At 60.9% G+C, this 57,201-nt stretch carries 53 protein-coding genes and 1 tRNA gene; 28 read left to right on the top strand and 26 right to left on the bottom strand.

Annotated features, from left to right (window positions below; all coding sequences use genetic code 11):
* Positions 1–26: 26 nt before the first annotated feature.
* Positions 27–521 (top strand): MmcB family DNA repair protein, encoded by a 495-nt coding sequence (locus RSO67_RS16190; protein WP_315839707.1) that lies wholly within the window; start codon positions 27–29, stop codon positions 519–521.
* Positions 522–535: 14 nt separating this feature from the next.
* On the opposite strand, the gene RSO67_RS16185 is transcribed toward RSO67_RS16190, so the two are convergent.
* Entirely contained in the window at positions 536–1,090 is a 555-nt protein-coding gene (locus RSO67_RS16185; protein WP_089263491.1) for an ActR/PrrA/RegA family redox response regulator transcription factor, read from the bottom strand.
* 213 nt (positions 1,091–1,303) lie between these two features.
* Between RSO67_RS16185 and RSO67_RS16180 the strand changes: the two genes are divergently transcribed.
* Positions 1,304–2,557, top strand: a complete 1,254-nt coding sequence (locus RSO67_RS16180) for an MFS transporter (protein ID WP_315839706.1) — start codon at positions 1,304–1,306, stop codon at positions 2,555–2,557.
* 117 nt (positions 2,558–2,674) lie between these two features.
* Here the strand turns inward: RSO67_RS16180 and RSO67_RS16175 are convergent, their stop codons facing one another.
* On the bottom strand, positions 2,675–3,172 hold the full coding sequence (locus tag RSO67_RS16175) for a VOC family protein (protein WP_315839705.1): 498 nt from the start codon (positions 3,170–3,172) through the stop codon (positions 2,675–2,677).
* 144 nt (positions 3,173–3,316) lie between these two features.
* Positions 3,317–3,862 (bottom strand): carboxymuconolactone decarboxylase family protein, encoded by a 546-nt coding sequence (locus RSO67_RS16170; protein WP_315839704.1) that lies wholly within the window; start codon positions 3,860–3,862, stop codon positions 3,317–3,319.
* Positions 3,863–4,034: 172 nt separating this feature from the next.
* Here RSO67_RS16170 and RSO67_RS16165 point away from each other — a divergent pair, with 172 nt between their 5' ends.
* Together RSO67_RS16165 and RSO67_RS16160 are read left to right on the top strand one after the other, a co-directional pair.
* Complete coding sequence (locus RSO67_RS16165; protein WP_315839703.1) at positions 4,035–5,219, top strand: acyl-CoA dehydrogenase family protein; 1,185 nt, start codon at positions 4,035–4,037, stop codon at positions 5,217–5,219.
* Positions 5,220–5,365: 146 nt separating this feature from the next.
* Positions 5,366–6,502: an acyl-CoA dehydrogenase family protein gene (locus RSO67_RS16160; protein ID WP_315839702.1), complete on the top strand. Its 1,137-nt coding sequence runs from the start codon at positions 5,366–5,368 to the stop codon at positions 6,500–6,502.
* A 55-nt stretch (positions 6,503–6,557) separates the two neighbouring features.
* On the opposite strand, the gene RSO67_RS16155 is transcribed toward RSO67_RS16160, so the two are convergent.
* From RSO67_RS16155 to RSO67_RS16115, 9 genes are all read right to left on the bottom strand, one after another.
* On the bottom strand, positions 6,558–7,598 hold the full coding sequence (locus RSO67_RS16155) for an amino acid ABC transporter substrate-binding protein (protein WP_315839701.1): 1,041 nt from the start codon (positions 7,596–7,598) through the stop codon (positions 6,558–6,560).
* Between the two features lie 82 nt (positions 7,599–7,680).
* Positions 7,681–8,283 (bottom strand): L,D-transpeptidase, encoded by a 603-nt coding sequence (locus tag RSO67_RS16150; RefSeq protein WP_068730420.1) that lies wholly within the window; start codon positions 8,281–8,283, stop codon positions 7,681–7,683.
* A gap of 160 nt (positions 8,284–8,443) precedes the next feature.
* A complete protein-coding gene (locus tag RSO67_RS16145; RefSeq protein WP_315839700.1) occupies positions 8,444–8,593 on the bottom strand; it encodes a DUF2474 domain-containing protein in 150 nt (49 codons plus the stop codon).
* Complete coding sequence (gene cydB, locus RSO67_RS16140; protein ID WP_315839699.1) at positions 8,593–9,594, bottom strand: cytochrome d ubiquinol oxidase subunit II; 1,002 nt, start codon at positions 9,592–9,594, stop codon at positions 8,593–8,595. The genes RSO67_RS16145 and cydB overlap by 1 nt, the downstream gene beginning before the upstream one ends.
* Positions 9,591–11,000, bottom strand: coding sequence for a cytochrome ubiquinol oxidase subunit I (locus RSO67_RS16135; RefSeq protein WP_315839698.1), 1,410 nt, complete (start codon positions 10,998–11,000; stop codon positions 9,591–9,593). Before RSO67_RS16135 ends, cydB begins: the two co-directional genes overlap by 4 nt.
* A gap of 344 nt (positions 11,001–11,344) precedes the next feature.
* Positions 11,345–11,956: a sigma-70 family RNA polymerase sigma factor gene (locus RSO67_RS16130; RefSeq protein WP_093757615.1), complete on the bottom strand. Its 612-nt coding sequence runs from the start codon at positions 11,954–11,956 to the stop codon at positions 11,345–11,347.
* A gap of 194 nt (positions 11,957–12,150) precedes the next feature.
* Entirely contained in the window at positions 12,151–12,888 is a 738-nt protein-coding gene (locus RSO67_RS16125; protein WP_315839697.1) for a response regulator, read from the bottom strand.
* Positions 12,885–14,639: a DUF3369 domain-containing protein gene (locus tag RSO67_RS16120; protein WP_315839696.1), complete on the bottom strand. Its 1,755-nt coding sequence runs from the start codon at positions 14,637–14,639 to the stop codon at positions 12,885–12,887. The genes RSO67_RS16125 and RSO67_RS16120 overlap by 4 nt, the downstream gene beginning before the upstream one ends.
* The gene (locus RSO67_RS16115) at positions 14,609–16,636 is read right to left on the bottom strand and encodes an ATP-binding protein (protein ID WP_315844269.1); all 2,028 of its coding nucleotides are present in this window, start codon (positions 16,634–16,636) and stop codon (positions 14,609–14,611) included. Before RSO67_RS16115 ends, RSO67_RS16120 begins: the two co-directional genes overlap by 31 nt.
* Before the next feature lie 417 nt (positions 16,637–17,053).
* Between RSO67_RS16115 and ugpB the strand changes: the two genes are divergently transcribed.
* Positions 17,054–18,376, top strand: a complete 1,323-nt coding sequence (ugpB, locus tag RSO67_RS16110) for a sn-glycerol-3-phosphate ABC transporter substrate-binding protein UgpB (RefSeq protein ID WP_315839695.1) — start codon at positions 17,054–17,056, stop codon at positions 18,374–18,376.
* Positions 18,377–18,416: 40 nt separating this feature from the next.
* Here ugpB and RSO67_RS16105 read toward each other — a convergent pair whose 3' ends face one another.
* From RSO67_RS16105 to RSO67_RS16090, 4 genes are all read right to left on the bottom strand, one after another.
* Entirely contained in the window at positions 18,417–19,268 is an 852-nt protein-coding gene (locus RSO67_RS16105) for a TonB family protein (RefSeq protein ID WP_315839694.1), read from the bottom strand.
* Positions 19,265–19,702: a TonB system transport protein ExbD gene (gene exbD / locus RSO67_RS16100; protein WP_315839693.1), complete on the bottom strand. Its 438-nt coding sequence runs from the start codon at positions 19,700–19,702 to the stop codon at positions 19,265–19,267. Before exbD ends, RSO67_RS16105 begins: the two co-directional genes overlap by 4 nt.
* 3 nt (positions 19,703–19,705) lie before the next feature.
* Positions 19,706–20,491 carry a tonB-system energizer ExbB gene (gene exbB / locus RSO67_RS16095; RefSeq protein WP_315839692.1) on the bottom strand — a complete coding sequence of 262 codons (786 nt, stop codon included), beginning with the start codon at positions 20,489–20,491 and terminating at the stop codon, positions 19,706–19,708.
* 130 nt (positions 20,492–20,621) lie between these two features.
* Positions 20,622–22,691 carry a TonB-dependent receptor gene (locus tag RSO67_RS16090; protein ID WP_315839691.1) on the bottom strand — a complete coding sequence of 690 codons (2,070 nt, stop codon included), beginning with the start codon at positions 22,689–22,691 and terminating at the stop codon, positions 20,622–20,624.
* Between the two features lie 319 nt (positions 22,692–23,010).
* Between RSO67_RS16090 and RSO67_RS16085 the strand changes: the two genes are divergently transcribed.
* The 13 genes from RSO67_RS16085 to RSO67_RS16025 all read left to right on the top strand — a co-directional run bounded on the left by RSO67_RS16085 (position 23,011) and on the right by RSO67_RS16025 (position 36,951).
* The gene (locus RSO67_RS16085) at positions 23,011–24,630 is read left to right on the top strand and encodes an ABC transporter substrate-binding protein (protein ID WP_315839690.1); all 1,620 of its coding nucleotides are present in this window, start codon (positions 23,011–23,013) and stop codon (positions 24,628–24,630) included.
* 236 nt (positions 24,631–24,866) lie between these two features.
* Positions 24,867–25,880: an ABC transporter permease gene (locus tag RSO67_RS16080; protein ID WP_120287488.1), complete on the top strand. Its 1,014-nt coding sequence runs from the start codon at positions 24,867–24,869 to the stop codon at positions 25,878–25,880.
* A 10-nt stretch (positions 25,881–25,890) separates the two neighbouring features.
* Positions 25,891–26,811, top strand: a complete 921-nt coding sequence (locus RSO67_RS16075; protein WP_315839689.1) for an ABC transporter permease — start codon at positions 25,891–25,893, stop codon at positions 26,809–26,811.
* Between the two features lie 10 nt (positions 26,812–26,821).
* Positions 26,822–28,543 carry an ABC transporter ATP-binding protein gene (locus tag RSO67_RS16070; RefSeq protein ID WP_315839688.1) on the top strand — a complete coding sequence of 574 codons (1,722 nt, stop codon included), beginning with the start codon at positions 26,822–26,824 and terminating at the stop codon, positions 28,541–28,543.
* Positions 28,544–28,566: 23 nt separating this feature from the next.
* Positions 28,567–28,746: a DUF4089 domain-containing protein gene (locus RSO67_RS16065; protein ID WP_315839687.1), complete on the top strand. Its 180-nt coding sequence runs from the start codon at positions 28,567–28,569 to the stop codon at positions 28,744–28,746.
* Positions 28,736–30,166: an AtzE family amidohydrolase gene (locus tag RSO67_RS16060; protein WP_315839686.1), complete on the top strand. Its 1,431-nt coding sequence runs from the start codon at positions 28,736–28,738 to the stop codon at positions 30,164–30,166. The genes RSO67_RS16065 and RSO67_RS16060 overlap by 11 nt, the downstream gene beginning before the upstream one ends.
* Before the next feature lies 1 nt (position 30,167).
* Positions 30,168–30,566, top strand: coding sequence for an oxalurate catabolism protein HpxZ (hpxZ, locus tag RSO67_RS16055; protein WP_315839685.1), 399 nt, complete (start codon positions 30,168–30,170; stop codon positions 30,564–30,566).
* Positions 30,567–30,577: 11 nt separating this feature from the next.
* Positions 30,578–31,303, top strand: a complete 726-nt coding sequence (locus tag RSO67_RS16050) for a GntR family transcriptional regulator (RefSeq protein ID WP_410001894.1) — start codon at positions 30,578–30,580, stop codon at positions 31,301–31,303.
* A gap of 176 nt (positions 31,304–31,479) precedes the next feature.
* On the top strand, positions 31,480–32,973 hold the full coding sequence (locus RSO67_RS16045; RefSeq protein ID WP_315839683.1) for an MFS transporter: 1,494 nt from the start codon (positions 31,480–31,482) through the stop codon (positions 32,971–32,973).
* 10 nt (positions 32,974–32,983) lie between these two features.
* Positions 32,984–33,799, top strand: coding sequence for a trehalose-phosphatase (otsB, locus tag RSO67_RS16040; RefSeq protein WP_315844268.1), 816 nt, complete (start codon positions 32,984–32,986; stop codon positions 33,797–33,799).
* A 155-nt stretch (positions 33,800–33,954) separates the two neighbouring features.
* Positions 33,955–35,427: a trehalose-6-phosphate synthase gene (locus RSO67_RS16035; protein WP_315839682.1), complete on the top strand. Its 1,473-nt coding sequence runs from the start codon at positions 33,955–33,957 to the stop codon at positions 35,425–35,427.
* 223 nt (positions 35,428–35,650) lie between these two features.
* Positions 35,651–35,740, top strand: a tRNA-Ser gene (locus RSO67_RS16030).
* A gap of 293 nt (positions 35,741–36,033) precedes the next feature.
* On the top strand, positions 36,034–36,951 hold the full coding sequence (locus RSO67_RS16025) for a DUF2778 domain-containing protein (protein ID WP_315839681.1): 918 nt from the start codon (positions 36,034–36,036) through the stop codon (positions 36,949–36,951).
* 298 nt (positions 36,952–37,249) lie between these two features.
* On the opposite strand, the gene RSO67_RS16020 is transcribed toward RSO67_RS16025, so the two are convergent.
* The 3 genes from RSO67_RS16020 to RSO67_RS16010 all read right to left on the bottom strand — a co-directional run bounded on the left by RSO67_RS16020 (position 37,250) and on the right by RSO67_RS16010 (position 40,124).
* Entirely contained in the window at positions 37,250–38,488 is a 1,239-nt protein-coding gene (locus RSO67_RS16020) for an alpha/beta hydrolase (RefSeq protein WP_315839680.1), read from the bottom strand.
* Complete coding sequence (locus RSO67_RS16015) at positions 38,489–39,379, bottom strand: NAD(P)-dependent oxidoreductase (protein WP_315839679.1); 891 nt, start codon at positions 39,377–39,379, stop codon at positions 38,489–38,491.
* A 61-nt stretch (positions 39,380–39,440) separates the two neighbouring features.
* Entirely contained in the window at positions 39,441–40,124 is a 684-nt protein-coding gene (locus RSO67_RS16010) for a GntR family transcriptional regulator (RefSeq protein ID WP_315839678.1), read from the bottom strand.
* A 114-nt stretch (positions 40,125–40,238) separates the two neighbouring features.
* Here RSO67_RS16010 and RSO67_RS16005 point away from each other — a divergent pair, with 114 nt between their 5' ends.
* The 6 genes from RSO67_RS16005 to RSO67_RS15980 are packed head-to-tail and all read left to right on the top strand — an operon-like array spanning position 40,239 to position 45,215.
* Positions 40,239–41,462: an ABC transporter substrate-binding protein gene (locus RSO67_RS16005; protein ID WP_315839677.1), complete on the top strand. Its 1,224-nt coding sequence runs from the start codon at positions 40,239–40,241 to the stop codon at positions 41,460–41,462.
* A gap of 20 nt (positions 41,463–41,482) precedes the next feature.
* Entirely contained in the window at positions 41,483–42,343 is an 861-nt protein-coding gene (locus RSO67_RS16000; RefSeq protein WP_089263519.1) for a branched-chain amino acid ABC transporter permease, read from the top strand.
* Entirely contained in the window at positions 42,340–43,311 is a 972-nt protein-coding gene (locus tag RSO67_RS15995; RefSeq protein WP_315839676.1) for a branched-chain amino acid ABC transporter permease, read from the top strand. Before RSO67_RS16000 ends, RSO67_RS15995 begins: the two co-directional genes overlap by 4 nt.
* Positions 43,308–44,033: an ABC transporter ATP-binding protein gene (locus tag RSO67_RS15990; RefSeq protein WP_315839675.1), complete on the top strand. Its 726-nt coding sequence runs from the start codon at positions 43,308–43,310 to the stop codon at positions 44,031–44,033. The genes RSO67_RS15995 and RSO67_RS15990 overlap by 4 nt, the downstream gene beginning before the upstream one ends.
* On the top strand, positions 44,030–44,752 hold the full coding sequence (locus RSO67_RS15985; protein WP_315839674.1) for an ABC transporter ATP-binding protein: 723 nt from the start codon (positions 44,030–44,032) through the stop codon (positions 44,750–44,752). Before RSO67_RS15990 ends, RSO67_RS15985 begins: the two co-directional genes overlap by 4 nt.
* Positions 44,753–44,810: 58 nt before the next feature.
* Positions 44,811–45,215, top strand: a complete 405-nt coding sequence (locus RSO67_RS15980) for a carboxymuconolactone decarboxylase family protein (RefSeq protein WP_068729678.1) — start codon at positions 44,811–44,813, stop codon at positions 45,213–45,215.
* Between the two features lie 165 nt (positions 45,216–45,380).
* Here RSO67_RS15980 and RSO67_RS15975 read toward each other — a convergent pair whose 3' ends face one another.
* Both RSO67_RS15975 and RSO67_RS15970 read right to left on the bottom strand, forming a co-directional pair.
* Positions 45,381–45,932 carry a DUF1269 domain-containing protein gene (locus tag RSO67_RS15975; RefSeq protein WP_315839673.1) on the bottom strand — a complete coding sequence of 184 codons (552 nt, stop codon included), beginning with the start codon at positions 45,930–45,932 and terminating at the stop codon, positions 45,381–45,383.
* A gap of 70 nt (positions 45,933–46,002) precedes the next feature.
* Positions 46,003–46,629 carry an HdeD family acid-resistance protein gene (locus RSO67_RS15970; protein ID WP_315839672.1) on the bottom strand — a complete coding sequence of 209 codons (627 nt, stop codon included), beginning with the start codon at positions 46,627–46,629 and terminating at the stop codon, positions 46,003–46,005.
* Between the two features lie 878 nt (positions 46,630–47,507).
* Here RSO67_RS15970 and RSO67_RS15965 point away from each other — a divergent pair.
* Together RSO67_RS15965 and RSO67_RS15960 are read left to right on the top strand one after the other, a co-directional pair.
* A complete protein-coding gene (locus RSO67_RS15965) occupies positions 47,508–49,334 on the top strand; it encodes a metallophosphoesterase family protein (RefSeq protein WP_315839671.1) in 1,827 nt (608 codons plus the stop codon).
* Between the two features lie 174 nt (positions 49,335–49,508).
* Positions 49,509–49,979 (top strand): DUF992 domain-containing protein, encoded by a 471-nt coding sequence (locus tag RSO67_RS15960; RefSeq protein WP_315839670.1) that lies wholly within the window; start codon positions 49,509–49,511, stop codon positions 49,977–49,979.
* A 401-nt stretch (positions 49,980–50,380) separates the two neighbouring features.
* Here the strand turns inward: RSO67_RS15960 and RSO67_RS15955 are convergent, their stop codons facing one another.
* Entirely contained in the window at positions 50,381–51,064 is a 684-nt protein-coding gene (locus RSO67_RS15955; RefSeq protein ID WP_315839669.1) for a hypothetical protein, read from the bottom strand.
* Between the two features lie 412 nt (positions 51,065–51,476).
* Between RSO67_RS15955 and RSO67_RS15950 the strand changes: the two genes are divergently transcribed.
* Positions 51,477–52,022 (top strand): hypothetical protein, encoded by a 546-nt coding sequence (locus tag RSO67_RS15950; RefSeq protein WP_315839668.1) that lies wholly within the window; start codon positions 51,477–51,479, stop codon positions 52,020–52,022.
* Positions 52,023–52,128: 106 nt separating this feature from the next.
* Positions 52,129–53,568: a basic amino acid/polyamine antiporter gene (locus RSO67_RS15945; RefSeq protein ID WP_315839667.1), complete on the top strand. Its 1,440-nt coding sequence runs from the start codon at positions 52,129–52,131 to the stop codon at positions 53,566–53,568.
* A gap of 16 nt (positions 53,569–53,584) precedes the next feature.
* Here the strand turns inward: RSO67_RS15945 and RSO67_RS15940 are convergent, their stop codons facing one another.
* The 4 genes from RSO67_RS15940 to RSO67_RS15925 all read right to left on the bottom strand — a co-directional run bounded on the left by RSO67_RS15940 (position 53,585) and on the right by RSO67_RS15925 (position 57,097).
* Positions 53,585–54,685, bottom strand: coding sequence for an AI-2E family transporter (locus RSO67_RS15940; RefSeq protein WP_315839666.1), 1,101 nt, complete (start codon positions 54,683–54,685; stop codon positions 53,585–53,587).
* A 39-nt stretch (positions 54,686–54,724) separates the two neighbouring features.
* Positions 54,725–55,360: a response regulator transcription factor gene (locus tag RSO67_RS15935; protein WP_315839665.1), complete on the bottom strand. Its 636-nt coding sequence runs from the start codon at positions 55,358–55,360 to the stop codon at positions 54,725–54,727.
* A gap of 131 nt (positions 55,361–55,491) precedes the next feature.
* Complete coding sequence (locus RSO67_RS15930) at positions 55,492–56,121, bottom strand: response regulator transcription factor (RefSeq protein WP_315839664.1); 630 nt, start codon at positions 56,119–56,121, stop codon at positions 55,492–55,494.
* A gap of 121 nt (positions 56,122–56,242) precedes the next feature.
* Positions 56,243–57,097 (bottom strand): sensor histidine kinase, encoded by an 855-nt coding sequence (locus tag RSO67_RS15925; RefSeq protein ID WP_315839663.1) that lies wholly within the window; start codon positions 57,095–57,097, stop codon positions 56,243–56,245.
* Between the last annotated feature and the right edge of the window lie 104 nt (positions 57,098–57,201).

The following is a 57,201-nucleotide window of genomic DNA, read 5'->3' as shown; positions in this document are numbered from 1 at the left end:
CGCCGAAATCGGCTAAGTTTGTCGCCATGGAATCGAACGCCGTTCACACCCCCGCGCTGATTTTCGATCGCCGCCAGTCCGAGACGGCGCTGGCGATTGCGCGCGGAACCACAAGGCTGCTGCGTTCGCTCGGGTTTTCGTGCGTCAGCGAACTGCCGCTGCCATCCGGACGGCGTGCGGATCTGGTCGCGCTGAACGAGCGCGGCGATATCTGGATCGTCGAGATCAAGTCGTCGATCGAGGATCTGCGGGCGGATCAAAAATGGCCCGAGTACCGCGCGCATTGCGACCGGCTGTTCTTCGCCTTCGCGCAGGATCTGCCGTGCGAGATTTTTCCCGCCGACACAGGCCTGATCGTGGCGGATGCCTATGGCGCGCATGTTCATTGCGATGCACCGGAGCATCGTCTGCCGGCGCCGACGCGCAAGGGCATGCTGTTGCGCTTCGCGATGACTGCGGCGCACAGACTGAACAGGCTGCACGACCCTCAAGGTCATGCAGCCTGGCCGAACGAGATTTAGCTTTTAAAGAAGGCTTAGCGCGGCGCGCGCTTGGCGAGAATGCGCTGCAGCGTACGGCGATGCATGTTCAGACGACGTGCGGTCTCCGAGACGTTGCGATTGCACATCTCATAGATGCGCTGGATGTGTTCCCAGCGTACGCGGTCAGCCGACATCGGGTTGTTCGGCAATTCGGACTTGTCATTGTCGATCGCAAGCAGCGCCGCAACGACGTCATCGGCATCGGCCGGCTTCGACAGATAATCGACAGCGCCCATCTTCACCGCGGTCACGGCGGTGGCGATGTTGCCGTAGCCGGTGAGCACGATGGCGCGCGCATCCGGACGCTGCTGCTTCAGCGCCGACACGACATCGAGGCCGTTGCCGTCACCGAGGCGAAGATCGACCACGGCAAAAGCGGGTGCTGATTTGCTGATCTGGGCGAGACCTTCGGAAACGGAGTCGCAGGATGTGACCGTGAAGCCGCGCGTTTCCATCGCACGCGAAAGACGCTCCAGAAACGGCTTGTCGTCCTCCACGATCAGGAGCGAGCGGTCGGTCTGTTCAGTCACTTCGGCGAGCGCATTCACGGTTCAAAATCCTCCATATCCAATACGATACCATATGGCGCTGCCGAATGCAGCTGCCAAGGGTGGGAAGATTTGAATGGCTTGATTGTGAAGTTAATCCAAAGCGTTTTGTCCCGTAAAACGGGTGGTTAATTCTAATCACGGTGATACATCAGCGCGGCGTGTTGTCGCAGAGCAGCATGATGGACGAAACGTAATGAAAGCAGATCCGGAATGGACGCGACTCCGACTGGGCCGAAGAAGCCCGAGGTAAATGACGAGACATCAGCTCGCTACGACGGCTGGCGTATCGTTGGTGTTTGTTTCCTGCTCGCGACATTCGGCTGGGCGCTCGGCTTCTATGGCCAGAGCGTATATCTCGCGGAACTTCAGCGCGTGCATGGCTGGCCGGCCTCGACCATCGCAACGGCCACGACCTTTTTCTATCTCGTCGGTGCATTGCTGGTCGCATTCGTGAGCGAAGCGATGCGTGCGCTCGGGCCGCGCAACTGTTTGCTGGCCGGTGTCGGCGTGATGGCTTTCGCCACCATCCTGCTCGGACAGATCACGTCGCCCTGGCAGCTCTATGCGGTGAATGTGCTGCTCGCATTTGGATGGGCCGGCACCAGCCTCGGCGCCATCACCAACACGCTCGGTCTGTGGTTCGACAAGAAGCGCGGCATGGCCATCAGCCTTGCGCTGAATGGCGCGAGCTTCGGCGGCATCGTCGGCGTGCCCTTACTGGTGACGGCAAGCAATGCATTCGGCTTTGGCGGCGCGACTATCGCAGCAGCGATCGCTATGCTTGTGCTGCTCGTCCCGGTGATCATCATCTTCGTCGGTCATCCGCCGCATCGCGCAGCACTCGCCACACCGGACGGTGTTGCTGCTACAGCCAACGCGCCATCGTCGACACGGATTCGCGCGGAGGCGATGCGTGACGTGGCGTTCCTGACGCTCACGATTGCCTTCGCGTTCGGATTGTTCGCACAGGTCGGCTTCATCGTTCACCTGATCTCGTTTCTCGATCCGGTGATCGGCCGCGAGCGAGCGGCGGCCGCGGTCTCGCTGCTGACGCTGATGGCGGTGGTTGGCCGAGTCTTGTTCTCGACAGTGATCGACCGGCTCAATCAGCGACTTGCATCGGCGCTGTCGTTTCTCAGTCAGGGCGTCGCGCTCGCCATTGTCATCAACTCGCGCAACGAAGCGCTGCTATTCTTTGCTTGCGCGCTGTTCGGATTCTCGGTCGGTAATCTGATCACGCTGCCGGCGCTGATCGTGCAGCGCGAATTTGCTGCGCGCTCGTTCGGGGTGCTGGTCAGCCTGATCACGGCGGCGACGCAGGTCACCTACGCTTTCGGTCCGGGCATCGTCGGCTGGCTGCGCGATCTTTCGGGCAGTTACGCCGTGCCGTTTTATGTCTGCATGGCGTTGCAGGTGGCCGCGGCAGTGTTGATCATGGTGCGGGGGCGGAAGGTGGAGCTCTGACCTCATGGTGAGGAGGCGCATTTGCGCCGTCTCGAACCATAAATTGGCTTGGCTCCGAGCTTGAGGCCATCCTTCGAGACGCGCGCAAGGGCGCGCTCCTCAGGATGAGAACTGAGTTTATGTCTGCCGCTGCTTCAGCAGCTCCTCAACGTCCAGCCGCTTCGTAAACATCGCGATGCCGCCATTGGCATCGCGCGGCCAGTCCGCCTCCGGCCGATCCCAATACAGCTCGACGCCATTCTGGTCGGGGTCGCGCAGATACAGCGCTTCGCTGACGCCGTGGTCGCTGGCGCCGTCAAGCTGAATGTCGGCCGAGAGCACGCGGTGCAGCGCGTCGGCTAATGCGGCGCGCGTCGGATACAGGATCGCAGTATGGAAAAGACCTGTGGTGCCGGGCGCCGGTGGCTGGCCGCCTTTGCTCTCCCAAGTATTGAGGCCGATGTGGTGATGGTAATCGCCGGCCGCGATGAAGACAGCCTGATCACCATAGCGCTGCTTGACCTGAAAGCCGAGGACGTCGCGGTAGAAACCGAGCGCGCGATCGAGGTCGGCAACCTTCAGATGAACATGCCCAATCCGTGTGCCTGCGGGGATCGGCGGGGTTGGGTCGGGCATGTGGGAGCTCCTGATTTGCGTGATGCTCAAGACGATCTAGTCACGGGATCGCAGGATCGGTAGAGCGTCTTCGCGAAACCCATCGTTTCCGGGAATTGGATTGATGGGTCTCGCCGCGCTCTGTCGCATCCCAGGGAGCATCGCCTACGCAAGCTCCGAGACCAGCCCGTCCGGCAGGCCGAATTCGTAGGTGTTCAGCGTCATCGAGACCATGGTGTAGTAGCCGCACAGGCCGATGATCTCGACGAGGCCCTGTGCGCCCAAGGTCTCGGTGGCCTCGTCATAGAGCGGCTTGGACAGGCCCTGCGCCTCGTGCAGTGACCGGGCGACGTCATAGATCACCCGTGCTATCTTTTCGCTGAAACTCGGCGTGCGGCGGTTCTTGATGTCTTCGATGATGGCGGGATCGAGGCCGCCGTCGAGCGCCATCTTCTTGTGCGCATACCATTCGAAATGCGCGGTCCAGTGCCGCGCGGTGACGAGGATCGCCAGCTCGGCATGCGCGGGTGTCAGCGTGGTGTCGTAGCGCAGAAACGCGCCGAGGCGGGTCGCGTGCCGGGCCATGTTCGGGCTGGCGAGCCAGGCCATCATCGGCTCCGGCGGGCGTCCGCGCTTGCTGGCGATCGACTCGTCATAGATGGACTTCTGGTCGGCAGACATTTCGCCAGGCGAAAGCCACTTGAGACGCATGTTGTTTCCTCGTGTGTTTTTGCTCGTCGTTCTCTGGCGATACACCGGAATGGCGAGCCTGACCACTTCCGCTTTGCAGCAGGCCATTGAATTCCACGAAGTGGCGAGTAAGCTTCGCCCAACAACATTGCGGATGCTCGGCATCCCGCACACAAAACGGATGGAAACGCTGATGTCGGATCTCGATCAATTTCGCAGCGAGACGCGTGCCTGGCTTAAGGCCAATTGCCCGCCGGAGATGCGGAGGCCGATGAGTTCGGACGAAGATACGTTCTGGGGCGGTCGTCATGCCAAGTATTCTTCCGAGCCGCAGCGGATCTGGTTCGAACGGATGCGCGACAAGGGCTGGACCGTGCCGCATTGGCCAAAGGAATATGGCGGCGGCGGACTCGACGGCGAACAGACGAAGATCCTGCGCCAGGAAATGGCAGCGATATCGGCCCGTCTGCCGCTGGTGTCGTTCGGCATTTCCATGCTCGGGCCGGCGCTGCTGAAATATGGCACCGACGCCCAGAAGCAGGAGCATCTGCCGAAGATTGCTGCGGGCCTGATCCGCTGGTGCCAGGGCTATTCGGAACCCAATGCCGGCTCCGATCTCGCCTCGCTGCAGACGCGCGCCGAGAGCGACGGCGATGATTATCTGATCACCGGCCAGAAGATCTGGACGTCCTACGCGAATTACGCCGACTGGATATTCTGCCTGGTGCGCACTGATGCGTCCGGCAAGAAGCATGACGGCATCAGCTTCATCCTGTTCGACATGGCGTCGAAGGGTGTCTCGACCAAGCCGATCCTGTTGATCTCCGGCAAGTCGCCATTCTGCGAAACCTTCTTCGACAATGTCCGCGTGCCGAAGTCGCATGTGCTCGGCACCGTCGATCGCGGCTGGGACGTTGCGAAATATCTGCTGCAGCATGAGCGCGCGATGATCTCCGGCATGGGCGAGCGCGGCGCTGGCCGACCGCTTGGCCAGGTGGCCGCCGACTCCATCGGGGCGGACGAACAGGGCCGCCTCGACGATGCGATGCTGCGCGGACAAATCGCAAATTTCGAAGTCGATGAGGCCGCATTGGCCTGCGCGGCCGAGCGCGCCGTCGATCTGGCGAAAGCCGGGCAAGCGCATCCGGCGTTCTCGTCGGCGATGAAATATTACGGTACCGAACTCAACAAGCGCCGCCATGAAATCCTGATGTCGTCAGGTGGCATCGATGCGCTGGAATGGGAAAGCCAGCGCTCGCATGAGGGCGCACGTCCGCGTGCGTGGCTGCGTACCAAGGCGAATTCGATCGAAGGCGGCACCAGCGAAGTGATGCTGGGGATTGTCGCCAAGCGCATTCTGGATTTGCCGGGGGCGTGACCCACACTCCGTCGTTATGCCCGGCCTTGTGCCGGGCATCCACGTCTTTCCTTGCGGCGATGACGTGGATGGCCGGGACAAGCCCGGCGATGACGAGTTTCCATTTCATGCGACGTCTTCCAAATTATTGAAACCGGATCACACCCATGCCTCTCCTCCTCAACGAAGAACAGACCATGCTGCGCGACAGCGCCCGCGGCTTTATCGGCGACAAGGCGCCGGTCAGTCATTTCCGGCAGCTCCGCGATAGCAAGGATGCGACCGGGTTCTCGCGCGACTACTGGCGCGCGTTTTCCGAGATGGGATTTGCCGGGCTGCTGGTGCCGGAAGCATTTGGCGGTAGCGGGCTCGGCGCCGTCGAAGCCGGCGTGGTGATGGAGGAGATCGGCCGCACGCTGATGCCGTCGCCATTCTTCTCCACGGCTGTGCTGGGCGTTTCGGCGCTGAATCGGGGCAGCGACGCACAGAAGGCGGAATACCTGACAAAGATCGCCAACGGCGCGCTGCTGGCGGCGCTGGCCATCGACGAAGGCGCGAAGCATCGCCCGTTGCAGACGGCGATGAAGGCCGCGCGCTCCGGCAATGGCTTCAAGCTGAATGGCGCGAAGGCCTTTGTCGTCGATGGCCACACCGCCGATCTCCTGATCGTCGCGGCGCGCAGTGCAGGTGCGCCGGGCGAGCGCGACGGCCTCACGCTGTTTCTGGTCGATCCGAAGGCCAAGGGCATCGCGCTGGAGCGCACCGCGATGGTGGATTCGCACAATGCAGCGCGGGTCACGTTCGAGAATGTCGAGGTCACCGCTGACAGCGTGCTCGGCGATGTCGATCAGGGCGGCGCATTGTTGGACAGCGTGCTGAATATCGGCCGCGGCGCCGTCGCCGCCGAAATGGTCGGCTTGTCAGACGAAGTGTTCGGCCGCACCGTGACCTATCTCAAGGAGCGCAAGCAGTTCGGCAAACTGATCGGCGAATTCCAAGCCCTCCAGCACCGCGCCGCGCATCTCTACACCGAGATCGAGGTGACGCGTGCAGCCGTGCTGAAAGCGCTGCAGCTCATTGATGATGGTGCGCCGACCGCGCCAGCCGCGATTGCCGTCGCCAAGGCCAAGGCCGGCACCACGGCGACGCTCGCCGTGCAGGAAGGCGTGCAGATGCATGGCGGCATGGGCATGACCGACCAGTTCGACATCGGCTTCTTCATGAAGCGCGCGCGGGTCTGTCAGGAATTGCTGGGGGACAGCAATTACCACGCGGATCAATTGGCGCGACTGAAGAATTATTGAGTGCGGGTTCTTAACCTCTCCCCGCAAAAACGGGGAGAGGTTAGAAAGAAGTAGCTTACCTGATCGGCGGCGCGTATTGGATGCCGCCGGCGCTCCAGATCTGGTTCAACCCGCGCGGAATCTTCAGCTTCGAGCCTTCGCCGATATTGCGGTCATAGACTTCGCCGTAATTGCCGACATGGCGGATGATGCGGGCGGCCCAGTCCTTCGAGAGGCTGAGGTCTTCGCCGTAAGCGCCTTCGGTGCCGACCAGACGCATCACGTCGGGCTTCTTGGACTTTAGGGCTTCGTCGATGTTCTTCGAGGTGATTCCGAGCTCCTCGGCATTGATCATGGCGTAGAGCGTCCACTTCACGATCATCATCCAGTCGTCGTCACGCTGGCGCACCACGGGGGCCAGCGGCTCCTTGGAGATGACGTCGGGCAGGATCAGGTGATCGTCGGGCTTGCTCATGGTCAGGCGCAGCGCATAGAGCTGCGACGCATCCGCCGTGAAAGTGTCGCACTGGCCGGAATTATAGGCCTTGAGGACTTCGTCCAGCTTCGGAAACTTCACTTCGGTGTATTTGATGTTGTTACTGCGGAAGTAGTCGGCGAGATTCAGTACCGTCGTGGTGCCGTCCTGGACGCAGACCTTGCTGCCATCGAGTTCCAGCGCAGAATCGATCTTGCGGGATTTCGGCACCATGAAGCCCTGGCCGTCATAATAGGATACGGCCGGGAAATAGAGATCGTAATTGGTTTCGCGCGACATGCTCCATGTAGAGTTGCGCGACAGGATATCGACCTTGCGGCTCTGCAGCTCCTTGAAGCGATCCGACGCGTCGAGCGGAACGAACGTCACCTTCTTCGGATCGTTGAAGATCGCGGCAGCGACGGCGCGGCAGAAGTCGACATCGAAGCCGGTCCAGGTGCCCTGCGCATCCGGCGACGAGAAGCCGGGCAGGCCGGTATTCACACCGCACAGTACGGCGTCGCGTTTGACGGTGCGCTTCAGCGTCTTGGTGTCGTAGCGCTCATAGGTGATCGCAGCCGCGGCCACTGCCGTGGCAATCACGAGGCCAATGGCAAGCCCCGTCGTGAAAGTCCGCTTCATCCCCATGCGAAGTCCGCCCCGTCGTCAGATAAAAATATGTCAGAGAAAAACTGGATCGAAGAGCTGCGCGGTGAGGTGCAGATCAGATTTCAGGCTTCTGCCGCACGATGACCTTGGTGCCCACCGGGATCCGGTCATAAAGGTCGGCGACATCGGCATTGACCAGCCGGAAGCAGCCGGACGATACGGCGGTGCCGATGGTGTCTGGCCGGTTGGTGCCGTGGATGCGATAGACGGTGGCGCCGAGATAGAGCGCGCGGGCGCCGAGCGGATTGCCGGGGCCACCCGCCATGAAGCGAGGAAGGTAAGGCTGGCGCGCGATCATTTCCGGCGGCGGCGTCCAGTCCGGCCATTCCGCCTTGCGCGAGATCTTCAAGAGGCCCTGCCACTGGAAGCCGTCGCGGCCGACTCCGATGCCGTATCGCAGCGCGCGACCATTGCCTTGCACCACATAGAGATGGCGTTCGGAGGTCGCGATGATGATGGTGCCCGGTGCCTCGGTGGTGCGGTACAGCACCATCTGCTTCTGGAATTCCGGTTCAAGCTGAACGGAGTCGTCGGCAATTAGCCCGGGCTCGTCGCCGACATCCGGACGCGGCTGCTGGGCGAGGCCTTGCGTGATCGACAACATCAGGCTGGCTGCGGCGACGAGTTGAAAGCCAAGCAGGCGGCGGATGTTGATCATCGCAGGCATCTCCGGTTTCGCGTCCGATATTCTGTATCATCCCAGCCAAATTACGGGAACCATGAAATCAGCGGGCATAGCGACGGTCCGCGCGCGGACGTCGTGAGTCGCCGGCATATTTGCCGTTCGCGGGTGACGATTTGATTAAAGGTCACCGCGTCTATTTCGGTGCGATCCACAGACGCAGCACGTAGCTGACGAGGGTCACACTGGCGACGCCGCCCAGCCACAGCGCAACAAACCACAACAGGCGTTGTATCAGCGGGCGCTTGTCTGAAGGGACGGGCTTTTGCTGCGACGCAGGTGCCATCAGTGATAGCCCGCGCCGGCGCGAACCTTGCCGCGAAACACGTAATAGGCCCAGGCGGTGTAGCCGAGGATGATGGGAACCAGCACGGCGACGCCATAGCTCATGAAATGCAGGCTGTTGTCGGGCGACGCGGCCTGCCAGATGGTGATGCTGCGCGGCACGATATAGGGCCACATGCTGATGCCCAATCCCGCATAGGACAGCGCGAACAGCGCCAGCGACAGGAAGAACGGCCGGTAATCCTGTTTGGCCGCGAGGCTTCGCATCAAGAGCGCTGTGATGGCAGCAACCGCAATCGGCACCGGCGCCGTCAGGATGATGTTGGGCCAGGCGAACCAGCGACGCGCATATTCGGCATCCAAAAATGGTGTCGCGATGCTGACGAGGCCGATGGCAGCGAGCATGGCGAATAGCAGCCACCAGCTCAGCCGATAGGCCTGATCGCGCAACGCGCCTTCGGTCTTCAGCACGAGCCAGGTGGCGCCGAGCAGACCGTAGCCGGCCATTAGTGCGAGTCCAGTCAGGACGCTGAACGGTGTCAGCCAGTCCCACCAGCCGCCGCCATAGTGGCGACCATTGACAACGATGCCTTGCAGGATTGCGCCGAGCGCCACGCCCTGCGCCAGCGTGGCCATCAGCGAGCCACCGGCAAAGGCGATATCCCAGAGATTGCGCTCGCGCGTGGTGCGCCAGCGGAATTCGAAGGCGACGCCGCGAAACACCAGCCCCAGCAGCATCACGATCATCGGTGTATACAGCGCCGGCATCAGCACCGCATAGGCCAGCGGAAACGCCGCCATCAGCCCTCCGCCGCCGAGCACCAGCCAGGTCTCGTTGCCGTCCCAGACCGGGGCGACCGAGTTCATCATGACGTCACGATCTTCCTTCTTCGGGAAGAGTGGAAACAGCATGCCGAGGCCGAGATCGAAGCCGTCCATCACGACATAGACGAACACGGCAAAGGCGATGATGAAGGCCCAGACGACCGCGACATCGATCATGACGCGCGCCCCGATGCGGTTGCACCCACAGCCGGGGTAATGCCCGCCGCGCGACTTGGGACGTTGCCGGCCGGGCCTTGCTCATCATGATGGGGCGGCACGGCCATCAACCGCAGCAGATAGATCGTGCCGGCAGCGAAGACCAGGAAATAAACGATGGCGAAGGCGATCAGCGACGACGCCACGGCTGGTGCCGCCAGCGGCGAAACCGAAGCGCTTGTTCGCAGCAGGCCGAACACCGTGAACGGTTGCCGCCCCGTTTCGGTCGTCACCCAGCCGGCCAGCACGGCGATGAAGCCGGCCGGGCCCATCGCGAGCGCAAAGCTGTGAAGCAAACGCGACTCATAGAACTTGCCGCGGAAGCGCATGAAGAGGCTCAGCAGTCCCAGCCCCAGCATCAGGAAGCCGATGCCGACCATGATGCGGAACGACCAGAAGGTCACCGGCACCGGCGGCCAGTTTTCGCGCGGAACAGTATCGAGCCCGGCCATTGGCGCATTCAGGTCGTGCTTCAGGATCAGCGATCCGAGCTTGGGTACTTCGATAGCGTAGTTCACTTTGCCTTCGGCCTGGCTTGGGATACCGAACAGGATCAGCGGCGCACCATGGGGATGGCTTTCGAAATGGCCTTCCATGGCCATGATCTTGGTTGGCTGGTGCTCGAGCGTGTTGAGGCCGTGCTGATCGCCGGCAAGAATCTGCAGCGGCGCGACCAGTGTGGCCATCCACATCGCCATGGAAAACATCACGCGCGGGCCGGGCAGGCGCGTATCCTTGAGCAGATGCCAGGCGCCGACCGCGCCCACCACGAAAGCCGTGGTGAGATAGGCCGCAAGAACCATATGGACGAGCCTATAGGGGAAGGATGGATTGAAGATCACCTTCCACCAGTCGGCCGCAACGAATTGGCCGGCATCGTTGATGCTGTAGCCGGCCGGCGTTTGCATCCAGGAATTCGCCGAGAGAATCCAGAAGGCCGAAAACAATGTGCCGATCGCAACCATCAGCGTAGCGAAGAAATGCAGCCTTGGACCGACGCGCTTGAGGCCGAACAGCATGACGCCAAGAAAGCCAGCCTCAAGGAAGAAGGCGGTGAGGACTTCATAGGCCATCAGCGGGCCGATGATTGGTCCGGCCTTGTCGGAGAAGGCCGACCAGTTGGTGCCGAACTGGTAGGACATCACGATGCCCGAGACCACGCCCATGCCGAAGGCAACGGCGAAGATCTTGAGCCAGTAGTTGAACAGGTTGAGGAAGACGTCGCGCCCGGTCCACAGCCAGAGCGCTTCGAGCACCGCGAGATAGCTCGCCAGCCCGATGGAGAACGCGGGAAAGATGATGTGAAATGACATCGTGAACGCAAATTGCGCTCGGGCTAGTATGACAGGGTCAAAGCCTTCGAACATCTGCATCCGTCCATGTGTAGTCTGGACGTGTTCTATCATGCAGAGCGCGCGGGCGAAACTGTGCGAGGTCTTTCGTTAGTTGGCCGCCCGCATTCGGCAACGTCTTGAAAAGGCTGTCCATCTGCCCACATTGGCGTTCGCCGTCGGACTCGTAGACAATTTGTCCAATTTTGTCAGATGTATTGCGCAGGTCGATGCGAAAGTTCGTGCGCCTGCCGACGATGACAAGGCCGCAGCTCCAAACAGAATGCGACCCGGAAGGGGGCATCCCGTCCGGGTCGCTGGAGGTGGGGAGGTTTACGCGAACTGACTCTGGAACGTTAGAACAAAAGGAACGCGGCAGATTACGCTGCGATACTGTCGATGCCGGCGGTCTTCAGGAGATCGGCGAGCTGCTTGCGGGCGTAGAACATGCGGGTCTTCACCGTCGATGCGGGGATACCGATCAGGCCGGCCACCTCTTCCACTGACTTCTCATGATAGTAGACGAGGTTGACGATCTCGCGATGCGCCGGCGACAGCTTGGCGACACAGGCGCGAAGAATGGCGCTGGTGCGGCTGCGATCGAGCGATGCCTCAGGTGTATCGGCCTGGTCGGCGATTTCCATGACATCGTCCTGGTCGATGTCTTCATATTTACGCTGGCGCAGCGCAGTCAGCGCCTTGAAGCGTGCAATCGACAACAACCAGGTGGAGACCTGCGAGCGGCCTTCGAACTGGCTGGCGGTCCGCCACACATCGAGGAACACCTGGCTGACCAAATCTTCCGCCGCCGACGTGTCACGCAGCATGCGGAGAACGAAGCGATAGACCCGCACATTGTGCCGGGCATAAAGCGTGTGCATCGCTGTGCGGTCGCCGCTGGCAATATTCTCCAGCAGCATCTCGTCCGAGGTGGCGCGGGCCGTAATTATACCCTGCTGACCGGCGGCATTGAGGGCGATGACGTTCTGCATGACTAACTCCCGTAAGAGACCGCGTTGCGGCTTCGTTGGGAGGATTGTTAAGGAGCCCGGGTTTCAGGGCGTCTGCTTCAAAAGCGGAAAATGGTTTCATGGAACCGGAGAATTGTTTCGTCGCAGGGCTAGGGACGAAACATTCAGAGGTGAAATGCGTGTAAATTGAATGAGATAGATTCCAAAAGGGGTGTTCAGGCCTTGTCGCCCACCGGGGAGAACAAATAGCCCCCGCCGCGAATTGTACGGATGACGGCGGGTTTCGTCGGATCGGGCTCGATTTTGCGGCGGATTCGCATGATCCGCAGGTCAACCGCCCGGTCGAAAGCCTCGGCGTCGCGGGCATTGGCCAGTTCGAGCAACCGTTCGCGCGAGAGCACGCGCTTCGGATTCGCGGCGAATACCTTGAGCAGGCCAAATTCGGAGGCCGTCAGCGGATGTTCGTTGCCCTCATCATCACGCAGGGCCTGCGCTTCCAGATCGAGCCATTTCGTGCCGAAGCGCACGAGATGATCCTTGCTCTCCTTGGCAGGCGTTGCGTCTGCTGCTGCGCCCTTCACCGGCGTGCTTCGGCGCAAGACCGAGCGGATGCGCGCCATCAATTCACGGAGTTCGCAGGGCTTGGCGATGTAATCGTCGGCGCCGAGTTCGAGGCCGACGACACGGTCGATCGGGCTTGCGGTGGCGGTGAGCATGATCACCGGCACATTGATGCGGCTCTTGAGGTCACGGATGATCGAGAGCCCGTCTTCTTCGGGCATGTTGAGGTCGAGCACCACGAGATCCGGCACCTTGGTCTCGATCTCGCTGCGCAGGCTCTTGCCGCCGTCGCACAGGGTCACGGCAAAGCCGTGCATCTTGAGATAGTCGCCCACCATCTCGCGGGCGGGCGCTTCATCGTCGACGATGACGATATGCGGGCTCTGGCTCATGACAGGCCCTCACTGGTGGCTGGCAGCAGGATGGTGAAGGTAGCGCCCTGGCCTGGGCCGGGGCTATGTGCGTTCACTTCGCCGCCATGCATGTCGATGATGCGTTTGACGATCGACAAGCCGAGGCCGGTCGAGCTTTCGCCGCCGGTCGGCTTGGCTGACAGCCTCTGAAAACGGCCAAACAGCCGGTCGAGATCTTCCGGCGACAGGCCAGGACCTTCGTCATTAATGCTGATCCGCACATAGTCGGCGTCGCCTGTGATGAGCAGCGCGATCTTGCCGCCGATCGGGCTGTATTTGATGGCGTTGCTGACGAGATTGTCGATGGCTTCGCGCATCCGGTCGGCATCGCACATGGTGAGATCGTGGTGAGCCGGCGCCGAGACGGAGAGATCCTGCTGCTTGTTCACCGCAGACGGCCGGTTCGCTTCCGCGACGTCCCGGACCAGCGTCGCCAGATCGACCGGCTCACGGCGGATGGTGATATCGAAAGCGTCCGCCATGGCGTCGGAGATCAGGTGATCGACCATCGAGGTCAGTCGCTTGGTGGCGTCACGGATGTGATCGACCTGCGCGGAGATGTTTTCCTTCGGCGATCCCGCGGATATCAGCTCGGTCAGCATCTCGGTGCGGCCGAGGATCACGCCGAGTGGATTCTTCAGGTCATGGGCGACGGTGCCCAGAATCTCGTTCTTGAAGCCGTTGGCGCGCTGCAGCCGCAGCCACTGCGCCGAAAGCCGCCGATTGGCCTGCATGAGGGCGCGGGTGCGCTGCGCCACGCGGTCTTCCAATTGCGTATTGGCCTCGTGCAGTTGCTGGTAGAGGATCACGTTGTCGAAGGCGATCGACAACCGGCTGCCGAAGATCTCCACCAGCGAACGATCGGTCTCCGACAATTGCCGCTCCGCCTGCAGCAGCACGACAACCTCGCGGCCGCTGCCGGTGCGAATATAGAGCGCCGTCCGGTGGTCGGCGAAGTCATGCTTGCGGCGCTTGAAGGCCTCTTCGACCATCTGGCGCAGGTCCGGGTCGAGCGACTGCGAGGTCGCGGTACCCATGAAGCGGCTGTAGCAGCCTGATCCGGCAAGGACGGCATAGTCGTCGCCGACAACGCCGCCATCGCGCAGCACCAGAATGCCGGCGCAATCCACATTCAGCAGCGAGGCGATCTGGGTCAGTACGCCTTCGGCAAGCCGCTGCATCGATTTGAAATCATAGAGCGTCGAGGCCGCATCGATGATGATTTCGAGACCGCGCCGCGTCTGCACCATGCGTTCGAGCTGCTGATAGCTGCGCAGCGCCGCGGTCAGCGACGTGAACAGCTTGTCGGCGGTCAGTTCGGTCTTCGCTTTGTAATCGTTGATGTCGTAATCGACGATGACCCGGCGCTCCGGCGCCTGTCCTGGCTGGCCGGTGCGCAGAATGATGCGCACCGTCTCGTTGTGCAGCTCGTTGCGGATGAACTCGACCAGTTCGAGGCCGGCCGCATCTGTCTCCATGATGACGTCGAGCAGTACGGCTGCGATATCCGTATGCTCGCGCATCAGGGCCTGGCCTTCGGCAGCGGAATAGGCCGACAGGATTTCCAGCGACTGGCCGTTCAGGGTGTAATCGCTCAGCGCGAAGCGCGTGCCTTCATGCACGGCCTGGTCATCGTCGATGACCGCGATCTTCCATTTTCGGTTATTGGATTCTTCCGGGACATCACCGGAGTCTTCAATCAGGTAGAGGACATCGTCCTGGTCGGCCATTGCGTAGTCCCGTCAAATGATCCGGCGGCGCCAGTGGCGGCCCGCGGCATGATAATGCGAAATGTCGTGCCTTGTCCCAGTCTTGACTCCAGCATCATCCGGCCACCCAGCTGCTGGGTCACCAGATTGTACACGATGTGGAGGCCGAGGCCGGTGCCGCCTTCGTTGCGGCGGGTGGTGAAAAACGGGTCGAACGCCTGTCGCTGGACGTCCGGGCTCATGCCCGCGCCGTTGTCGGAGAAGCTGATCTCGATATCGTCGGTGCCGCGCGGCTTGGCGGTGATAGCGATGGCGCCGGGCTTGCCGTCCGGGAATGCGTGATTGGCCGCATTTAGGAACAGATTGGTCAGGATCTGGCCGTAGGACCCGGGATAGCCGTCGATCATCAGCCCGTCCGGCACGTCGACTGTCAGCGTGATCGGAGCCTTCTTCAGGACGGGGCGCAGACTGGCGATGATCTGATCAGTGGCCTCGGAGAGGCTGAATTGCCGCCGTTCGGCGTGGGACCGATCCACGGCGACCTGTTTGAAGGACTGAATAAGCTCGCCGGCGCGATGCAGGTTGGCGACCAGTTGCTGCGCCGCATCGCGTGACGTCTTGACGAATTCTTCCAGTTGCGAGCGCCGCAACGGGGCATTGGAGCGCAGTTCGGCCTCGAACATTTCCGAGCGCCGCGCGAAGCTTGATGCCACCGTCAGGCTGATGCCGATCGGATTATTGACCTCGTGGGCCACGCCGGCGACCAGACCGCCAAGTGCGGCCAGCCGTTCGGCGTCAATCAAATTCTGCTGTGCGGCATTTAGTTCGAGCAAGGCGCTTTCGGCCTTTTCTTTCGATGCACGCAGCTCGTTCTCGGCTTCGCGCTTGGCGACGGCATTCTCGCGGAAGACCTCGACCGCGCGGGCCATGGCGCCAACCTCGTCCTTGGCGGCCGTGCCCTGGACCTTGCGATCATAGTCGCCCGAGGTGATCGCGCGCATCGAGGCCATGATCTGCTGCAGCGGCAGGCGGATGCTCAGCGCGATGATGATGCCTGCGGTGATGATCAGCCCAAGGAATGCCGCGGCGATGACCATGACATTGCGGGAGATCGCCGTCAGCGTGCGGTCGAAAGTGGCCTGCGCGGACTGCTCGCGCTGGCGCATCTTGACGGACAGGCCGTCGATCGCAGCAATTGTGTCGGCCTGGCTGGCATCGATCGAATTGCGCAGCAGGTCCGTGCGGCTGGAGAGTTGTTCGGACAGTTTTGCGAGCCCCTGGCGGAGGGCAACTGAGCGTCCCTTGAGCCGCTGCAACGCAATACGCTGTAGATCATTGTCGGCGAGGTCGGTCATGACCGGGATGGTACGCTCGATCGTCTCTGTGTTGCGGCGTGCATCCTCGGCCGAGGCGGATGCCAGCGACAGATAATAGGCGTTGGCGGCGACCAGCATCGCGGTGAATGCCTCACGCGACTTGCCGAGTGCCGGCCAGATCAGCGCGTCGCGCTGGCCGGTGGCGCCTTCGATGATGGAGTACAGCCCCGCCATGTCCTTGGCAGGCCCGAGCACCTGTTCCTCATAGGTCTTGGCAATGGTGGTCTGAAGCGTCCGTAATTCACCGAAGCCGCTGAGGAAGCGCTCGGTGACGCGCTCCAGCTCAGCGACCGAGCCTGACAGCATGGGGTCGGTCGAGGCACGGGTATTCAGTGTCCCAAGCACAGCCTCGCGCAACAGCAGGATTTCGGCGAACAGTTCGGGGCTGGGCTGATTGATATAGCGATGGATCAGGTTCTGCAGCCGGCCGGTCTCGCTCTCGAGCAGGGCCAGAACCTGATCGGATTGCCGGACCTGGCGCACGTCGTCCCAGGCCGAGGACAGCACCCGCGAGCCGCTCCAGATCAGGCCCGCCAGGACGAGGACGACCGCGGAATTCAGGGCTGCGATGGACAGAATGCGCCAGCGGATCGGAATCGCACGGACAGCCGCGACGACGCCGGTCCGGCCTCGCGCCGCCAGCTCGTCCTGTCCTTCAGAAACTCCGTTGTGCGGGCTCGTCACCACAGTTGTGTCATTCGGCCTGGCGAAAGGTTCAATCGGTGAGACAGCCGTGCGTCGCAACCCGGCAATTCGTTTTTCTAGTCTGAAAGAGTTTCGTTGAGGTTGCGAGACAGTTCAATGTAGCAAATACAGGCGGTGCTGGCTATTAACCTGCAACAACTGGTTGAACTAGCGCAGTCCCGATTGAACCGAACGCCGCGACGTCGCAACAGAGTGCTGCGGCAGATCGTGTCCGGTGAACGCCACCGTGCGGGGCAATTTCGATCAAAACTATAATGGAATCATTATTTTATTGGGCGGCGGAAGCTTTGGCCTCCCGACAAGAATGATAGCACAGCAGGCCGGCAGCCGACGGCGTTGTAAGGGCAGAATGAAATGAAGTTGAAGGCGGCGCTCGGATATCTCGCGCTCGTGGTGACAGTCAGCCAGACGGCGACGCCCGCACGCGCCACGGACATTCAGTGGTGGCACGCGATGTCCGGAGAACTCGGCCGGCACGTCGAAAAGCTGGCCGCGGATTTCAACGCCACCCAGACGGGCTATCGCATCGTTCCAGTCTACAAGGGCAACTATACCGAGACCGTCACCGCGGCGATCTTTGCCTTCCGGTCCCGGAGCCAGCCGGCCATCGTCCAGGTCAACGAAATCGCGACGGCCACTATGATGGCCGCCAAAGGCGCAACCTATCCCGTCTATGAGCTGATGCGCGATCAGGCGGAGGCGTTCAATCCGTCAGCCTATCTGCCAGCTATTACGGGCTACTACACCGACATGGCCGGCAACATGCTGTCCTTCCCATTCAATGCATCGACGCCGATCCTTTACTACAACAAGGATCTGTTCCGTGCCGCCGGGCTCAATCCGGACGAGCCGCCGCGGACCTGGCCCGAACTCGGCGTCGCTGCCAAGCGATTGCGGACGGCAGGTGCGGTTTGCGGCTTCACGACGGCCTGGCCGTCATGGATCAATGTCGAGAACTTCTCGGCATTCCACAACATTCCGGTGGCGACGAAGTCCAATGGCCTTGGCGGGTTGGATGCGGTGCTCACCTTCAACAATCCGCTGATGGTGAGGCATATTACGCAACTTGCCGAATGGCAGAAGACCAAGGTCTTCGACTACAGCGGCCGTGCGACAGCGGCTGAACCACGGTTTCAGAAGAGCGAATGCGGGATTTTCCTGGGCTCGTCGGGCACCCGCGCCGACATTCTTGCCAATGCGAAATTCGAGGTCGGCTATGGCCTGATGCCGTACTGGCCGGATGTCACGGCCGCGCCGCAGAATTCGATCATTGGCGGCGCCACGCTCTGGGTGCTGCGCGATCGGCCGCGCGAAGAATATAAGGGTGTCGCGAAGTTCTTTGCGTTTCTTTCGCAGCCTGAAGTACAGGCGACCTGGCATCAGAAGACGGGTTACCTGCCGATCACGCGCGCCGCTTATGAGCTCACGCGCCAGCAGGGTTTTTACGACCGCAACCCCGGCACCGTGAAATCCATCGAGCAGATCACGCTCAAGGCGCCGACGGAAAATTCGAAGGGATTGCGCCTCGGCTCGTTCACGCTGATCCGTGACGCCATCGAGGATGAGCTGGAGCAGGCCTTCAGCGGTAAAAAGCCTGCGCAGGAGGCCCTCGACGCTGCAGCCGAGCGCGGCAACAAATTGCTGCGCCAGTTCGAGCGCGCCAATCCCGTGCAGTGATATCTGCCGGGTCGCGGCGCATCATGATCTTCGTTAGTCGCTAACGAAGATCATATCTCAATGGCACATTGAACGCCTCCGTACCGCCGGTCTTCTCCGGCGGAAATGCCGGAAATGGCTGCGCGCGACGAACCATGGCGAGCGTTTCGGCATCGAGCGCCGAATTTCCCGACGATCCCAGGAGGCGGGAAGACAGCACGCGACCGCTGCGATCGAGTGTAAAGGCGATCCTGACGACTGCCGTGCCTGACTGACCGGTGCGCGCACTCTGGGGAAATTGCTTGAAGCGCTGCAAGTGTGATTGAACGAGCTGATTGTAAGACGCTGACGCTGCCCTCGATGCACCGGCGGCGGCCGCCGATGCTGCAGGCGCGATGCGTTCTGCGCGCGGTGCTGCAGTGGTCTGCGGCGCTGCCGGCGCATCGTTCGGCTTCTTTTTGACCTCGGCGCGTATCGGCTTCGGCTTTGGCTTTTCCGGCACCGGCTTTGGCGGATCGGGAATGATCTTGGCGGGCTCGGGCGGGGGAGGCGTCGGCTCGGTCTTCTGTTCGGGCGGCGCTTCGACGACCGGCTTCTCCATCAGCGGCGTCGGCGGGATCTGTTCTTCCGCCTGCTTCTGTTGAACCGGTTCGGGCGGTGGCTCGGACGGCGCTTCCGCCTGCTGCATCTCGGGGCCGGGCGCGATATCCAGCGGCTGCGTTTCGGGCGCAGCGGTGGCCGGCGCCATATCGATCATGATGGTGGGCATCGTAACGCCCGGCGGGTTCGGCTGATGGTACCACCAAATTCCTGCGGCGATCAGGCCGGCATGGATCGCGACGATGGCGATCGCCGACCCGGTCCAGCGAAGACCGACGCTGTCGGTCGGCGCATGTAGCGCAAAGACATTCATGGCGCGGAGGTTCGTCCGTCGAGGCCGACCAGTGCGACTTTGAGATAGCCTGCGTTGCGCAGCAGGTTCATCACTTCCATCAGATCGCCATAGCTCACGACCTTGTCCGCGCGCAGGAAGATGCGCTCGTCCTTGTTGTTCTTGGTCGCTGCATCCAGCGTGCCGCTCAGCGTATCGCGCGGGATGATGTCTTCGCCGACGGCGATTGTCAGATCAGGCTTGACGGTGACGAAGACCGGCTTGTCGGGACGCGGTTGTGGTTCTACGGCACTTGCCGGCAGGTCGACACCGAGATCGACCGTCGCCAGCGGCGCTGCCACCATGAAGATGATCAGCAGAACCAGCATCACGTCGATGAAGGGTGTCACATTGATTTCGTGGTTGACTTCGAGGTCGTCACTGCCGCCTGAGCGCCCACCTAATCTTGCAGCCATGGTCTATTCCGCCGCCCGTGAGATCGGCATGCCGCGACGGCCGTGATCGCGGCTCATCAGCAGCATGACCTGTGCGGACGCATCGCCGAGCAGCGCACGGTAGGTCGTGATGTTGCGAACAAGCTGGTTATAGATCACCACCGCAGGGATGGCCGCGACAAGACCAAGTGCTGTCGCGAGCAACGCTTCTGCGATGCCCGGTGCGACGACAGCGAGGTTGGTCGTCTTGGTTTCCGAAATGCCGATGAAGGCGTTCATGATGCCCCAGACGGTTCCGAACAGGCCGACGAAAGGTGCAGTCGCGCCGATCGTTGCGACGACGCCGATGCCGCGAGAGATCCGGCGCGACATTGCCTGTTCGACGCGCTCAAGCCGGAGCGCAATGCGCTCCTTGAAGCCGTCATCGAACAGTCCATGGGAGAGCGCAGTCTCGCGCACTGCCGAATGAATGAGCTGGGCCACGGGATCGCGAGCATTGGCGCTGTCGCGCTCGACCTGGGCCAGCGTCGTATCGCTTTCCAGTATATCGAGCCGCCGTTTGGCGGACCGTGTTTCGCGGTTGAGTTCGATCGTCTTGGCGAGCCAGACCGTCCAGGTCACCAGCGAGGCGATGGCAAGACCGATCATCACGGCCTTCACCACGATGTCGGCGTTCACGAACATGCCCCATGGGGACAGGTTATGCGGCAGCAACGCTTCCGTTGTCGCCGCTACAGCATACTGTGGAACCGCCGCAGTTCCGCTAACCGCCACCAATACAGTTGTGATGGGAGACCAGGATCTTGTCATAGGGGCTGCATTCCGTCGGTCGAAGCTTGCAATGTGAGATGATGGCGAAGAATAGCTTCGCATGTGAACGATGTCGCCCTCCGGAGGCCGAGTTGAGGCCCAAACTGGAGCGATTCCAAGGTCTCGGTGCTCAAAATCTCATACTCGTGAAGAGCCGCACGCCGCGTCCGGGCTGCAGCACTTCCGCCTTCTTGAAGGAGATGTGGTTGCGGACCTGTTCGTCGAGCAGATTGTCTCCGGTGACGCCGAAGGTGATGTCGCGCAGGCCGCCGTCGACCTTCGCGAATGTGTGGGTATAGCTCACCTCGGCCTTCAGCAAGTTGTAGCCGGCAGTCGACGTTTCATTGAGCGCAATGTCATTCTGCGTGAATGCATGCAGGACGCCCAGACGGGCATACCATTCGGCGCTGCGCCACCAGACGCCGCCGCCCACGCGCATCGGTGCAATGCGCGGAACATTGCTGCCATCGGCAAAGGTCGCGCGGACCACGTCGAACTGGGTGTCGATCCCGAGCATGCCGTCGCTGAGCGGTGTCACATCGAGTTGTGCCATCAGCTCGGCGCCGCGGAAGTTCGCATCTCGCTGACCGTAGGCCACTTGCAGCAGTGGGCCGGTCGCGCCACAGCTTGCGAAAGTGTCGGTGCAGAAGTTTCCGGTCACCTGCTTGAAGATGAAATCAAGATAGCGCGTGTAATAGAGGCTGGCCTCGAAGCGAAGCTGGCCGCTGCTGCGTTTCAGGCCGACCTCGACCGACTCTGCGGTTTCGATTTTCAGATCCGGATTGCCGATGACGAAGGTGCCGGATGCGCCGTCAGAGCCGCGCGAATAAAGCTCAGGCGCGGCAGGCGCGCGCTGTGCACGCTGTACACTCAGATTGGCGACCATATCCCAGGGCAGTGATTTCAGCAGCCCGAAGCTGAAGCTCTTCGAGGCGAAATCGCGCGTCGCTGCAGTCTCGGAGAATGTGTCGGGCGGCGGCAGGAAATTGCTGGGGAAGATCGGCGCCATGCCGGACACGGAAAGATGTTCGATGCGGCCTGCTGCCTGAAATTTGAGAGTGTCCGAGAGCTGCAACTGTTCGAACACGAAGCCTGCGGCTGTGTCCGTGTTGGTCGGTGCGAGCAAACCGCCGAGCAGGCCTGCGGTGGCGAGCTTGCGATTGCTGGCCTGCACGCCCCAGCTTCCGGTCAATGCGCCGAGCGGCGTTGCGACCGAAGCGTGGTCCAGTTCGAAGCGGCCTTCGATTTCCTTGTTGGTGATGGTGTTCTGCAGGCCATCGACGCCGTTGCTGCCGATGCCGAGCTCGCCATGCTTGTAGTCGCTGACGCCGAACGTATAGCGGATCGCGGCGATGCCGTCGGTTGGCGCGCGCCACTCGCCCTTGCTGGTGACTTTGGTCTGTTCGAGATCGATGCGAGTCCGTGACGCGGATTCGGCGATGCCGGGGATATGATACAGGCTGGTGATGTGCTGGATCGCGGTGCCGATATAGCCGCCATCGAAGATATAGGAGCCGCCGACCGACTGGCCCTCCGAGCGCAGTCTCGTATTGGCCTGCACGCCGCCGCCGGGAATTCTGTAATCGCCGGCGCTGCGGCCGAAGGCATCGACGTGAATAGCGACATTACTGCCTGACGCATCGATGCTGGCCGCGCCGTCGATGCTACTATCCACCGAAGAGCCGCCGCCCTTGATGCGCGCGCTGAAATTGTCCGGCACGAGACTCTCCGGAATGCGATTGTTGCTGGCATTGACGACGCCGCCGATGGCCTGATTGCCATAGCGCAGCGTTGCCGGCCCGCGGATCACCTCGATCTTGTCGGCGGACAGCGGATCGACCGGGACCTGGTGGTCCTGGCTGAAATCCGACGCGTCCTGGCTGCCAATGCCGTTCTCCTGAATGCGAACGCGATAGTCATCGAGGCCGCGGATATTCGGTCTGCTCGCGCCTGGCGCAAAGGTCGATGCGGCAACGCCCGGCTGGGTTGCCAGCAAGTCGGCGATGGAGGCGGAGGTGGTGCGCTGGAGGGCGTCACCGGTCAGCAGGGTGGTAGACTGGAAGGCGTCAGCTTCCTTCTGCCGCTCGGCGCTGACCACGATTTCCGAAAGCGTTTGCCCTTCCTGGGCCTTCGCGTCTCCAACCCAGACTGACGAGAGGCATGCTGCCCCCGTGATCGATGCCCACAACCTTAAACTCACGCCATTCCCCAACGTTACTGATCTGATGCGAATGCTAATGCGAACTATTCGCAATAAGGAGGCGGGAGCCGTGCATGTCAAGCCGGAATCGGGCGAGTAATCACCAGGCAAGCACGCGCGACAGTCTAAATTTTATGCATATCAATATCTTTGTATGCAACGAGGCTGAGTCTCCGGCGACGCCGACCGCCGGGCTCGTTGCGGAAATGCAAGATTTATCAGTCCCCTAGATGGCCATTAGGGGCTCGTTAAGCTCTGGCACGAAGTTTGCGATGTCTGTTCCCAAGCCGATCCACTCGCGCCCTTGGGGAGAGCAAGAATGAAGCGTCGTGATTTTCTGAAAACCGCCACAGGCGCCGCCGCCGGCGCGATGGTCTCCGGTCCGGCGATCTTCTCGCCCGCTAAGGCAGATGCCCGGTCCGAAACCCTGCTGATCGTCTCCGAAAGCGGCCCCAACAATCTCGACATTCATGGCGTCGGCACCAATGTGCCCGGCTACGAGGTGTCCTGGAATTGCTACGACCGCCTGATCGGTCACGAGATGAAGGCAGGCCCTGGCGGCGTGCCCTATTACGACCGCGACAAGTTCAAGCCCGAACTCGCCGAGGACATGACCATCGGCGACATGTCGGCGACCTTCAAGCTGCGCAAGAACGCCAAGTTTCACGACGGCACGCCGGTGACGGCGAAGGATGTGAAGTGGTCGCTCGATCGCTCGGTCAGCGTCGGCGGTTTCCCGACCTTCCAGATGAGCGCCGGATCGCTGAAGAAGCCCGAGCAGTTCGTGATCGTCGACGATCACACCGTACGCGTCGATTTCGCCACTAAGGATCGCCTGACGATTCCGGATCTCGCTGTCATCGTGCCCTGCGTGATCAATTCCGAACTGGTGAAGAAGAACGCCACCGAGAAGGATCCGTGGGGTCTCGAATATACCAAGATGCAGACTGCCGGTGGCGGCGCCTACAAGGTGACCAAGTGGACCGCGGGCACGGAAGTCATCCTCGAGCGCAATGATGATTGGGTCTCCGGCCCGACACCGAAGATCAAGCGCGTGATCTGGCGCATGGTGCCGCAGGCCGGCAACCGGCGTGCGCTGCTCGAGCGCGGCGATGCCGACATGTCCTATGAGCTGCCCTACAAGGACTTCCAGGAGATCAAGGCCAACGGCAAGCTCGATGTCGTGTCGCTGCCGTTCAGCAACGGCATTCAGTATATCGGCATGAATGTCACCAAGCCGCCCTTCGACAATCCGAAGGTGCGTCAGGCCGTGGCCTATGCGCTGCCTTATCAGAAGATCGTCGATGCCGTGCTGTTCGGTCTCGCCAATCCGATGTACGGCGCATCAGCCGACAAGCCAACGGAAGTGGCCTGGCCGCAGCCGCATAAATACAATACCGACATGGCCAAGGCGAAGGCGCTGCTGGCCGAGGCCGGCTATCCCAACGGCTTCGAGACTACGATCTCATTCGATCTCGGCTTTGCCGTCGTCAACGAGCCGCTCTGTGTGCTGGTGCAGGAAAGCCTCGGCCAGATCGGCATCAAGACGACCATCAACAAGATCCCCGGCGCCAATTGGCGCACCGAGCTGAACAAGAAAGAGATGCCGCTCTACACCAACGTGTTCTCTGGCTGGCTCGATTACCCCGAATACTTCTTCTACTGGTGCTATCACGGCGACAATTCGGTGTTCAACACCATGAGCTACAAATCGCCCGAGATGGACAAGTTCATCAACGGCGCGCGCACCGCCGCCGCAACCGGCGACAAGGCGGCCTATGATGCCGACGTGAAGGGCTTCGTCGATCTCGCTTTCACTGATGTGCCGCGGATCCCGCTGTATCAGCCCTATGTCAACGTGGCGATGCAGAAGAACATTTCCGGCTACCAGTACTGGTTCCACCGTCGGCTCGACTATCGCGCGCTCGTGAAGGCGTGATGTGATGATGGCGAGGATGCTGGCCCTGCTCGATGACGGAACGGCTCCATCGTCCCCTCCCCCTTGCGGGGGAGGGTGGCGCGAAGCGCCGGGAGAGGGGTGAGCCACGAGCGCCGTCGCCTGCGACTCCCCCTCTCCCCAACCCTCTCCCGCCTAGCGAAGCTTCGCTTCGCGTGGGGGAGAGGGAGCGCCGCGAGCTTGCATTCGCATCCGTCGATGAACAGGAGGCAAGCATCATGCTCAGCCTGATCGGCAAACGACTGATGTTCGCGATCCCGAGCTTGATCGGGGTCGTGATCGTCACATTCCTGCTGACGCGCGCGCTGCCCGGCGATCCCGCGGCCTATTTCGCGGGACCGTCGGCGGACAAGCAGGCGATCGAGGAAATCCGCAAGAAGCTCGGTCTCGACAAGCCGCTGATCGAGCAGTTCTTCCGCTATACGGCGGATCTGGCCAAGGGTGATTTCGGCAACTCGCTGACGACAGGCCAGCCGGTGGCGACGGAGCTTCGCAACCGCCTGCCGGCATCGGCCGAGCTGACGCTGCTTGGTCTGCTCGTTTCGATCATGATCGCCATTCCACTCGGCATTCTCGCCGCCACCCGGCCGGGCTCATGGATCGATCATCTCTGCCGGGTGACGACGACGGCCGGCGTGTCGCTGCCGGTGTTCTTCACTGGTCTGGTGCTGGTCTATGTCTTCTATTTCAGGCTCGGCTGGTCGCCGGCGCCGCTTGGGCGACTGGATGTGTTCGCATCGACGCCGCCCAATGTGACCGGCTTCTATCTGATCGACAGTCTCATCGCGCGTGACTGGGAAGCCTTCAGGTCTGCCTTCAACCAATTGATCCTGCCGACGGCGACGCTGGCGATATTTTCACTCGCGCCGATCGCGCGCATGACGCGCGCGTCGATGCTGGCGATCCTGTCGTCCGATTTCGTGCGTACGGCTCGCGCCAGCGGCCTGTCGCCACGCGCCGTGATCGTGACCTACGCGTTCCGTAACGCCATGCTGCCGGTCATCACCACGCTGTCGATGACGTTCTCGTTCCTGCTCGGTGCGAATGTGCTGGTCGAGAAGGTTTTTGCCTGGCCGGGCATCGGCTCCTACGCGGTCGAAGCCCTGATCTCGTCGGATTTCGCGCCGGTGCAGGGCTTCGTTCTGACCATGGCCGTCATGTATGTGCTGATCAATCTGATCATCGACATTCTCTACGGCGTGATCGATCCACGCGTGCGGTTGGAAGGGTGAGGTGGAAACCATGAACGCTGTCACGCCTGTCGATTCCGAAGCCGTTCCCGCGCCGAAGCCTGCGCCCGCAAAACGCACTTCCGGCTTTACCGCGACGCTGCAGCACACGCGTTACATTCTCGGCGAGAACCGCGTGACGGCGTTTGCGTTCGGCCTGCTAATGCTGATCGTGTTCGCAGCGCTGTTCGGCCCCTACATCGTGCCTTACGATCCGCTCGCCAGCGACACGGCCCAGGCGCTGAAGGCGCCGTCTGCGGCGCACTGGTTCGGCACTGATCAGCTCGGGCGTGACATTTTCAGCCGCGTCATCGTGGCGACCCGGCTCGACTTCTTCATCGCGATTGCCTCGGTGGCGCTCGTCTTCGCCATGGGCGGCCTCGCCGGTATCGCGTCGGGCTATTTCGGTGGCTGGACTGATCGCATCGTTGGCCGCATCGCCGATACGATCATGGCGTTTCCACTGTTCGTGCTGGCCATGGGTATCGTCGCAGCACTCGGTAACACCGTGCAGAACATCATCATTGCCACGGCCATTGTAAACTTCCCGCTCTATGCGCGCGTCGCGCGGGCCGAGGCGAACGTCCGCCGCGAAGCGGGCTTCGTGCAGGCGGCCCGACTGTCGGGCAATAGCGAGATGCGCATCCTGCTGGTGCATATCCTGCCGAACATCATGCCGATCATGATCGTGCAGATGTCGCTGACCATGGGTTACGCGATCCTCAATGCCGCTGGCCTCTCCTTCATCGGTCTCGGTGTCCGTCCGCCGACCGCGGAATGGGGCATCATGGTCGCCGAAGGGGCGTCCTTCATGGTGTCCGGCGAATGGTGGATCGCATTGTTCCCCGGTCTGGCGCTGATGATCGCGGTGTTCTGCTTCAATCTGTTGGGCGACGGTTTGCGCGACATCGTCGATCCGCAGCGACGCACCTGAGGGCCCGGACATGACAGCTCAACCGCTTCTCGACGTCAGCGACCTCACTGTCGAATTCGCCACGCGGCGCGGCATCGTCAAGGCCGTGCAACACGTCAATATTTCCGTGGCCAAGGGCGAAACACTCGGCATCGTCGGCGAGTCCGGCTCGGGCAAGTCGGTGACGTCCTATGCGGTGATGCGCATTCTCGACCGCGCCGGCAAGATCGCAGAAGGCTCGGTGATGTTCTCTGGTGTCGACATCAAGGGTGCAACCGAGAACCAGATGCGCGACCTGCGTGGCCGCGAAATCTCGATGATCTTCCAGAACCCGCGGGCGGCGCTCAACCCAATTCGCAAGGTCGGCGATCAGATCGAGGACGTGTTGCGCCAGCATGCGCAGGCCGGTAGCGCCGATCGTGCCGAGAAAGCCATCGAGGCGCTCGAGCAAGTCAAGATCGCACGCCCGCGCGAGCGTTATCACGCCTATCCGTTCGAACTCTCCGGCGGCATGTGCCAGCGCGTGGTGATCGCACTGGCGCTGGCGTGTAATCCGCAGCTCCTGATAGCTGACGAGCCGACCACCGGCCTCGATGTCACGACCCAGAAAGCCGTGATGGATCTGGTCGTCGAGCTCACCAAGAGCCGCGGCATGTCGACCATCCTGATCACTCATGATCTCGGCCTTGCCGCTGCCTATTGCGACCGTGTCGTGGTGATGGAAAAGGGCAGGGTGGTCGAGACGGCGCTGTCGGCCGATATCTTCGCCAATCCGAAGCACGCCTATACGAAGAAGCTGATGCAGGCGACGCCGCGGCTCGGTGTCTCGCTGCGTGATCTCCTGCCGGCCGAAGAACGCGCTGCAATGCCGGTGCAGCCGACGATTGCCGATAGCGCCGGCGCGCCCGCCGAGGCAAAGCCGCTGCTGGTGGTCGACAATCTGGTCAAGGAGTATGCCCGCCAGGGTGCGACAGCCTCTCTGGCAAAACTGTTCTCGCGCAAGCCACCGACCGAGCCGGACAAGTTTCGTGCTGTCGATGGTATCAGCTTTACGGTTGGTCACGGCGAGAGCGTCGGCCTTGTCGGCGAATCCGGCTGCGGCAAGTCCACCACGTCGATGATGGTGATGCGGCTGATCGACAAGACCTCGGGCCGTATCTCGTTCGATGGCGACGAGATCGGCGAGATCGCGCCGAACTCCTTTGCGCGGTTGCCGCTGCGCAAGAGCATCCAGATGGTATTTCAGGATCCCACCGACAGCCTGAATCCCCGTTTCACGGCGGCGCGCGCCATTGCCGATCCGATCATGCAGCTTGGCGACATCAAGGGCGGCGATGCATTACGTGCAAAATGCGAGGACCTCGCGCGGCAGGTTGGCTTGCCGCTCGAATTGCTCGATCGCTTTCCGCACCAGATGTCCGGCGGCCAGAAGGCGCGCGTCGGCATCGCGCGGGCCATCGCGCTGCAGCCGAAGCTGATCATCCTGGATGAGCCGACCGCTGCGCTCGACGTCTCCGTTCAGGCGGTGGTGCTGAACCTGTTGCAGGACCTGAAGCAGTCGATGGGGATGAGCTATTTGTTCGTGTCGCACGATTTGAATGTGGTGCGTTTGCTGTGCGATCGTGTCATCGTGATGCGCACCGGGCGGATCGTCGAGCAGGGCCTGACCGAGGCCGTGCTCGATGCGCCGCAAGACGCCTATACGAAGGAGCTGCTGTCGGCGATCCCGCATCCGCCGCTGCCGGTTCACTGATACGAATGATTGAGAGAGGGACCGTGGCCGAACCGCTTGATGACTATATCCACGCCGTCGCCGGGGCGTTGGGACTGCCGATTGAAGACGCGTGGAAGCCATCCGTCCGTGCCAATCTCGCGGTGACGCTGAAAATGGCTAAAATGGTGGACGAATTTCCGCTCCCCGACGAAACCGAGCCGGCGAGCATCTATGCAGCTTGACCCCGTCATCATGGCCCATATTTTTCAAACCAATGGCGATTGGCGCCCGGCGTCGGACATTGCGCAGGCGGTTGCCGCGAAGAAAATCTCGGCGCTCGCCGTCACCGAAGCGGCGCTCGCGCGGATCGCGCAGCACAATCCGGTCCTGAACGCATTCACCGATGTCACTGCCGATCGCGCGCGCGCCACGGCGAAGGCGCTGGATGCCGCGATTGCCGCCGGTCAAAGCGTCGGCCCGCTTGCAGGCGTGCCGTTTGCGGTGAAGAATCTGTTCGATGTCACCGGCCTGCCGACCCGCGCCGGTTCCAAGATCAATCACGATCGTCCGGCTTCAACCCGCGATGCGACGCTGGTCGAACGCATGGAAGCCGCGGGCGCCGTCTTGGTCGGCACGCTCAATATGGGCGAATACGCCTATGATTTTACGGGCGAGAATATTCATGACGGGCCGTCGCGGAATCCGCATGACGTGACCCGGATGACCGGCGGCTCATCGGGCGGTTCCGGCGGCGCAGTCGGCGGCAGTCTCGTGCCGATTGCCTTGGGGTCGGACACCAACGGATCGATCCGCGTGCCGTCGTCGTTTTGCGGTATCTTCGGCTTGAAGCCGACCTATGGCCGGCTGTCGCGGGCGCGCTCGTTTCCGTTTGTCGCGAGCTTCGATCATCTCGGCCCATTCGCACGATCGGTCGAGGACCTCGCGCTGTCCTACGACGCCATGCAGGGACCGGATGCCGAGGATGCCGCGTGTTCAACCCGCGCCATCGAGTCTGTGACGGCGCTGCTCGGACAGGATATCGGCTCTCTCCGCATCGCTGCGGCCGGCGGATACTTCCGCAAGAACCTGTTTCCGGAGGCCCAGGCGGCGGTTGCGCGTGTCACGAAGGCGCTCGACGTCACACGCGATATTGAGCTGCCCGAGGTCGCCCGCGCGCGGTCGGCGGCCTATGTCATCTCGACGGTTGAAGGCGCCTCGCTGCATCTGGATCGCTTGCGCACGCGGCCCAATGACTTCGACCCGGCGGTGCGAGACCGCTTGCTCGCCGGCGCCATGGTGCCGGCGCCGCTGGTTGATCGCGCGCAGAAATTCCGTCGCTGGTACCGCGCCAAGGTGCTCGAACTGTTTGGGGATGTCGAAGTGATCATCGCGCCGGCGACGCCTTGCATCGCGCCGAAACTGGGGCAGGCGACTTTCGTGCTCGACGGCGTCGAACTGCCCGTGCGCGCCAATATCGGCATCCACACCCAGCCGATCTCCTTTATCGGCCTGCCCGTCGTCGCCGTGCCGGTGCCGCTCGATCCGATGCCGGTCGGTGTGCAGATCATTGCGGCGCCGTGGCGGGAAGACATCGCGCTGCGGGTCGCTTATGCTTTGGAGCGGGCCGGCGTGGTTGCTGCGCCCCGCGCAAAAGGGTTCTGACATGGACATTGATCTGCCGGACGTCATCGCCGAAGTGGGCGCCGCTTTCGCACGCTATGAGAAAGCGTTGACGACCAATGACACGGCGGTGCTCGGCGAGTTGTTTCGCAACGATCCCCGAACGCTGCGCTACGGCATGGGTGAAAACCTTTACGGTTATGACGAGATCCAGGCCTTTCGCGGTGCACGCTCGCCGGTCGGATTGATGCGCCGCACTGCGCGCACGGTGATTTCCTCCTATGGCCGCGACACTGCGGTGGCCTCGACGCTATTTTATCGCGACACGGCTCCGGGTAAGGTTGGTCGACAGATGCAGACGTGGATCCGCTTTCCGGAAGGCTGGCGAATCGTGGCGGCGTCTGTCAGCCTGATCGACGAACCGCAGGGCGCCAAGGGATGAGTTTCGACGACATGCTGATCCAGCCTGGCAAGCCACGCCGCAAGGCGGGCATCACCGGGCCGGTCAGCCGGGTTGACCGCGCTGGTGCGACCACCGGCAAACTGACGCGCGCTGAAGAACTCCGCTTGCAACTGGCCGACGAGATCGTGCGCGGCGTGCTGGCCCCCGGTACCTCACTCGACGAGACAGACTTGGCGCAACGCTTCAATGTCTCGCGCACGCCGGTCCGCGAAGCGCTGCGTCAGCTTACGGCGAGCGGACTTGTCGACTCGCGTGCGCATCGTGGCGCCGTCGTGGCGCAGCCATCGATCGATCGTCTCACCGGCATGTTCGAAGCGATGGCGGAGCTCGAAGCGATATGTGCCGGTCTCGCCGCCGAACGGATGCCGGCCGTACAGCGTCACGAATTAGAGGCCATCCACGAAGAGTTGCGGGTGCTGAGCTATGATGGCAACCCGGATCGCTTTCACGAAGTGAACGAACGTTTTCACAACGCGATCTATGCGGGCTCGCAGAACGAATATATCGCCGAGATCACGCTCGCGACCCGGGTGCGCGTGCAGCCGTTCCGGCGCGCGCAGTTTCGCAATCTCGGCCGTCTTGCCAAGTCGCAGGCCGAGCATGACCGCGTCGTCGTCGCCATCATGCGCGGCGATCGCAACGGCGCCGCCGCGGCGATGCGCGCCCATATCGAGCTGGTGCGCGGCGAATACGAGCATTACGCCGTTTCACTCTAAGTCCCACTTCTCCCGCATAAAACGGGAACCAACGCGTTCTTCGTGGGTTGTTTCACGGAGAATGTAACCCTCTGGCGCTGAATCACCCGTCACCGCAAGGTTTCGGGCTTTTGGCGTTAATGTCGATTTCCGCTTATCCGTGGGGGTAGCGAACAAATGCTCAGGAGCAAAGCGGCATGGCTTATCCGAGCAGCGCGGATATCGTGACCTCGCCTGTGCCGGGCCAGACGCCAGCTTCCGACTCGGATCGTATCATCGAAACCGACATTCCTGCGCGCCTGGATGCGCTGCGCTGGAGTGGCTTTCACACACGGGTTGTCGTGGCGCTCGGAATTACATGGATTCTCGATGGCCTTGAGGTGACTCTGGCGGGGGCGCTGTCCGGCGCGCTGAAGGAAGATCCGGCGCTGCGGTTCTCGAACTTCGACGTGGGCTTTGCCAACAGCGCTTATCTCGCAGGTGCCGTGATCGGCGCGCTGGGCTTCGGCTGGCTGACTGATCGCATCGGTCGGAAGAAGCTGTTCTTCATTACGCTAGCGCTTTATCTCACGGCGACTGCCGCGACGGCGCTGTCATGGAATCTTGCCAGCTATGCCGTGTTTCGATTCCTGACGGGGGCCGGCATTGGCGGGGAATATACCGCGATCAATTCAACAATTCAGGAGCTTGTCCCGGCGCGTTATCGCGGCTGGACCGATCTGGTGATCAACGGCAGTTTCTGGCTCGGCGCGGCGATGGGCGCGGTCTGTGCCATCGTTCTGCTCGATCCAGCTATCATTTCTCAGTCCTATGGCTGGCGCCTCGCATATTTCACCGGCGCTATTCTTGGTCTCATCGTGCTGTTCATGCGGATGTGGATTCCGGAAAGCCCGCGCTGGCTGATGATCCATGGTCAGCCGCAGCGCGCCGAAGAGATCGTGGCCGATATCGAAATCTCCGCGCATCAGAAGGCCAAGCCGTCGGTTCTGGCCGCGCTGCCGAAGATCAGGCTGACGATGCGCGATCACACGCCGCTGAAGGAGGTCGCGCAGACACTGTTCGTGCTGTATCGCCAGCGGTCGCTGGTCGGACTCGTGCTGATGGCATCGCAGGCGTTTTTCTACAACGCGATCTTCTTCACCTATGCGCTGGTACTGACGGATTTCTTCGGCATCCCGTCCAATCATGTCGGCTGGTATATCCTACCGTTTGCCGCGGGTAATTTTCTCGGACCGCTGTTGCTCGGCCGGCTGTTCGATACGCTGGGCCGCCGCGTGATGATCGCGGTGACCTACGGGATGTCGGGCATATTGCTTGCGATCTCCGGTTATCTGTTCTCGATCGATGTGTTGAGTGCACAGACCCAGACCATCGCCTGGATGATCATCTTCTTCTTTGCGTCGCCGGCGGCGAGTGCGGCCTATCTCACCGTCAGTGAGACGTTCCCGATCGAGGTTCGCGCATTGGCGATCGCTGTCTTCTACGCGATCGGCACCGGGATCGGCGGCGTTGCCGGCCCGGCGCTGTTTGGCGTGCTGATCGATACCGGGTCGCGCAATAGTGTGTTTGCCGGCTATCTTCTTGGCGCTGTTCTGATGATCGTGGCTGCGATTGTCGGCTGGCGCTATGCCATCGCGGCGGAACGCCAGCCGCTTGAAACAGTTGCACGGCCGCTGGCCGTGGTGGAGTGACTTCATGAACATGTCTCAGAAAATTATCGAAATTCCTGTCGACGATGCGCCGCACTCCGAAGAGGTACTGTATCCGGGTGCGGAATTGCCGCGGCTTAGCGAATGTGCGCTGCTGCTCGATATCGACGGTACGCTGCTCGATCTGGCGCCGACGCCGCGTGAAGTGTGGGTGCCACCGGATCTGGCGACGTCCATGGGTAAGCTGCTGCAGCGCACGAATGGCGCCATGGCGCTCGTTTCGGGCCGCTCGATCAACGATATCGATCTGATCTTTGCGCCGATGCAGTTTCCTGCCGTCGGCGGTCATGGCGCCGAAATGCGATTGTCAGGCGACAATGAATCGGTGGCGTCAGGCGCGCCGCCGATGGACAAGGAATTGAAGCGTCGCCTTGCTGCCATTGCGAAGTTGAGTCCGGGTATTCTGCTCGAAGACAAGGGCTATGCGCTCGCGCTGCATTACCGTCTCGCGCCGCATGCGGAGAAGGCGATCTATGATGCGGTCTCCGCGATCCGTGCCGATCTGCCGAATGCGCCGATCGAAGTGCTGCCCGGCAAGGCTGTCTGCGAGATCAAGCCCGCTGGTGTGACCAAGGCGACGGGCGTGATCGAATTGATGACGCATGAGCCGTTCAGCGGACGCCGTCCAATCTTCATCGGCGATGATGTCACCGATGAATCTGTATTTGCGATCATGCCCGGCATGAATGGTCTCGCATTCTCCGTCGGTCGCCGTGCGCAAGGTGTGTCGGGTCACTTCGACGAGCCGCGCGATGTGCGCGCATGGCTCGCGCGCTTGCTGATCGACGATGCAGCGAAATCGAAGTGATTCACCTCATTGTTGATACCGATGCAGATGGAACTCACTGAAAGGTGAGTTCCATCGTCGCGTGCCCGAATTTGGTTTCAATTGGGTCGAATGGTGACGAGGAACCATATTGATGAACGGACGTTTATCAATGTGTGCAATCAGGAGGGGACCCTGTGAATCTCGTCGTAGTCTCAAACCGAGTATCGCGCGCTTCGGCGAATGAGCCGATGACCGGCGGTCTGGCAGCAGCCTTGCTGCCCGTGGTGGAGAAATCTGGCGCGATTTGGGTGGGTTCCAGCGGCCGCGTGCGCGACGGCGCGCAAAAGGAACCGTTCGCCGAAATTGAAGCGCTGGGCGCCGGCGCGTTGGCCATGCTCGATCTGCCTGCCGCGCATTACGGTGGCTATTACGAAGGCTTCGCCAATTCGGCGCTTTGGCCTGCACTGCATTCCCGCACCGATCTGATCTGCACGTCGCACGATGATTATCAGTCGTATCGTGAAGTGAATTCGTTCTTCGCGCGCGCGCTGCTGCGGTTCCGCAAGCCCGATACCGCGTTCTGGATTCAGGATTACCATTTCCTTGCGCTCGGCGCAGAATTGCGCGCGCTTGGCGTGACGCATCCGCTCGGCTTTTTCCTGCATACGCCGTGGCCGGCACGCGATATTTTTGGCGGCGTGCCGCATCATCGCGAGCTGGTCGAGGCAATGCTTGCTTACGATCTGATCGGCTTCCAGACCGAAGGTGATCGCGACAACTTCCTGTCTTATGTCGATGGCGAGCTCAGTCTGGACACGACGGGTGGCGTGGTGATGTCGCGTTACGGCGCGTCGCGTTGCGCGGTATTTCCGATCGGCATCGATCCCGCGAAGTTTGCTGCGCATGCTGCCAAGGCGGCGTCGCATCCCGATGTGTCGCGGCTGCGCCGCAGCCTGAACGGCGAGAAGCTCGCCATCGGCGTCGATCGCGTCGATTACTCCAAGGGCCTCGTCAATCGTCTCGATGCGTTTGACCGCATGCTTGAGCTGCAGCCGCAGTTGAAGCGCTCGGTCTCGTTGCTGCAGATCGCGACGCTGTCGCGTGGTACGATCGAGGCCTATGGTGACCTACAGAACCAGCTTGCGAAGCTGGTGAGCGATATTAACGGGCGTCACGGCGAAGTTGACTGGACGCCGATCCGCTATCTCAACAAGGGCTTCAGCCAGACTGTGCTCGCTGGCCTCTATCGCACCGCGCAGGTCGGTCTGGTGACGCCGCTGCATGACGGCATGAATCTGGTTGCCAAGGAATATGTCGCTGCGCAGAACCCGGTCGATCCCGGTGTGCTGGTGCTGTCGAAATATGCCGGCGCCGCCAACGAGCTCGATACTGCCCTGCTGGTCAATCCGCATGATGTGGACGGCATGGCGCGCACCATCGCGACCGCATTGTCGATGCCGTTGCTGGAGCGCCGTATGCGCTGGGAAGCCATGATGGCGAAGCTGCGCGCTGGCACGATCCAGGACTGGTTCGCCGATTTCGTCGATGCGCTTCAGCAAGCCCATGTCGCCAATGACAAGACGCCGGTGGAGACGCTGCCGGTTCAGCCGGCCGTACTCTGGCCGGTCCAATCGCTGGGCGCTGGGGTCGGTAGCCGGTTCCACTGAGCCGCGGCGCCAGCCAGGCGAAATGGGGAGGTCCCCGCGGCGCGCTGGCGCGGGGATTGCTGTGCCGACGCTTCGCAAGCCGATTCGCCGCTCGCCAGGGCGAGCAGGTGGCGCCAAGGCTCACCGGAATTCCCTATATCCTTCAATAATTTGAGAAAAACCGCCGGGCCGAGCCGGCGGTCCCTTGCAAATCTCGCTCCGGCCCGTCATGAGAAGGCGCGCCGGAGAGATGGCCGAGTGGCTTAAGGCGCACGCTTGGAAAGCGTGTGTGCGGGAAACCGTACCGTGGGTTCGAATCCCACTCTCTCCGCCAGCAGGCCCTCCTAACTAGATCTCCCATTTGTGAGCCGGCCGTCGTCCCTCCCGCTCGCCCCGCGGTAACAGGATGACGTCTGCGTCGATGGCTAGGTTTTTAGCGAGCTTGTATCGGCAGGCTGGGTTGGAAAGGAAGCCCTCGCTCCGGGAGACGGGCCTTCCTGAATGGTGCAAAGTCTGGCAAGGCCAAAATGGCCTAATACGTCAGGCTCGTTGGCTTGATTTGAGCTTGAGTTATTGGGTAGCCTTTTTGCGTCGTGTCCGGGGCATCAATTGCGTAGATCTCGAATTGTGATCGCTGCTGCGTCTGTCGGAGCTCTCGCTGCGGCTTTGACGTTATGCGCGTATGTTCGAGAGCCTCAAAATGTACTGAGCTTCTTTAAGGCCAAAAATCCAAGTGGTCCCCAGCTCGACGACGTCTCGTTCGTTCAGCGTTTTCCGCAAGCGTTTGATTTTGAAGTGTCGGCTTCTCATGCCGAATTAGAAGTTCAGCGGGCTAAGTCGCAGCTCGCGCAAGCCATGCGATCGCAGCCAGTGCTTCCCGCCGACAGTTCGCCCGAAATCCCGGCGTCGAATGGAAAAGTGCCGCTACCGAGAGTCCGACCGTCGGCGGCCAATTTGATTGCCGTGTCTCTGCCCGATCCAGCGTCAACACCGTCTGATCCTTTGTCCAACGTAAGCGCGGCACTCAGAAAAGTCTTCGCGATGCTACAGCCGTCTGAAACTGTTTTGGCATCTGCGTCACCCGACGGTGGAATCTCCGGCGACGGAAAGGATAGTGCACCTCCAACATTGGCGGAAACGCGGGCGGCGCTTTACGACATTTCCGCGCGCACCGTTTACATGCCCGACGGAACGAGGCTCGAGGCTCACTCCGGACTTGGCGAACTGATGGACGATCCAACGCAAGTCCACGTCCATGATCGAGGTGCGACGCCACCGCAGATATATGAACTGAGCAAGCGAGAGAAGCCGTTCCACGGCGTTGAAGCATTGCGAATGAAGCCGGTGGGTCAGGGTGATCTATTTGGCCGCGCCGGATTGCTCACGCACAGCTACCTGATGGGACCAAAGGGAGATTCGAACGGTTGCGTATCGTTCAAGGACTACGCAACGTTCTTGCAGGCTTACAAAGCAGGTGCCGTGAAGCGATTGATCGTCGTACCGAGCCTGACCGATCCGACCGTCATGGTGGCACAAAAGACGTAGATATAGCCGTGTCTGTGAGTACTCAGCTATCGCACTTCGGCTCGAGATTGATCTTCAGAACTAATTTTCGCCCAGATTTAGATTGGTAGTGTGCCAACGCCGAATCGGGGGATTCGCATATGACACCCAGTGACTACGCGCGAATGGCGAAAAATTGCGCTGAGCGAGCTGACGCCTTGGAGCCCGGCCCGAAGAGAGACGAGTTGCTCAAGAAAGCACAGCAGTTTCGGTTTTACGCGAAGGTCGAAAATTGGGTGGCGTCACCGGGACTGCAACCCCCGGATTAATTCCGGCGCAGTCAGAGCGGCAAACTCCGCAGTGCCTGGAAGACGGGACGCAGATAGTCCAGCATTTTTGGCGGGTTCTCCGTCATCGGAAAATGCCCGAGCTCCGGCATCTCTGTCACCACGGCGCCCTCGATCCATTCGGCGAGCGCATAGGCATCGCTCACGGTGGCGGAGAAGTCGTAGTGACCGATCAGAAGATGTACGGGGATCTTGTGGCCATCGATGAGCTTGGCGGTCTGTTCGCCGTCGAACTCGTCCGAATAGAAAGCCAGATCGCCGTCATAGATGCCCGGCGCACCCTGCGAATAGATCCATGCGGCGCGTCGGCGATCCTCTGCGGGGCTGGACGGGCTCATCAATCCGCGCACATAGGCTGCCGAATGCCAGCCGCCATTGACGCCCGCATGGGTGAGATAGTCGTTACGACGGCCGCGTGGGCGCAAGGGCGCTTCGAGCGCGATCACGGCCTTCACGAGATCAGGTCGCTCTGCGGCGAGCGCCATGGCGATGCCGGCGCCCATCGAGCAACCCATCACCACAACGGGTTCGCCGATCGCCTGTTCGATGAAGCTCGCACACCAGTCAAGATAGGTCGGCTGATCGAGCTGATAGATGCTGCCATCCCAGCCGACGGGCGGCATCGAGCGGCCGTGATGCGGCATGTCGAAGCCGATCAGGCGCCAGTCGCGCCCGAGTTCGGGATCGCACATCACGCCGTGAAACTGCCGCGTATCCGCGCCGGCTGTGTGGAGGCACAGCACTGGCCTACCAGTGCCCGTGGCTTCTGAATAGATTTCGGCAATCTGTCCGCCGGCGCTGTGCACGCGGTGATAGCGGCCCTCAAGGCGCGTGAGATCGACTTCGACCGCATGCGCGGCCGGCGTCGTGAGATTCGCGAACACGGCCTCGAGGAATGCGCGGGCCTGCGCAATGACCAGCGCATTGCCGGTCACGGTGAAACTGGTGTTGCGCAGTTGGATCGATGAAAACGAATGATAGGTCGGCGGCGGGCAGGGCGCCAGCACCTTCAGCCATGCTATGGCTGGTCCGGATAGCACGATGTCTGGCGCATGGCTGGGTATACTGACAACCGGCTGGTTGTTGCGACAAGCGATCGCGACGGCGGCCTCGTCGATCCCAAACTGAATTTCAAGATCCAGTCCGCGCGCAAAGGACTCTACCTCCGGCGCGGTGATCGCGACCGCAAGTCGATTGCGAAGCTCGTCGATCAGGCCCATGCCCAACGTCACCTACTTCCTGGCAGTGAGATAGCGGCCAATCTCGACATGGTCGGCCGATGGTCCAAGCTTCTCCAGCGCGGCATCCCACAGTGCAGCGACTTCGTCTGCCAGCGGCGCATTGACGCCGATCTGGTGGGCGAGTTCGCCGGCGGTGCGGATATCCTTCGCCATCAGGGCCATCGCAAAGCCCGAGGTGTACTTTTCGGGAATGACGAATTGCTTGAGCTTGTTTTCGGTCGAGTTGTTGCGTCCGGTGGAGGCGTTCAGCACGTCGACAAGGACATTCGGATCGATGCCGAACTGTCCACCGATAGCAACGGCTTCGGCGGCAGCCGCGAGGCCCGCGGCCGAAACATAGTTGTTCAGCGCCTTGGCGGCGTGGCCGGAGCCGAGCGGACCGGTGCGGAACACCGACTTGCCCATGGCATTCAGCACGGGATCGGCGCGATCGATGGTCTTGCCGTCGCCGCCGGCCATGATCGCCAGCGTGCCGTCGACGGCGCGTTTCACACCGCCCGATACCGGCGCGTCGATGAACGCGAGACCTGCCGCGATCAGTTCTTCGCCGAGCGCGCGCGTGCCCATCGGAGCGGACGAGCTCATGTCGATCACCACCGTGCCCGGTGCGAGCTTGGCCTTGAAGCCTTCGACCGCGGCGCGCACGATCTTGCCGTCGGGCAGCAGCGTGATGACGGCGGCTGCATCCTTGACGGCTTCATCGACGGTGGCCGCCGACGTGCCGCCGGCTTCGGTATATTTGGCGCGGGCTTCTGCAAACGTATCGAAGCCAACCACCTGATAGCCCGCGCGCGCAATGCATGCGGCCATGGGACGTCCCATATTGCCGAGGCCGATGACTGCGATCTTGGCGGGCGGATTGATGGCGGCTGAATTCGACACGGGCGTTCCTCTTCAAGTTCTTATTTTATTCGATATCTGGCGCGGCAGGTGATCGCGCTTGTCAGGGATTATCGCGCCGCAGCGCTTCCAGCGCTATCGCGGCGGCATTCTTGATGTGCTGGACGCAAGCCTGCTCGGCGCCATCTTCGTCGCCGGCCTCGATCGCGACAAGGATGGTCTCGATTTCGGCAAGACTGCGGCCGATGCGATTGGACTGGGTCATCGATGTCATGCGCAGCACCGTGACGCGGTTCAGCAGCATTTTCAGGAAGCGTTCGACGAAAACATTGCCGCAGCCTTCGAGCAGTGCGGCATAGAATTCAGTCTTGGCGGCCAACAGGTCACTGCGGTCTTCCTGACCGGCTACCGCGCCCATCTGGACGAACTGTTTGCGCAATCGTTCGATGATCACCGGGTCGCGCAGCCGCGCACATTCACGGCCGGCATAGCCCTCCAGCAGCGCGCGCAAATCATAGAGCTGCTCGGCTTCCTCGACGCTGATGGTGCTGACGATCGGGCCGCGATGCGGGATCGTGGTGACGAGGCCCTCTGCCTCCAGTTGTCGCAACGCCTCGCGGATCGAGGTGCGGCCGACGCCGACCTGCTCGCACAGCTCACGCTCGATCAGCCGCTGGCCAGGCTTGAACAGCCCGCTACCGATTGCAGAGCGTAGTCTGTTTTCAACCAGCAGTCGCAGGCTGGTCGATTCCCGCGAGACATTCAGGTCCGATTCGATCTTTACCATGCGTCAAGTTGACCGCCTATCAGACAATCTGTCAAGCAGCTTGACCGCTCGTCTGTTTTATGTCGAATTGCCGAGGAAGCCGCAAAGGCCGTTCTGCATTCGGAGAAAACGCCCATGTCCAAGACAACCTCCCATCGTGGTGACCTGAGCCGCCGTACGCTGCTCGCCGGAACCGCGTCGCTGCTGGCGAGCCCGATGATTGTGTCGTCGGCGCGCGCGCAGGCGAAGCCGGTCAATATCGGCGTGATCATGCCGTTGTCGGGCGCCAATGCGCAGTTCGGCATCAATTCGCGTAACGGCATCGAGCTGGTTGCCGATGAGATCAACGCAGCCGGCGGCATCAAGGCGCTCGGCGGTGCCAAGATCAATCTGATCGTGGCGGACGCGACCTCGACACCGACCACCGCGGGCACTGTCGCGCAGCGCCTCATCACCCAGAACGAAGTGACGGCGATCCTCGGCGCATTCGCGTCATCGCTGACCATTGCCATTTCGGAAGTCACGGAGCGTCGCGACATTCCGCTGCTCACCATGTCCTTCGCGGACCAGATCACCGGCCGTGGCTTCAAGAACATCTTCCAGATTGTCGCCAAGGCGTCGGCGCTCGGTAAGGCGCAGCTCGACTACACGCTGGCGATTGCGCAGGCGTCCGGCGCCAAGATCGACAAGATCGCGATCATGTATGAAGACACCGCCTATGGCACCGCGCAGGCGGCCGGCCTTCGTGCCGCTGCCAAGGCGGCCAATATCGACATTGCGATGGACGATGCCTATCCGCTGGGGATCACCGACACCACGCCGTTGATCAACAAGCTGCGTGCATCCGGCGCCCAGGCCGTCTTCCCGGTGTCCTATCTCAATGACAGCCTGCTGCTGATCCGCACCATGCGCCAGCAGCGCATCACGATCCCAGCCATCGGCGGCGCGGCCGGTTATGTCATTCCGGATTTCGAGAAGGGTCTCGGCGAATTCGCGGAGAACGTGCTGTCGATCGCGCCCGCCAATTACGATCTCGCCCCCGATCTCACCGAGCGTTTCCGCAAGCGCTTCGGCTACTTCATGGTGCATGAGGCGCTGGAACACGCCGTCGCGCTCGACGTGCTGGTGCAGGCGATCGAGAAGGCGAAGTCGGCCAAGGCCGAGGACGTCACCATGGCGCTGCGCGGTGCGAAGTTCACCGGTGGCTGGACCAAGGCGATGACCGGCGGCGCCGTCGAATTCGACAGCACCGGCCTCAATACCTTGTCCGTTCCCGTCATGGCGCAGTGGCGCAATAAGGAGCTCGTCACTGTCTGGCCGAAGGACGTCGCCAAGGGGACCGCGGTCTGGAAGTCCTGACGAACTGAAGAAAGATCGCAGTGTCATTTCTACAAGCAATAATCGACGGGCTGCTGGTGGGCGGCGTCTACGCCGTCATCTCCATCGGCCTGACGCTGGTCTATGGCGTGATGGGCATCGTGAATTTCGCGCAGGCGGAATTCCTGATGATCGGCATGTTCGTGTCCTGGTTCGCCTGGGCCTATCTCGGCCTTGATCCGGTGCTGGCTGCGCCGCTGTCCTTCGCGGTAGCGTTCGGCATCGGCTGGCTGGTACAGGGGCAGTTGATCGCACGCGTGCTGAAGGCGCCGTCGGTGGCGCAGATCTTCCTCACCGTCGGACTGCTCATCGTGATCGAAAACGGATCGCTGCTGCTGTTCGGCTCGCAGTTCCGTTCGGTGACCACGTCCTATCAGACCATGTCGCTGTCGCTCGGCGCGCTGTTCATCAGCGTGCCGTATCTGATCGCCTTCGGCATGTCGCTGGCCTGTGGCCTAGCCCTTTGGTGGTTCATGCGCACGAGCTGGTTCGGCCGCGCGATGCGCGCGACTGCGCAGAATCCAATGGCTGCGCAGCTGATGGGGATCGATACGGCGCTGATGTACAAGATCGCCTTCGCGCTCGGCGTCGGCCTCACGGCCTTCGGCGGTGCGGTGATCCTGCCTTATGTCACGGTGTTCCCCGGGGTCGGCGGCCAGTTCGTCGTGCTGATGTTCACCGTCGTTGTTCTCGGCGGTCTCGGCAGCGTCGCGGGCGCCGTCGTTGGCGGGCTCGCGGTGGGCGTCATTCAGGCGCTGTCGTCGCTGTTCTTTCCGATCCAGTTGCAGAACCTCATTCTGTTCATCGTCTTTATTTTCGTGCTCGCGGTGAGGCCGCAAGGCCTTGTGGGAGCATCTCGATGAAACGCTGGATCGCAATTCTGGCAGTGATCGCCATTGCCGCGGTGCTGCCGCTGCTGCTCAGTCCGACCGGATACTGGATCCGCGTGCTTACCTTCACGCTTCTGTTCGCGGCGATGGCGCAGGTCTGGAACATCATTGGTGGTCTGGCCAACCAGACGTCACTCGGCCACGCCGCCTTCTTCGGCATCGGAGCCTATACGTCCACGATCCTGGTGCTGAAATTCGGCATCAGCCCGTGGATCGGCATGTTCGCCGGCGGCATCCTCGGCGGCGTCGCCGCGCTGATCATTGCCGTTCCGACCATGCGACTGCAGGGGCATTACTTTGCTTTGGCCACGCTGGCGTTCGGCGAAGTGATGCGCGTCATCGCCAATGTCTGGACGTCGCTCACCGGCGGGCCGGTCGGCCTCTCGGTGCCGTTCGTGCCGCCGAGCATTGCCGCCTATTCGTTCAAGCAGCTGTTGCCGCATGCCTATATCGCGCTGATCGCCTTGATCATTGTGACGGTCATCTTTGAATGGATTAGGCGCAGTGCCATGGGCTATCGGCTGCGCGCCATCAAGGAAAACCCTGCCGCTGCGGAAGTGATCGGCATCGACACCACCAAGGTGAAGCTGCAGACCGCCGTGATCTCCGGCGTGCTGATGGCCATGCTGGGCACGCTCTATGCGCAAGTCGCCGTGTTCTTCGATCCGGATACGGTGTTCAGCGCCGCGTCCATCTCCATCCGCGTCGCATTGATCGCCATTTTGGGCGGCGTCGGTACGGCGATTGGTCCGATCCTCGGCGCGCTGTTCATCATTCCGGTCGAGGAGCTAATGAACGATCTGTTCTCGTCGGGCGCGGCGGGTCTTTCGCAACTGATCTTCGGCGTCATTTTGATCGCTGTCATTCTGTGGCGGCCACGCGGCTTCATCACCGTGTTTGACTCGCTAATGGCACGTTTTTCGAACAAGGCACGCCCATGACGATTCTCGATGTGCGTGGCATCTCGCGTCGCTTCGGCGGGCTTCAGGCGCTGTCCGACGTGACGTTCTCGGTGTCGAAGGGACAGATCGTCGGCTTGATCGGGCCGAACGGTGCCGGCAAGACGACGTTCTTCAGCACGCTGGTCGGCCTCATTCGCCCGGACAGTGGCTCCATCCAGCTCGATGGCACCAGTGTGGTCGGCCAGAAGCCGCACAAGGTCGCCGCGCTTGGCATGACCAAGACGTTCCAGAACGTGGCGCTGTTTGCCGAAAGCTCGGTGCTCGACAACGTGCTGACCGCAGGCCTGTTGCGTCATGATGTGGAGACGGCGCGCAAGGAGGCATTGATCTGCCTCGACCGCGTCGGGCTCAAATCCGTTGCCCACAAGCTCGCCGGCAATCTCTCATTCCCGGAGCGCGCGCGTGTCGAACTGGCACGTGCATTGTGCACCGGCCCCAAGGTATTGCTGCTCGATGAGGTGATGGCCGCGCTCAATCCGGTCGAGATGCAGGAGATCATGGACCTGATCCGCTCGCTGCGCGACGACGGCATCACGCTGCTGGTCGTCGAACATCATATGCGCGCGATCATGACGATCTGTGATCGCATCCTGGTGCTGAATTTCGGGCGTCTTCTGGCCGATGGCACGCCGGAGCAGGTGGCGAACGATCCGGTGGTGGTCGAAGCCTATCTCGGCCGTTCGATGGAGGCCCACAAATGAGCGCGTCTCAGCCATTGCTCGAGATCAAGGGCCTCAATGCCGGCTACGGTGAGATCGAAGTTCTGCACGGCATCGATCTGCAGATGTTCGAAGGCGAGTTCGTCTGCATCATCGGCGCCAATACCGCCGGCAAGAGCACGATCCTGCGCGCGATCTCGCGCCTGGTGCCGCATGTCACCGGCACGTTGCGTTTTGCAGGCAGTGATCTGTCGAGCCGCGCCTCGCATGACATCCCCACGTTGGGTATCGCGCATGTTCCGGAAGGGCGCCATGTGTTTTCGGACATGATGGTGGAAGAAAACCTGATGCTCGGGGCCTTCACCGCGCGGCATGCCAAGGACCTGTCGTCGCGCATGGAAGGCATCTTCGAGCTGTTCCCGCGTCTGCGCGAGCGGCGCGGGCAATTGGCGGGCACGCTGTCGGGTGGCGAACAGCAGATGGTCGCTGTCGGGCGCGCGCTCATGCTGCAGCCGAAGCTGTTGCTGCTGGACGAGCCGAGCCACGGTCTGGCGCCGAAGGTCGTCGAAGAGATGCACGATGCCTTCACCAAGATCCACAGCGGTGGAACGTCGATCCTGCTGGTGGAGCAGAATGTCGGGCTGGCGCTGGATGTGGCGACACGCGGTTATGTGCTGGAGAGCGGTCGCATCGCACTGCAGGGCACGTCTGCAGAATTGAATGAAAATCCTGCCGTTCGCGCGGCCTATCTCGGCATATGATCGAGGCAGACGCGCGAACGACGTCGAACCCTGGCAATCGCAAACGGAAGGAATAAATATGAGCTACGATCAGACGATCACCCTCGGCGGGATGTTCGACATCGGTCTTGCCGCACGGCGCGAAGTGCTTGGTGCCGCCTATGTCGATAAGTCGATGCAGTCGACCAATGATTTCATGATGTCGTTCCAGCACATCACCACCGAATGGTGCTGGGGCTATGCCTGGAATCGTCCGGGTCTCGATCGCAAGACCCGCAGTATGCTGAACCTCGCAATGCTGACGGCCCTGAACCGCGCGCCGGAAATCAAGTTGCACACCCGCGGCGCAATCACCAACGGCGTTACCGTCGACGAGATCAAGGAAGTGCTGCTGCACGCCACGGTCTATTGCGGCATCCCGGCTGGTCTCGATGCGTTCAAGGCCGCCAACGAAGTGCTCAAGGAAATGGGCAAGGTCGAGTAGGTCGTCAGCATAACGCTGGCCACTTGAGACGGCCCTTTCTGCTGCTCCAGTCCGCTCGATCTGCACAAGATCAAGCGGACTTTTCTGTTTACCCCGACGATACGAACAGGAGCGCAGATACCCGCGCCGGGCGCTCCTGTTGCATCTGTGCCAGTCTTGCAAGACTCAGGCAGCGGGCTTGGATGCCGTGGTCGTCGATGCCGCTGGCGCTGCCTGAGCCTGGGGCTCGGTTGTGGCCTTGGCGAGCGCATTCCTGAGCGCCTGCTCCTTGGCATCGTCGAGGGACGTCTTCAACACGGTGCCGCCGGCGTCCTGGATTTCCTTGAGGACCTTGTCTGCAGTGATGCTCTTGATGAGAACGAACAGCGCTGCATTTCCCGGCTGAAGGCTTGCCGATAGCTCCTTCATGAAGTCGTCGTTGATGCCATAGTCCGTCAGTGCACCGCCCAATGCACCGGATGCGGCGCCCAGTGCCACGCCGAGAAGGGGATTCAGGAACAGCACGCCGATCAGTAATCCCCAGAAGCTGCCGGAAGCCGCGCCGGCCATGGTGGTATTCATCAACTGGTTCAGCTTGACGGGGCCGGCTTCGGTTTTCACCGCGATAACGGCATCGCTGATCGTGATCAGATATTCCTTTTGCAGCTTGAACAGACGCTGCCGTACCTCTTCGGCTTTTGCTTCAGATGGATAGATGATCGCGACGAGATCTGACATTTCCAATCCTCCTGACTGAGAGATTTCTATTCCGCCACGTGGCCTGCTTCGTTGAAGGTTCCTTCTGCGGCTATGCTGCCTTGGTTCTCAGCTGCCACGCGTAAGCGAGCCACGCCAATCCGTGGGAGATCATGTCGACGGCCAGCAGAGAGCCGAGAACCCACAAGCCTGTCCTGGGAAAGCCGGTCAGAATGACCAGGCCTGCCAGAATGCCGAAGAGTCCTGAAGCCTGCATGATCCAACCCCCTTTGCTCCAGCGGCTAAATCCAAGCAGCATGCGAATGAAGCCGGAAACCAGCAGCAATATGCCGAGGACATAGGTGAGGATGATCGCGCCGGCGACAGGCTGCTGCACCAGAACGATGCCGAATGCGACGTAGAGAACGGCGAGAAGGATTTGCCACAGAAATCCTCCCCAGCCCTTGGTCCAGAACGCATGGATCATTTCGAATACACCAGCGACAATGGCCGTCCAGCCGATGAACAGCGTGCTGATGACAGTGGCGAGAACGACATCGCCGAGGATCAGGAGCCCGGCCAGAATCAGAACGATGCCAAGCAGCACGCACATCCAGAGCGGCGGGGAAGGCAAGCCGGTGACGCTCACCGAGGAACTATTGCCATACGTCGTCATCCTGTTCTCCCGCTCCTGCGCTGCTTGTGCGCTATGATTCGAGGCCGCCGTATCACTGCGCATTTTTCGTCACACCATCAGCGCCACGCGCAGACGCGGCGACCATGACGCCACCAGCACACACGGCGACGACGTCGCGACGATCGATGCGGGTGGTGAAGGACCCTGCGCGCCGGGCGCCCGGCCACAGTCACCTGGGCGTTTTCGGTGAGCGGCTCCAACTTGTTGGCAAGGTCTTTCTCCAGCGGGATTGGCGCGGCCTTGGCTGTCGTCAGAAAGACGCTTGTGCCAAGGCCCGTGGCGACCGCGCTAAACAGAAGGCCCTGCAAGAGGTTTCGCCGATCCATCACTTCCATAGGACTTCTCCTTTCACGGATAGGAAAAGGAACGTCAGAGATATAAGGAGGCACCGGAGTTGCGCGGCAGAGCCGGTAATGGCGGAGCACAGGCGTGCATGGGCGCACGAATGATAGTTCGCCAATGAAAGCTATTGTGAAGCGATTTTGGGTTTCAGGCGCCAGCCCTTGAACAGTCTCCGACCAGGTCGATTGCCCGGTCGGGACATCAGGCAGCCCAGCCTGTGTTGCGATCGACTGCGGGTCCATGGGACTCCGTTCCGGCTTTTTGTCAGCCTGATTTTTGATATCGCACAGGGCGAATGGATATTACCAAAGGTGTAGTCCGTCAATCGGAACAGAAAGATGGGTATGCCTCGCTGTCTCAATTTGCAGGAATCTTAAGCCGCTTGATTAGATCGGCATGTCGCAATTTTCAGTTACCTGTCCGTATTTGTCGTGGGCGTCTCTCGCCATGTCTTAGTAATTACATGATACGAGCGGTGATGTTGCATCGGGTCAAACCCTGATGCGCGTGGATACTGTCGAAGGTGTGATAGTATCACTCTGGTGACGGGGCTGTGCCTGCTCACAAGAGGCGGTGCCATGAACAGAGGGGATGCGGGAGGAGGCAAACCGGCGAGGGGGTGGAACGAAGAAACAATCGACCCGCGGCGGGGCGATATCGAGGATGATGCCGCCAGCCCTGACCAGCGAACCCTGCTCTCGATGGCCGGGAGCCTGCTTGTTGAAGTCAGTCTGCCAAAGCTCCTGTTTGCCTGGACCGTATCGTTGTTGCTGCCGGCGGTGTCGTTGGGCCTCGCGGCATTGGTTGCTTCTGCGTGGCTCTCAACTCTGTCGGACAAGGTTCTCGTACTGACGGAGATCGGTGCGTTCCTGGTGGCAATCGGGATTGTCGCGCTGGGGTGGATCGGCTGGAAGCCTCTGTTTCGGGTCGCTGAGGTCAACTTCTGGTCTCTCAATGCACTTACCATCCAGCCGGGATACGTCTTCGGCCGCGAAGGGCTGCAGCATCTGACGGAGAAGGTGCTGGGAAAACATCTGGCCGTGCACGGAAGAGCGCGGCTCCGCGCGGTGAATTCGGCCGCGGCCGGAATCGCCATCTCTATTTGCGCCGTGGCGGTCGCGATATGGGCCTGGCCGGCCTCGCGCTGGACAGGAAGCCTGGAAGATCTTGGTGTTCCTCATCGTTTGATCATTCCGACGCTGGCAAATGCCGCAGTCTTGATATGCGGCTACCTTGCCGGGGCATCGCTTGTCTGGGGTCTGGCGGATGCCCGCATGGCGCAGCCTGTTGATCTCGTCGCTTTCGATGCAGCGCCGGCGCATGCCAGGATCTGGCGCGTGGCTCATTTGTCGGACCTCCATGTGGTTGGCGAACGTTACGGTTTTCGCATTGAAAGCGGGCGCGCCGGGGCGCGGGGAAATGAGCGTCTGCAGCAGGTGATGGCGCGGCTGGCCGCTATTCACGCCGTTGATCCGCTCGACCATGTGCTGATCAGCGGCGACATGACCGATGCTGGACGGGCGACCGAATGGGCGGAGTTTCTGGACGTCCTGTCGCGCTATCCGGACCTCGTCGCGCGCATGTTCGTGCTGCCCGGAAATCACGATATCAACATCGTGGACCGGGCGAATCCGGCGCGGCTGGATCTCCCGTTCAGTCCGGGCAAACGGTTGCGGCAGGTTCGCACGATTTCGACAATCGCTGCCATTCAGGGCGATCGTGCGTTTGTTGTGAAAGACGGGAAAGGTCATACAACGACACTGAATGACGCATTGGTTCCCTATCGCCGTCAGATGGCGGATTTCGCGGATCTCGGTGGCCTGCAGCGTGCAGCCCGGTTGCGTGGGGTCTTCGATGACCTGTACCCGATGGTGGTCCCGCCTCTGGAGGAGAATGGACTCGGCATAGCGCTGCTCAATTCCAATGCTGAAACACATTTCTCCTTTACCAATGCACTTGGCCTCGTCTCGATCGAGCAGACCCGCCGGCTGGAGGCTTTTATCGCTGAGTTCCCGAAAGCGCGCTGGATAATCGCGTTGCACCATCACCTGATGGAGTATCCGATGCCAGTGACCGCTTTCGCGGAACGCATCGGAACGGCCGTGATCAACGGCAGCTGGTTTGTACGTCGGCTGAAGGCCTTTGCCGATCGGGCCGTCGTCATGCACGGGCATCGCCATATCGACTGGATCGGCACCTTTGGATCGTTGAAGGTCATTTCGGCGCCGTCACCGGTCATGGCCGCTGCTGATGCAGCCAGCACGCACTTCTATATTCACAGACTTGCGGCGGGGCCGGATGAGCAGCTTTGCTTGCTTGAGCCGGAGCGGATCGACGTGCTGGCGGGCGCGAGTGACCGTACGGATGCGGCGGAGGATGCGACCGCCAGATCATCGATCGCGTAATGCTATCACTCGCAATCGTCGGCAGAAATGGCTCGACCAGAAAGCGCGCCGAGCCGCATCGCGTCGTAACTATTCGAATCGAAATCGAGTCAGCTTGCGAGTTGTGCCTGAGGTGGCGATCTTGCGGCGCCGAGTGACCGCTGTCATATTCCCGCGCAGAAAGTGGAGGCTCCCATGATCAAGAAGGCCCTGCTTGGACTTTTCGGCGCATCCCTTTTGCTTTGCGTCTCATCGCCGCCGGCTTCCTCTGCCGCATTCAGGGCGGGAACGCTGACATGTATGAGCAATCCCCGGATTGGACTGATTATCGGCTCGCGTCAGACGCTGCGATGCGTGTTCAGGGTACGAAATGCGTCACGGCAGTACATCTATGAGGGAACGGTGCGCCGCATCGGCCTGGATCTCGGCGTGACTCCGTCGAGCGCGCTGGTCTGGCGGGTCTTCGCCCGAAACTCACAGGTCGGCCGCGGTACGCTCCGTGGAAATTACGTCGGCGCGAGTGGCAGTGTGGCGTTTGGCCCGGGTCTGGGGGCGAATGTTCTGATCGGGGGATCCCGCAGGACCGTGATGCTCCAGCCACTGTCGCTTGAGCGCCAGATTGGTGTGAGCCTTGCTGCGGGAATAGCGACGCTGACGTTACGCTAGCGTCACTCAACTGATTTTTGTTGTCGGCGCAGCCGCAACTGTCGCTCGCTCGGAGGTCGCGGCATGGCGTGCAAGCGTGGTCGCCCTCTGCGGTGCAGTGTCTGTCCTTGAGGTTGTCGCGGTTGTTCTACGTTGAGCGGGGACGCTGGTGTCTTCAGGCGGTTGGTGCGGACATCGTCCCGAATTGCTTCGGAATCCAGCCTCTGACCACGCTCGACGGAATCGCGAGGCTCTGCGATTGCGGATAACGCAGCGCACAAGAAAATCAGTCCCGAACCTGCCGCAGTAATAAAGCGCTTCATGACATCTCCTGTTGAGGACCGCTCGAACGAAAACTCATAAATGAAAAAGCTGCGCATCTCCATGCGGCCTAAACGTAGCTTCCTGGTTTGTCAGATACGCTAATCGTCGCTTAGCCCAAGGCGCCGGCGAGCCGCTTCGATGTCCGATGTATCTTCATCCGATGTGTCTTCGTGATCGGCAACCGGATCGCCCGGCGAGGCGGGCCGTGAAGACGCTGTTCGCTCAGATCGACGCGTATCCGTCCGGAGCGACCAGAAAGCCATGGCAAGGCCGATCACGAAGACCACAACCAGAATCAGGAAGAGTGCCGATTGCTTGATCCAGGAGATCGCGGGAACTGCCAGGGCCATCGAGAGGCCAAGGAATCCCATTTGCAGCGACATAAGGTTCAGCCCGGCGAGAAAGGTGCCGAGTGCCAGCAGCATCAGAAGCACGAGACTCGTCGCAGGCGCGGGCAGAAGCTGTTGAACGCCCGCCAGCAGCATGATGTTCATCGTAACAAGAACCGCGATCCAGTGAAGCGCTTGGGTCCACACCAATCGAACCCGAGCCTGCCTGTCATCGAGCTCGGTCCATTCGGTCACGACGCATACAACACCAATTGCGAGGGCAAGGAACTCCCAATAGCCAATGAGCGGTTTGCCTGAAAAATTCGTATAGGCCACGCCCGCAATTGCAAGCGCGAGAATGGCAAGAAAGGGTAGCTGCCTGAGGACGATGCTTCTCGTTCTGAAGTGAAGGTCTTCAGTATGCCGACCCGGTGGCAGATCCAGCTCACTCATCGACGATCCAGTCGTAATTCTGTCCGCTGTCGCGAATTCCGAAACGTCGCGGCCTCCTTCAAAAAGCTAGCCTAGGCCTCTGCGAGGCCGATGCGATATCGGATGATCACCTTAGGGGACCCAGGGGATTTCCCGATGAGTTCGCAGGCCCCAGTTCGTTTCCGGTTTGGGTGAGGCGCAGCCGGGCGCAACAAATGCTGGCGCGATCGGCGTTCCCTAATCTGGATCCAGCGCCTCGCCCTAGGGGAAACACCTGATTGTACTGGTGACAGCGTCAATGATCTGCTGGGACTTCTCGGCTCGTCGGACGTTTCCTGCGACGGCCGCGCCAGCACGTCTCGCTGCTCGAAGGCGATCGAGAAAGGCTATGAGAAACGGTTCGACCGAAAGTGCACAAGTCGGACGAATAGAGATGAAGCTTCGCAAGGTATCGCAGCTCTTCGATACGCTCGATCCGTCTCCGTTCCGCGAGACCGATCTAGCGCTACAGGCTGAAGATTATATCGTTGATCGCGCGCTGGAGTTTTCCGACCGTGTCCCAATTGAAATCGCCATCTATCTGCCGCCAGACGAACTCCGGAAAACGCATGTATCCGATATCGCTGCCGCGGTCCGATACTACTTCGGCCTTCGAAGCCAGGCCGTCTCACGTGAACTCAGTGAGTTGTTCAAGACCGGCCGGCTGTCGCTCGTCGTTGGAATGGTAATTCTTTTCATCTGCCTCTTGCTCGGCTGGGTCTTTGCTCAGCGAATGACGGAGGGACCGTTTTCAAGGGTTCTTTCAGAGAGCTTTCTTATTCTGGGCTGGGTTGCGATCTGGAAGCCTTCGGAGATCTTTCTTTACGCCTGGCCACCCATTGCAGCTCGCAGAAAACTCTTCGACCGGCTTTCCAGGGCGGCTGTTCTGCTCGATGTGGACGACACCGTGTCGTCGATTGCAGAAGGTGCGAACGGATAGCCGGAACGATCTCGGAGGGGCCTGGAAACGGTACCCTCCTATTGCTGCGCCAATGTTGGTCCTTCTTCATTCGACCGATCGTCTTCGAGCGTCAGGTTCAGTAGAAATGGGAACATCATCCAATTCATCCGATCAGAAGCTCTCGCGTGGCGCGTTGATTGCGCTCGTGGTCGGCTCGATGGTCGGCTCCGGGATCTTTGCATTGCCATCGGCATTCGGGCGCGCCACGGGCGGTCTCGGGGCCCTGATTGCCTGGTGCATCGCCGGCACCGGAATGCTGATGCTCGCTTTCGTCTTTCAGACGCTGTCCCGGCGTCGGCCCGATCTCGATACTGGCATTTTCGCCTATGCTGAGGCTGGCTTTGGCGAATATGCCGGCTTCGCATCTGCGGCGGGTTACTGGATCGGATGCTGTCTTGCGGATGTTGCCTGTCTTGTGCTGATCAAAGCGACATTGGGACAGTTCTTTCCGGTGTTTGGTGATGGCACCACGCCCGTCGCGATCGTAGCCGCGTCGTTGCTGCTCTGGAGCGTTCATGTCCTTATTCTCCGGGGCATCAAGGAAGCTGCTGCGCTTAATACGATTGCGACGTTCGCGAAGATGATACCGATACTCCTATTCATCATCGTTGCTGCCTTTGCGTTCAAGGCTGACGTCTTCGCGCATAATTTCTGGGGTGGTGAGGAGCCGAGCTTCGCCAGCGTGTCGAACCAGGTGCGCAACACGATGCTTGTCACCGTATTCGTGTTCGTGGGAATCGAAGGAGCAAGCGTCTACTCGCGCTACGCAAAGGACCGCAACGATGTCGGGATCGCGACGGTTCTCGGTTTTCTTGGTGTGCTTGCCTTGCTTGTCTTGGTCACCATGCTGTCCTACGGAATCCTGCTGCGCCAGGAGCTGGGTGCGCTCGCGACGCCCTCGATGGCAGGCGTACTCGAAGCGATCGTTGGGCCTTGGGGCAAGGTGTTCATCAGCATCGGCCTGCTGATCTCCGTGCTCGGAAATTATCTGTCCTGGTCATTGCTTGCCGCCGAGGTTCTGCATTCCGCAGCCGTCAATGGCACGATGCCGCGCTTCCTCACGCGCGAGAACGTCAATAAGGTGCCCTCGGGCGCGCTGTGGCTTACCAACTGCCTGATTCAGCTTTTCCTGGTCGTCACCTATTTTGCTGAATATGCCTTCACGCTGGCACTGAAGATGACGAGTTCAATGACGCTCATTCCCTATCTGTTCGTCGCGGCATACGGGCTTAAACTCGCATGGACCGGGGAAACCTATCAGACGGAGCCGCATAGCCGCGCCATCGACTGGGTGCGCGGTGCGCTTGCCACGATTTACGCGGCTGTGATGATTTACGCAGGCGGTCTCACCTTCCTGCTGCTTTCGGCACTTCTCTATGCACCGGTCACGATCCTGTTCGTGATCGCGCGGCGGGAACAGAAAGCGACGGTCTTTGCGTCTGCCGAGGGAATCCTGTTCGGAGCGATCCTCGTGGCAGCTGCCGCTGGCCTCTACAATCTTGCGATGGGCAATATTTCAATCTAGTCAGAGTTTCCCGCCTCTACCTAAGCTCGGGATCGTCGTTCAGGTTATCTCCCAGGCAGTCCTCCACATAGAGTCGAAGAACGGCGACGCGCCCGATCGCGAATAGCGGCATCGCAAGCGCAATTCCCAGGACGCCGAACAGAGAGCCGAGCAGGACGATGGCGACCAGTGTCCATGCGGGGGGCAGCTCCACCGCGCGCCGCTGAATGAGCGGGCCGATCACATATCCCTCGATGGATTGAATAACGGTGTAGATCCCGATGGCCCAGATCACCATCGAGGGACCAAGCGGCATGGCGACCAATCCCACGGGGATACTGGCCAATATCGGGCCGAGATAAGGCACGAAGTTCGACAGACCGGCCTGCAGGCCGAGCAGAAAGGCGCTTGGAAGGCCGAGTAAATAGAGCGCCAGCCACACGCAGGCGGTCATCAGGACGATCCGGATCAGTTGCCCCATGAGCCATGAGCGCAGCACGGCGCCCATTTCATCTAGAACAGAACGCATGCGCTCGCGCGAGGAGGGTTTGACCAGCAATACGACGCCGTCGCGATAGGCCTGCGGATCGAGCGAAAAGAGAAGGCCGAGAAATATGATGACGAGCGTATTGGCAAGAAAGCTCGAGGCGGTCCCGACGGCCGATTGCGCGTGGCCAAAGAGCTTGTCGTGATCGGGAAACCAGCGGGAAAAGTCGCGCCCTCCGTCCGGGCCGAACAGATCCACACCAAAAGCCAGCAGGCGTTGTTGCAGGACGTCCAGTTGGGCGTCCATGACGCGCATCAGGATCCGGGCCTGCTCAGGGATTTTTCCAATCCCCCATATTGTCCCTAGCACGATCACTGCAGTCAGGATGACGATCACGATGGCTAGCCGCCACGCGCGCCCGATCGGAATGTATCGACCAAGCGATCGAGCGCAGGCATCGAGAAGCGATGCAAGCAAGATCGCCGCAAATATGATGAGAAGGCTGGACGACGCGCGCCATGCGAGGAAGATGCCGCTGGCAACCCCCAGAATAACGAGCGCTCCCCCGAGGGTCAGCCGCCGGCCAGCGTTCGCGCCTGCCGTTGGAAGATCCCGACTTCGAACGTCCTTGGCTAGGATGGCTTGATCCACTCTCGGCTCAGGCATGGTCCCCCACATCTTCCATAGCAACTAGGGTCCAATCAGTTTCATGCGAATTGCATACCGGACCAGTTCGGCAGTGGAGGAAACTCCAAGCTTGCGCATGGCGGATGCGCGGTGGGCTTCGACAGTTTTCACGCTGAGATTCAGTACCGTGCCGACGGACTTGTTGGTGTGTCCTTCGGCGATCAGCTGAACAACGTTCTGCTCGCGTAACGACAGCAGGACTTTCGATTTGTCCTTCTTGCTGGCCAGGTAGTCGTGAAGTAATTTTTCCACGACCACACCGGTGAAGTAAGGCCGGTGATTGAGTAGTGCATCGATCGCTGCAATGAGATGATGTCTCGCATCTGACTTCAGCAAGAAGCCTCGTATCCCCGCCAGGAGGGATTCGGTGAGGATTTCATTGCTTTCATGCATTGTCAGGATGAGCACCTCCGTCCGGGGGTGATGCAACTTGATCTGACGGCTCACCTCCAGACCGTTCAGGACGGGCATGGAGTAGTCGATAATTGCTATATCCGGCTTCAACTCCCTGATCATGGCGACCGCGGCCCTGCCATCGCTCGCTTCTCCGCTCACGGCCCAGTCCGCGCGGCTTTCGACGATCGCGCGTAGTCCGGATCGCACCACTTCATGATCGTCTGCAATCAAGATCTGCTTCACAGTGCCGTTCCCATTCGTTGGAACCACTGGCCATATCCAATTGACGAAAGCAGCTCGCTAGAACGACCGTCTTGAAATGATATGCGTCACGACTGCCAATTCCGTGAAGGCCGTCGATTATGGTTGCGCAATCATGCTTCTACCAGATTATTTCGAACGGCGTACCGAACCAGACCTGCAGTCGATTTTACGTTGAGCTTGCGCATCGCCGCAGCTCGGTGGGTCTCGGTCGTTTTGATACTCAAATTCAAGGTCTCGCTTACACGCTTGTTGCTGTAACCCTCGGCAACCAGTTTTACGACTGTCTTCTCTCGCGGCGAAAGCGATCGGCCTGTGCCAATATTTCCGTCAGCCGATCCGACCATCGTGTCGCAAGCCTCGCCGGCATAAAACGATCTGTGATGCATCAGTGATTCAACGGCCGCGAGAAGCATTTTGTTGGCATCGGATTTTCGTAGGAATGCGCGAACGCCAACTTGAGATGCTTGTAGCTCGAGCGCGATCGAGTCGTGCATCGTGAAGATGAGCACCTCTGTTGCGAGCTTGTACTCCTTCATCCGCCTTGCAACTTCGAGGCCGGTCATGAATGGCATCGAGTAATCAACGATAGCGACATCCGGATGCTTCTCGATGGCGCAAGCAACGGCCTCTTTTCCATCGCGGGCCTCGGCAACGACCTCCCATCCGGGACGTCGTTCCAGAACTGCACGAATTCCAGCCCGCACCGCGTCATGATCATCGGCTATCATAATCTGCTTCATGGTCCTCAGTACTCCGATGTCATTTCCTTACGGGCGGCAAAATACTTTCATCGAGAAGATCCAACCCCTGGAGTTCATTGCTCTCGCTGAGCGTCAAATTGTTGCATCCGTTAGCTGACCTTTAGCCATGCGACGGTCGGATCTTCGCCGATCCTCGGCCGCCCTGGTGGATATTCACTGGCTTGTTTCCTTTGCGCGAGATGGCTCGTGGAATAGTCGCGTACACCGTTGTCCCGCTACATACCGCTGTGGATGACGAGTGGATCTCAAACGTGCCTCCCATCTGATCCAGTCTCGCTCTCATGGCCGGAATTCCAACACCAAGCGGCACTGCTTTATAGCCATCTCTCGCTCGAGAAATCGGCATTCCGCAGCCGTTATCGCTAATCCGAAGCGTGACGTTGGTGTCTGTGGCCTTGATCGAGATACTTACCTGCGTCGCTTTCGCGTGCCTGAAGACGTTCGCGAGCGCTTCCTGGACAACTCTCAGCAATGAGCGCTGCGTTTCGTTAGGCAATGCATCGACCGCAGCATCGATCTTGAGACGCGTTTCCAGCGATGTCCGCGATGAAAGCCCCACCACAAACTCCTCGATCGCCGACTTCAATCCGCCGTCGAGCAAATTCTGGGGATGCAGGAGGTAGGTGAAAGCCCTGATTTCCCTAAGGGCCTCACAGATCGACGCGTCGATCTCATCGCAAATGTCTATGGCGCTGCCGATGCCAGCGACAGCGCACCTCATTCGCATCATATTCAAACTCGCGGCCAGCAGATGCTGGCAAGTCGAATCGTGAAGGTCTGATGCAATCCGCTGCTGCATATCCTCTTGCAGCGCCAAAAGCTGGATACCAAGGCTTGATTTGCCAAGTTTCGATTTTGTTCGCGCACTAGCAGTGCCGTCGAAAGTGTCGTGACCTACGACCTTTGCCCGAACATGAATTCGACACGATTCGTCTACGTGAGCCTTGTGGGCCATCATGTAGTCCGATGCATCTGGGTCGAGCGATGTGTCAGATAACCACTAAGGTTAAATGCCATCGTTCTTCTGCACGAAGTTAGGCCTACTAAATACCTCTGATT

It is taken from the genome of Tardiphaga sp. 709, assembly GCF_032401055.1.
Lineage (GTDB): Bacteria > Pseudomonadota > Alphaproteobacteria > Rhizobiales > Xanthobacteraceae > Tardiphaga.
This window is presented reverse-complemented; position numbering and strand designations above follow the sequence as displayed.

Bases quoted from the DNA above. Each gene is read 5' to 3' on its own strand.
- RSO67_RS16190 (WP_315839707.1), top strand. From the start codon at position 27: ATGGAATCGAACGCCGTTCACACCCCCGCGCTGATTTTCGATCGCCGC.
- RSO67_RS16180 (WP_315839706.1), top strand. From the start codon at position 1,304: ATGGACGCGACTCCGACTGGGCCGAAGAAGCCCGAGGTAAATGACGAG.
- RSO67_RS16175 (WP_315839705.1), bottom strand. From the start codon at position 3,172: ATGCCCGACCCAACCCCGCCGATCCCCGCAGGCACACGGATTGGGCAT.
- RSO67_RS16170 (WP_315839704.1), bottom strand. From the start codon at position 3,862: ATGCGTCTCAAGTGGCTTTCGCCTGGCGAAATGTCTGCCGACCAGAAG.
- RSO67_RS16165 (WP_315839703.1), top strand. From the start codon at position 4,035: ATGTCGGATCTCGATCAATTTCGCAGCGAGACGCGTGCCTGGCTTAAG.
- RSO67_RS16160 (WP_315839702.1), top strand. From the start codon at position 5,366: ATGCCTCTCCTCCTCAACGAAGAACAGACCATGCTGCGCGACAGCGCC.
- RSO67_RS16155 (WP_315839701.1), bottom strand. From the start codon at position 7,598: ATGAAGCGGACTTTCACGACGGGGCTTGCCATTGGCCTCGTGATTGCC.
- RSO67_RS16150 (WP_068730420.1), bottom strand. From the start codon at position 8,283: ATGATCAACATCCGCCGCCTGCTTGGCTTTCAACTCGTCGCCGCAGCC.
- RSO67_RS16145 (WP_315839700.1), bottom strand. From the start codon at position 8,593: ATGGCACCTGCGTCGCAGCAAAAGCCCGTCCCTTCAGACAAGCGCCCG.
- cydB (WP_315839699.1), bottom strand. From the start codon at position 9,594: ATGATCGATGTCGCGGTCGTCTGGGCCTTCATCATCGCCTTTGCCGTG.
- RSO67_RS16135 (WP_315839698.1), bottom strand. From the start codon at position 11,000: ATGTTCGAAGGCTTTGACCCTGTCATACTAGCCCGAGCGCAATTTGCG.
- RSO67_RS16130 (WP_093757615.1), bottom strand. From the start codon at position 11,956: ATGCAGAACGTCATCGCCCTCAATGCCGCCGGTCAGCAGGGTATAATT.
- RSO67_RS16125 (WP_315839697.1), bottom strand. From the start codon at position 12,888: ATGAGCCAGAGCCCGCATATCGTCATCGTCGACGATGAAGCGCCCGCC.
- RSO67_RS16120 (WP_315839696.1), bottom strand. From the start codon at position 14,639: ATGGCCGACCAGGACGATGTCCTCTACCTGATTGAAGACTCCGGTGAT.
- ugpB (WP_315839695.1), top strand. From the start codon at position 17,054: ATGAAGTTGAAGGCGGCGCTCGGATATCTCGCGCTCGTGGTGACAGTC.
- RSO67_RS16105 (WP_315839694.1), bottom strand. From the start codon at position 19,268: ATGAATGTCTTTGCGCTACATGCGCCGACCGACAGCGTCGGTCTTCGC.
- exbD (WP_315839693.1), bottom strand. From the start codon at position 19,702: ATGGCTGCAAGATTAGGTGGGCGCTCAGGCGGCAGTGACGACCTCGAA.
- exbB (WP_315839692.1), bottom strand. From the start codon at position 20,491: ATGACAAGATCCTGGTCTCCCATCACAACTGTATTGGTGGCGGTTAGC.
- RSO67_RS16085 (WP_315839690.1), top strand. From the start codon at position 23,011: ATGAAGCGTCGTGATTTTCTGAAAACCGCCACAGGCGCCGCCGCCGGC.
- RSO67_RS16080 (WP_120287488.1), top strand. From the start codon at position 24,867: ATGCTCAGCCTGATCGGCAAACGACTGATGTTCGCGATCCCGAGCTTG.
- RSO67_RS16075 (WP_315839689.1), top strand. From the start codon at position 25,891: ATGAACGCTGTCACGCCTGTCGATTCCGAAGCCGTTCCCGCGCCGAAG.
- RSO67_RS16070 (WP_315839688.1), top strand. From the start codon at position 26,822: ATGACAGCTCAACCGCTTCTCGACGTCAGCGACCTCACTGTCGAATTC.
- RSO67_RS16060 (WP_315839686.1), top strand. From the start codon at position 28,736: ATGCAGCTTGACCCCGTCATCATGGCCCATATTTTTCAAACCAATGGC.
- hpxZ (WP_315839685.1), top strand. From the start codon at position 30,168: ATGGACATTGATCTGCCGGACGTCATCGCCGAAGTGGGCGCCGCTTTC.
- RSO67_RS16050 (WP_410001894.1), top strand. From the start codon at position 30,578: ATGCTGATCCAGCCTGGCAAGCCACGCCGCAAGGCGGGCATCACCGGG.
- RSO67_RS16045 (WP_315839683.1), top strand. From the start codon at position 31,480: ATGGCTTATCCGAGCAGCGCGGATATCGTGACCTCGCCTGTGCCGGGC.
- otsB (WP_315844268.1), top strand. From the start codon at position 32,984: ATGTCTCAGAAAATTATCGAAATTCCTGTCGACGATGCGCCGCACTCC.
- RSO67_RS16010 (WP_315839678.1), bottom strand. From the start codon at position 40,124: ATGGTAAAGATCGAATCGGACCTGAATGTCTCGCGGGAATCGACCAGC.
- RSO67_RS16005 (WP_315839677.1), top strand. From the start codon at position 40,239: ATGTCCAAGACAACCTCCCATCGTGGTGACCTGAGCCGCCGTACGCTG.
- RSO67_RS15995 (WP_315839676.1), top strand. From the start codon at position 42,340: ATGAAACGCTGGATCGCAATTCTGGCAGTGATCGCCATTGCCGCGGTG.
- RSO67_RS15990 (WP_315839675.1), top strand. From the start codon at position 43,308: ATGACGATTCTCGATGTGCGTGGCATCTCGCGTCGCTTCGGCGGGCTT.
- RSO67_RS15985 (WP_315839674.1), top strand. From the start codon at position 44,030: ATGAGCGCGTCTCAGCCATTGCTCGAGATCAAGGGCCTCAATGCCGGC.
- RSO67_RS15980 (WP_068729678.1), top strand. From the start codon at position 44,811: ATGAGCTACGATCAGACGATCACCCTCGGCGGGATGTTCGACATCGGT.
- RSO67_RS15975 (WP_315839673.1), bottom strand. From the start codon at position 45,932: ATGTCAGATCTCGTCGCGATCATCTATCCATCTGAAGCAAAAGCCGAA.
- RSO67_RS15970 (WP_315839672.1), bottom strand. From the start codon at position 46,629: ATGCGCAGTGATACGGCGGCCTCGAATCATAGCGCACAAGCAGCGCAG.
- RSO67_RS15965 (WP_315839671.1), top strand. From the start codon at position 47,508: ATGAACAGAGGGGATGCGGGAGGAGGCAAACCGGCGAGGGGGTGGAAC.
- RSO67_RS15960 (WP_315839670.1), top strand. From the start codon at position 49,509: ATGATCAAGAAGGCCCTGCTTGGACTTTTCGGCGCATCCCTTTTGCTT.
- RSO67_RS15955 (WP_315839669.1), bottom strand. From the start codon at position 51,064: ATGAGTGAGCTGGATCTGCCACCGGGTCGGCATACTGAAGACCTTCAC.
- RSO67_RS15950 (WP_315839668.1), top strand. From the start codon at position 51,477: ATGAAGCTTCGCAAGGTATCGCAGCTCTTCGATACGCTCGATCCGTCT.
- RSO67_RS15945 (WP_315839667.1), top strand. From the start codon at position 52,129: ATGGGAACATCATCCAATTCATCCGATCAGAAGCTCTCGCGTGGCGCG.
- RSO67_RS15930 (WP_315839664.1), bottom strand. From the start codon at position 56,121: ATGAAGCAGATTATGATAGCCGATGATCATGACGCGGTGCGGGCTGGA.
- RSO67_RS15925 (WP_315839663.1), bottom strand. From the start codon at position 57,097: ATGGCCCACAAGGCTCACGTAGACGAATCGTGTCGAATTCATGTTCGG.